The sequence below is a fragment of the Rhodococcus artemisiae genome (genome assembly GCF_036327795.1).
Lineage (GTDB): Bacteria > Actinomycetota > Actinomycetes > Mycobacteriales > Mycobacteriaceae > Rhodococcus > Rhodococcus artemisiae.
This window is the reverse complement of sequence record NZ_JAUTXY010000017.1, coordinates 55,863-113,533: the sequence shown is the minus strand read 5'-3', so window position 1 is coordinate 113,533 and position 57,671 is coordinate 55,863. Positions and strand designations below refer to the sequence as shown.

Genomic DNA, 57,671 nt, shown 5'->3' with positions numbered 1-57,671 from the left:
GTGTGGTTCCCAACGGCACAGGGTCGACGGTCGTGACCCTTACCCAGTGGAAGGGCGCGGGCGGTATCGGTGGGTTCTTCGAGAAGACGTTCGCGCCGATCGGCCTGCGCAAGATTCAGCAGCAGGTTCTCGAAAATCTGAAGAACACCGTCGACTGACCGTCGCGTGTATGCCGGCCGCGCCGGCGTGCGACTAACCTGGCAGACGAAAAGCCAGGTAGACGATCTGAGTAGACAGAAATCTCGGTAGTCGGAACCTCTGTTGTCGAACACACGCGGTCGAACACGCCGGGTCGAGAACATGGGGTCCAATACAGGAAGGACGTGTCCGTGCAACCCGGTGGTATGCCCGACATGCAGCAACTCCTCGCCCAAGCCCAGCAGATGCAACAGCAGCTCATGGCCGCGCAGAACGAGATGGCGCAGGCCGAGGTCACCGGCCAGGCCGGCGGTGGCCTCGTGACCGCAACCGTGAAGGGCACCGGAGAGGTCGTCGCTGTCCGGATCGACCCGAAGGTCGTCGACCCGGAGGACATCGAGACCCTGCAGGATCTCGTCGTCGCTGCGGTGTCCGACGCATCTGCGAAAGCTCAGGAAATCGCTTCCGAGAAGCTCGGTCCGCTCGCGGGTGGACTCGGCGGCGGCATCCCCGGCCTGCCCGGTTTCTAGAGGTACGAGTGTACGAAGGACCAGTTCAGGACCTCATCGACGAACTCGGCAAGTTGCCGGGTGTCGGTCCGAAGAGCGCTCAGCGGATCGCATTTCATCTGCTGTCCGTCGAGCCTCCGGAGATCGACCGGCTGCAGGCCGCGTTGCAGAGGGTCCGCGACGGGGTGCAGTTCTGCGAGGTGTGCGGCACGGTGTCGGATCAGGAGAGGTGCCGCATCTGCGCCGATTCGCGCCGCGACCGTACACAGATCTGTGTGGTCGAGGAGCCCAAGGACGTGCAGGCGATCGAGCGGACCCGTGAGTTCCGGGGGCGGTACCACGTGCTCGGTGGTGCGCTCGATCCGCTGAACGGCATCGGACCGGACCAGTTGCACATCCGTGAGCTGCTCACCCGGATCGGCAATCAGGAGGACGGTGTCGATGTCGCCGAAGTGATCATCGCGACCGACCCGAACACCGAGGGGGAGGCAACGGCCACCTATCTGGTTCGAATGTTGCGCGACTTCCCGGGGCTGGCGGTCACCCGATTGGCGTCGGGCCTGCCGATGGGCGGAGACCTCGAGTTCGCCGACGAATTGACGCTCGGTCGCGCGTTGTCCGGAAGGCGGGCGATGTGACCGAGCACGAACCCGGAGCGGCAACGAGCGCGCCGGACAAGAGGCGGCGAACGTCGGAGGAGACGCGTCGGCTGATTCTGGACGCCGCCGGACTTGCCTTCGCGACGCGCCCGTATCGCGAGATCACGCTCAAGGACATCGCCGAGGATGCCGGGGTCAGCGCGCCGCTGATCATCAAGTACTTCGGGTCGAAGGAACAGCTGTACGACGAGCTCGTCGACTTCAAGGCCGCAGCCGAGCTGTTGTACGAGGGCCCGTTCGAGACCTTGGCGGAACGCATGGTCGCGATCTTCGCGAGGCAGTCCGCGCGACACAAGCCGCTGTCGATGGCTCTGCTGTTCATGAGCGGATCCAGCGAGGAGAGCAACCGCAAGCTCCGTGAGAATTATTCGTCGCAGATGATCGACGCACTGGTGGCGCAGATGAGGGGGCCGGACGCTCGGATCCGTGCGGAACTCGTGTTCTCGATGCTCCTCGGGGTCGCATTCATGCGCCGGCGGATGATGCAGGAGAAGGCTGCGGGATCGGTCGACGAGGTGGTTGCGCTGTACGCGCCTCTCGTACAGTCGCTGCTCGACGGCCGAACGCTCTGAGACAATCCCCACTCCGCTTGTGAGGTAAATGGCTGTTCACCTAAAGTGGTGAACAGCCATTTACCTATCTCGGAGGGGGTCGCGTGACAGTCTCGTTCCCACTGCGGCTGCACGCTCCGGGAAAACACCGTGCCGCACCCGCACGGGGGCGCGCCACGGCGCCGTCCGGCCGGCCGGACCTGTCGAAGTTCGTCTTCCCCGTCCTTGCTGTGGGGGCGATATTCCAGGCGATCATGCAGACCGTCATCGTGCCGTTGCTGCCGAGCCTTCCCGGTTTCACCGGTGCGGGGCCCACAGCAGTGTCGTGGCTGGTCACAAGCACGCTTCTCGTCGGTGCCGTGATGACGCCCATCTTCGGGCGCCTCGCCGACATGATCGGCAAGAAGCAGATGCTGCTCATCGCGTTCGGACTGATGACCGTCGGGTCACTGATCTGCGCACTCACGTCGAACATCGGGTTGCTCATCTTCGCCCGCGGACTCCAGGGCGCGGGTGCCGCCGTCCTCCCGATCGGCATGGCGATCCTGCGGGAGGTGATGCCGCGCGAACGCGTCGATCGCTCCATCGCCATCCTCAGCTCCACCCTCGGGATCGGTACGGCCGTAGGAATCCCGTTCGCTGCGGCGATCGTCCAGTTCGCGGATTGGCATCTGCTGTTTTGGGTCACCACCGCGATCGGGTTGGGAGTCACCGTCGCAGCGTCGTTCGTCATTCGTCCGTCGAGTACTCGTACCGGCGGTCGCTTCGATGTCGCGGGTGCCGCCGGGCTCACCGGCGCCCTCATCTGCCTGTTGGTACCGATCACGCAGGGCAGTACGTGGGGGTGGACGAGCGTCGCGGTCCTGACGATGTTCGTGTGCTCGATCCTGCTGTTCGCGATCTGGGGTTTCCAGCAGTTGCGCAACCGGAACCCGCTCGTAGACCTGCGGGTGTCCGCACGGCGTTCGGTGCTGACCCCGCACCTGTCCGCGCTGCTCGTCGGCTTCGCCTTCTACGGAAACACCCTCATCACGACACAGCTGCTCCAAGCATCGCCCGAGCACGGCGCCGGATACGGCCTGACCATTCTGCAAGCGGCAGCATGTCAGCTGCCCGCGAGCTTCGCGATGATGATCTTCGCGCTCGTGGCATCGCGCGTCTCGGACCGGTTCGGCCCGAAGATCGCGATCATGATCGGCGCGACGTTCCTGATCGTGGGTTACTCCGTGCATGCGGTCCCGGACAAGCCGCTGTGGACGGTCGTGGCGGCCATCTTCATCGCGGCGATCGGAACGACCTTCGTCTACTGCACGCTACCGATCCTGCTGCTCGGCGCGGTCCCGCTCTCGCAGAACGCCGCCGCCAACGGTGTCAACGTCCTGCTCCGGACCGTCGGCAGCACCGTCTGCAGCGCCGTGGTCGCGACGGTCCTCGCCGCGCACATGGTCGCGGGCGGTATCGGCCCCCGCGGATTCGTCATCGTATATCTGGTGTGCGGCGCGTGCGCCGTCGTCGTGTTCGTGTCGGCGTTCGCGCTGCCGTCCCTCGGGCCGAGGACCCCCCGACCCGCAGGCGTATGAGTCTGCGGGCGGGAGCGTCCTGTTCTGTGTGCGACGGCAGGGATCGGTGTCAGACGCCGAGATCCCGTGGACGATAGCCCAGCGGGTAACCGGGATACGTGCGGTTGGTGGCGTTGCCTCCCGACACCGACACCCTGCGCTTGGGGAACCTGCGCACGAGCGCGGACCGCATCCGCAGAGCGCCCTCCGACATTGCCCGCATGCGCGGTGACCCCTTGGGGAAACCGAACGCCCTGGCCATCCGGTCGTCGATCAAGGAGTACACGACCTTCTCGACGCCGGGACCGAGTGCCTTCGGGTACCACGACTTGAAGAGTTCGAGCGTGTAGGTGCCGATGGCGTGGTTGTCGTCGCTGTAGTCGAACATCTTCCGCTCGTATTCGAGCTTGAACCGATGGAACTCCTGGAACGACTCCGGGATGTCCTTGATGCCCATCCGGATTCCGACCTGCCGGTAGAAGTAGAACGACGCGAGTCGCTCCTTCGGATGCAGGCGACGCCAGCCGTAGTTGTCGATCCAGTCCAGCGGGTCGTACACGAATGTCGACAGCACATACAGCATGTCGTCGTTGTCGATCGAGTATTTGCCGTGCATGCGGTTGATGTTGCGCAGCGATTCACGTCCGCGCTCGGCGTCGTACCCGTGCTCGATGAGTTCGGCCATCAGCAGGGAGGTGTCGTCGTAACGCTTCTGCGGCCGATGCTCGAACTCGCCGGTCCGGGCGAGCAACTCGGAGATGGTGGGCACACAGTACGTACGGAACAACGCGAACTCGAGCGACCGCTGGTAGTCCCACGGGAACTCGTATCCCGCGGTGATCCGCAGGATGTCCTGATGATGGGTGACCGGGTCGAGGCTCTCGATCACCTTCAGCCAGCCGTTTCGTCCGGCCTTCGGATGCGGGTCGCGATCCGGCCCGGGGAACGTCCCGGCCTTCTCGATCCGCGCTTCGGGCGACGCGACGACGGCCGGCTTCCGCGATCGCTTCGCCCGCGGTCCTGTGGTGGTCATCGGCCTACCTTCCGTGCATGAACTTCAGCATCTTCGCGGACAGATTCAGATCGCGCTCGGGCCGCTCGAGGCTCATCAGCCTCAGCGGCGAGCTGAACCTCTCGACCGTCACGGACTTGGGCCGGCTGAACTCCCGGAGGCCGTCGGCGCCGTGGATCCGGCCGAATCCGGACTCGCCGATACCGCCGAACGGCAGCGACGGGATTCCTGCGAAGCCGAGCACCGAGTTGACCGAGACCATGCCGTTCCGGAGGCGCTCGGCCAGTTCGCGGCCCTTGGCCTTGTTGCCGATGAAGACCGATGCGCCGAGTCCGTACGACGTGCCGTTGGCCCGGTCGACTGCCTCGTCGAGGTCGCGCACCTTGTTGACGACGACGGTGGGACCGAAGGTCTCCTCGCACACCGCGCGCGACGTCTCGGGCACGTCCGTGAGGATCACGGGCTCGATGATGCGTTCGCCCACCGACTCGGCGCCGCCGACCACCGCGGTGCCACCGCTGGCGAGTGCATCCTCGATGTGGCTGCGCACGATATCGATTTGGCGCGGCAGCGTCATCGGGCCGTAGGTCGACTCGTCGCTTCCACCTGGCTCGGCCCGCTTCACGATGGCCGTCAGCTTGTCGAGAAACTCTTGGTAGACGGACTCGACGACGTAGATGCGCTCGACGCCCGCGCAGGTCTGCCCGGCATTGCCGAAAGCGCCGAACGCTGCGAAGTCCACCGCCTTGTCGATGTCGGCGTCGGCCGCGACGATCATCGCGTCCTTGCCGCCGCACTCGGCGACGAGCGGGGTGAGGGACTCGGCACACACGGCCATCACCTTGCGGGCCGTCGGGCCGGAGCCGGTGAACGCGATCTTGTCGACACCCGCGCGGGTGAGCGCAGACCCGGTCTCGCCGAGCCCGGTCACGACCTGGAGCACGGGTTGGGTCGGTGCGATGGAGTTCCACTTCTCCTCGAGCCACTTGCCGACACCCGGCGTCAACTCGCTCGGCTTGAAGACGATGGCGTTGCCGGCGGCGAGGGCGTAGGAAATCGAACCCATCGGGGTGTATACGGGGTAGTTCCATGGGCCGATGACACCGACGACGCCGAGTGCCTTGTACTCGAGCGTTGCGGCCTGGTTGAAACTCGCGATTCCCGAGGGTACCTTCCGAGCTCTGAGCACCTTCTTCGCGTTCTTCGCTGCCCAATCGAGGTGTTCGATCGCGAGCATGACCTCGAGGAACGCGTCACCGTACGGCTTGCCGGTCTCGCGTGAGACCAGCGTCGCAAGGGCGACCGCATCCTGGGCGACGGCCTTCTTGAATTCGAGGAGCCATTCGCGACGCCCGCGGAACCCCTGTGCATCCCACCAGCGTGCGGCGATACGAGCACGGTCGACTGCCTCGTCGACCGCTGCCTGATCGGCGACCGGATACTCGGCGATCACGTCACCCGAGCGAGGGTCGAGGCTGGCGAAGGTGGTGGCGGACGACTCGGCCCCGGTCTTCGAGGTAGTGGTGTTCGAGCCCGTCGTTCTGCTCTTCTGTGTCATCTCTTGACGCTTTCTGACGGATCACATCACATATATTTGATGTGATTAGCTGTAGTGGAGCTCACACTATGCGCCTTGTACCGAACGGACAAGCCCGATCCGCTCGTCCTGTGGACCGTCAGGAGAAGCACATGGCCCTACCGGCCCGCGCAACCGATGCCGTTGCTACCGATCGCGATCCATCGCGCAGGGATCGGTCCCGTATGCGTAGGCGTCCTCAGCTCTCCGACGAGGTGGCCTCCCACCTGCGCAGTGCCATCATGTCGGGCTCGTTCCGGTCGGGTGAATTCATTCGATTGGACGAGACAGCAGCGGAACTCGGAGTCAGTGTCACGCCGGTGAGGGAGGCGTTGCTCACACTTCGGGGTGAGGGCATGGTCGAGTCCGCGCCGAATCGCGGGTATCGGGTATCGCGGATGAGCGGATCGGACATCGACGACATCTTCTGGCTGCAGGGGCAACTCGCGGTCGAGCTCGCTTTGCGGGCAACCGATCACGCCGATGCCGGAGACCTCGAGATTCTGGTGGAGCTCAACGAGCGTCTGCGTGTTCGTGTGACGGCACCGAATGGTTCGACGGCGTCGGACGGAGCGCCCGACGTCGAACGTATTGCCGACGCCGAGTGGTGCTTTCACCGCGAGGTGAATCGCATAGCGAGCAGCCCGAAGCTCGCGTGGTTCCTCGATGCCGCCGCACGCGCGCTGCCGTATCGGCTGTTCGCGCGGGATCGGCAGTGGGGAGTCGTTGCCGTGCGGTCGCACGAGCGGCTCATCGCCGCGATGCGTGTGGGTGATCGGGGTGAGGTCATCACACAGACTCTCGTGCAGTTCGACGACGCCGCAGCCCGGTTGCTGGCACATCGGACACGGGTCGCCGGGGCGGCGGAAGCTGGCGAGTAAGAGCCCTTGCCTATCTGAGTACGGTCGTGCACAATTTGGATGACAGTGCAGCATCCGTACTTTCGCCGAGGAGGCGACCCATGGCATCACCAGTGGAAGTGAACGAGCCCAGCGTGGTCGAGGCCACCGTCGCCGATGGTCACGCCGCCGATCTCGCTCCGCTCGAGCGGGGTTCGGTCGATATCGCGGACTTCGTCGGTGAATCGATGCTTCTTCTGGGGGCCGGATCGACCGTGCTGCTGCAACTCGCCGACCGAGGCACCGGGCACGGCGTGGCCGACCACAGCACCACTCTCCAGCGTCCACTCGACCGGCTGCGCACGACGATGACCTATGTCTACGCGGTTACTCTCGGCAGTCCCGAGGAGCGAAAGCGGATCGTCCGGATGGTCAACAAGGCCCACGTTCCGGTGCGGTCCGAGACCTACAACGCGTTCGACCCCGAGCTCCAATTGTGGGTTGCGTCAACGCTCTACCGCAACGGCGTCGAGATGTACGAGCGCATGTTCCACAAGCTCTCCGACGCCGACCTCGAGTGGATCTACCGACAGTCCGCGGTCTACGGCACGGCGCTTCAGGTCAAGGAAGGCATGTGGCCGGCCACCCGTGCGGAGTTCGACGCGTACTGGGACAACATGATCGCGACGATGGAAGTCGACGAGAAGGTGCGTTCCTTCGCCCGCGGTCTGCTCCGCGGTGGCGACTCGCCCCTGCCTGTGAGGCTACTGATGCCGCTGCAGCGTTTCATGACCACCGGCCTTCTGCCGCAGCGCATTCGCGACGAGTTCTCCCTGCCGTGGAACCCCCGCGACCAGCGCCGGTTCGATCTGTTCTGGAAGGTCGTTCCCCCGGTGTACCGAAAGGTGCCGCGGCCGATCCGGCAGCTGTCGGCCACATATTACCTTCGCGATATGCGGCGCCGATTCGCCTCGGGCCGCCGTATCGTCTGACACCGCAACGGCGGATGCCGCCCCCGGTCGAGTCGCTCGGCGGAGGGCGGCATTCACATGTGATCGGTGAATCAGAGTGCGACGTCGCGTTCGAGGCCGAACCAGTAGTGCTCGCCGTTGTCGAAGACGAGACCGCCCTTGCCGTTCATCACGCCGATCACGGTATCGTCGTCGACCTTCTTGAAGTGGTCGAACACCGGCATCCCGTCGTACACCATCGTTGCGGTCACCTCGCCCCGGAACACCACGTCCCACAGGCTCGCTTCGCCACGACCGGTCTTCTTGTCGGAGAACAACTCCCCGTCCTCGTCCCGGCACACGAGAGGGTGGACCTCGGAGACCGAGGCGAACGACTTCCCGTACCAGTGGGCGCCGCCGAGCATCTGGTGGGTGCGATGGCCGGTGTCGAAACTGAATCCCTTCCAGCGATATCCGATCAGGTCGTCGATTCGTGCGGGCTCGAGTCGTTCCCAGAGGGCATCGAGCTCGCGAGGGTCGATCCGGTCGATGCGGCTACGCAGTGCTGCAAGCTCCTGGACAACGTCCATGTCGGTTCCTGTCAGTCGAAGGTGAGTACGGCCTTGACGACCTCACCTGCGGTTACTGCGGTGAAGGCGTCGTCGAGCTTATCGAAAGGGAATGTGCTGGTGATCTTCTCGACCGGGAAACGACCGTCGCGCCAGAATGCGGCGAGTTCGGGGAGGAAAATGTGAGGGTCGGCGTCGCCCTCGATGACCCCGGTCAGGGTGCGACCACTGAGCAGATGTGTCTGATCGATCGTGATGGGGTTCCGTCCGCCGCGTAAACCGAGGGTCGCGCACACTCCGGGGCTCGTGAGTGACGACATCGCCTGGCGGATCACTGCTTCGGATCCCACCGATTCCACCGCGTAGTCGACCCCGCCGCCGGTTGCCCGGCGCACATGACGGCCGATGTCGTCGACACTGTCGGGAGACAGTACCTCCGTCACGCCCAATTCGAGTGCCAGCGCATGGCGACGAGGGTTCGGGTCGATGCCGATGATGGTGTCGCAGCGGGCGATCCTCGACGCCATGATCGCCGCCATCCCCACCGCGCCGAGACCGAATACGGCTATCGACGAACCGGGTTCGGGCCGAAGGACCCGGAGGACGGTGCCGGCTCCGGTGGCGAGTCCACACCCGAGGGGGCCGGCGAGCTCGACGGGAACTCCCTCGGGGAGTCGAACGACGTTCCGATCGGTGGCGACCACCAGCGAGGAGAACGACGACTGACCGAACCAGTTGCCGTGAACCGGCTTGCCGGATCCGTCGTGGAACACCGAGGTGCCGTCGGGTCGTGTACCCGAATAGTTCAGCGGAGCGAATCGGGTGCAGTAGGCGGGACGGCCGCGACGACAGTTGCGGCACGTCCGGCACGAATCGAAGCCGATGACCACCGAATCACCCACGCGCAGGCCCACGACGCTCGACCCGACCTCCGCGACAACCCCGGACCCCTCGTGGCCCAGTACGGCAGGAAGCGGAATTGGAACTCCGCCGGCCGCAGCGGTGAGATCGGTGTGGCAGATCCCGACCCCGCGGATCCTCACCAGGATCTCGTCGGGCCGAAGCTCGGGGACGACAACGGATTGGATCCGGAGGGGAGCGCCGTGTTCGCGCAACACGGCTGCGCGCGCGACGCGGGTCATGAGGACACTTCCTCGACGGGAACGCCGCGGTTACCCACGAGCACCGCCATCATCAATTGCTGCACTCGACGCTGGTTGGATTCCGTTCGCCGGAAGTGCATCACCTGCCCGACGTCGAGCGAGAGGATGAGCGCAGCGTGGACGAGGAAACGGCATTCGACGGCGGAGAGATCGGCGCGCAGTTCGGCGACGATGCGTGCCCACTCCTCGATGTTCAGGCGCTGGATGTTGCGGAGATCGCTGCGATGGGCCTTCGGGAGGTTGCCGATCTCGGCGAAATAGACCGACATCAGCTCACTGTGGTCGAACGCCAACCGAACGAATACGTCCACCAGATGCTCGAGTGCCTGGTCGGGAGTGGATGATTCGGTCAGGGCCGATTCCACGGACATCGCCACGCGGTCGCCTGCGCGGTGGAAGGCTGCGGCGAGCAGATCGGCCTTGCTCGGGAAGTGCCGGTATACACCCGAGGCGTTGATGCCCGCCGCGGCGCCGATCTCCTCGATGCTCACATCGTGATAACCGCGCGCGTCGAACAGCAGAATCGCTTCGTGCAGTAACACTTCGCGCTTGTTGGACGTCGCGAGACCGGATTTGGCCTGTGGTTCTCCGGAATCCGAATCGAGGGGGACGAGCGGTGTCGCCAGAATCGAGTGGCATGCGTCGAGCAGGAGCTGGTGGAGCCGACGGTTCGACAGTGGAGCGCGGTGCGTGGTGATCGAACCGATTGCGCTCAGCAGCGCGGTGCTGAGCACGACGTCGTCGGAGTCGGTGAGATCGGGGCGCAGCTGTGCGGTGAGGTGGGCGAGGCGCCGATTGATCGCGACCATCTTGTCGCGAACCTGTAGGCCGTCGTCCTTCGACAGGTAGCGGCGTTCCCAGCGGTAGAGGCCACCGGTCCGGCGGTTGGCAATGGTGGTGCGGATCGTCGCAGACAGGAGACGGTCGAGAGTGTCGCTCGGGTCGGTGTTGTCGCCGGCGTCGAACTCGTCGACGGCTGCGCCGAGGGAGTCGGCCAGCTCGTTGACCGCATGCAGGAACAGCGCGTACTTGTTCGGGAAATGGCGGTAGAGGGCAGGACCGGAGATTCCGACGGTCTTCGCGATCTCGTCGATGCTCACGCCGTGGTAGCCACGCTCGCTGAATGCCTCGGCAGCGACGGCCGCGATCTGCGCCTTGCGGTTCTTGGGGCGGCGGCGCACCGCCGTGGTGTTGCCGGCTGTGGTCTTTCTACCGGGGTTCGCTCGTGCGCGCGCCCCGACCTGCGCGTGTTCGGCCACCCTGAACTCCTCGTCGATTGTGTCGGACCCGCGACCGATCGCGGAGAGTCACTCAACTCTAAAGGTAACAGTCGAAACCTCTGCATCGGAATGCGGTTACGGCAACGAATTCGGATCAAAACCGCAGAACACAGTGTATTGACAAACCCTGCGGTGACAACCAAAGTTAACATCGATTCTTCCTATCCACTCTGGAAGACCGGTGACGTTGGGGCGTAGTGCAGCGTCCTGCGCCGATTCGAGGAGGACACTTGAGGACCCGATTCACCGAGGCGTTCGGGGTCGAGCATCCCATCGTCCAGGGCGGCATGATGTGGGTCGGTCGTGCCGAGCTGGTCGCCGCTGTGGCCGACGCCGGCGCACTGGGTTTCATCACCGCACTGACGCAACCCACACCGGAAGACCTGGTTCGCGAGATCGCACGGTGCCGGGAGATGACCGACAAGCCGTTCGGTGTCAACCTCACCATCCTGCCGTCGATCACACCGCCGCCGTACGCCGAGTACCGAGCCGCGATCATCGAGTCGGGCGTCAAGATCGTCGAGACTGCAGGGTCCAACCCGGTCGATCACCTGCCTTTCTTCAAGGATGCGGGAATCAAGGTCATCCACAAGTGCACGAGTGTTCGGCACGCGCTCAAAGCAGAGCGAGTGGGAGTCGATGCTGTGAGCATCGACGGCTTCGAGTGCGCCGGGCATCCGGGCGAGGACGACGTTCCCGGTCTGGTCCTCATTCCCGCCGCCACCCGCAAGCTCCGGATTCCGGTGATTGCGTCCGGTGGTATCGCCGATTCACGCGGTCTCGTCGCCGCGCTCGCTCTCGGCGCCGACGGCGTGAACATGGGCACCCGATTCATGTGCACCGTCGAGTCCCCCGTGGCGCAGCGGGTCAAGGAACAGATCGTGGCGAACAGCGAGCTCGACACGAAGCTGATCTTCCGCACGCTCCGCAACACGGCACGTGTCGCGGCGAACGCGGTGAGCAGAGAGGTCGTCGAGATCGAGTCCGGCGGTGCCGAGTTCGCCGACATCGCGCACCTCGTCGCCGGTGCGCGTGGTCGCACAGTCTTCGAAGAAGGCGATATCGATGCGGGCATCTGGACGTCCGGGCAGAGCCAGGGGCTGATCGACGACATCCCGACGGTGGCCGAACTGGTCGACCGGATGATCTCCGAGGCCGAGACGATCATCACCGGGCGCCTGAACGGCATCGTCGCTGCGAAGGCCGGGGTCCGAGTATGACCGAGACGACGGAAGGAGTCGCCGTGGAAGGTGTGCGTTCGACACTCGAAGGCGGAATTCTCCGCCTCACGATCAACCGTCCGAAGCGGATGAACGCGCTCGATCTCGAAACGATGGGCGCATTGGGTGGCGCGGTGACCGCGGCCGGGGCCGACGAGCAGGTGCGCACCATCGTTCTCACGGGTGAGGGCGCCGCGTTCTGCACCGGAGCAGACCTCGCGGCTGCCGGGGCGAACCCGGCAGATCCGAATGTCGTGATGGACACCGCGAACTCGCTGATTCGCGCGATCGTCGACTCGCCCGTGCCCGTCATCGCGGCAGTGAACGGGCCGGCCGCCGGCGTCGGTGTGTCGATCGCGGTGGCCGCCGATCTCACATACGCGGCCGAGACGGCGTACTTCCTCCTGGCTTTCACCAACATCGGACTCATGCCCGACGGTGGATCGAGCCTGTTGGTCCCGGCGGCGATCGGCCGAGCCCGCGCGGCCGAGATGACGCTGCTCGGCGAACGTGTCTCGGCGGTCGACGCCGACCGATTCGGTCTCGTGGCCCGCACCCTCCCGGACAGTGAGCTCGTCGCGCACGTCGATGCAGTGGCAGCCCGCACTGCGAGCGGCCCGCGGCGGGCTCTGGCGCTCACCAAGGAGGCGCTCAACAACGCGACCCTGCCGGCCCTCGACGATGCGCTGGCGTTCGAGAAAGCAGGTCAGATCGAGCTGCTCGCCTCTGCGGATTTTGCGGAGGGTGCCATGGCCATGTTGCAGAAGCGACGGCCCAGGTTCGCCTAGAGACGGTATGCACATGTGGTGAACGGAACGGATGCGGACACGGTTCCGTACTCGCTTCTGTTCGATCGCCAAATAGCTGTTCATGGGCTATTTATCGTGCATCATCCCGGAGGGTGTGCTGGGTGTCGACCGAGGATGTTCTCGGTCGATACCCATGAGAATCTCCGTTAACAAAGATCTGGTCACAATCGGAGTTTGCCTGTAGGGTGCATCACACCGGAACCCGGCAATTACCGCGCCCTTCGTCCCGAACCTCCTGTCTCGAGAGGACCGTCGATGGTTTCCCCCTCTGTCTCGGATGCCCACCGCTACCGCAGCAACAATTGGAACAACCAGGTCGCGCGTCACGCGCTGATGACGCCCGACCGCACTGCGTTCCGTTTCCTCGGCGAGTCGACCACCTGGTCGCAGCTGGACGAGCGCATCGAGAAACTTGCGGATGCGCTGTCGCGTCGCGGCATCGGATTCGGCGATCGCATCATCATCCTGATGCTCAATCGCCCCGAGTACGTCGAGATCGTCCTCGCAGCCAATGCGGTCGGAGCCATCGCGGTACCGGTCAACTTTCGTCTCACCGCATCCGAGGTTGCGTTCCTCGTGGCGGATTCCGGAGCGAAGGCGATCGTGGCCGAGGGCCCGCTCGTGCCGCTCGCTGCTGCCGCCCGGGCTCAGTCCGAGGGTATCGACCTGGCGATCACCATCGGCGCAGAACCCGAGGGTGACGCGGTGTCGTACGACACCCTTGTGGCCGAAGAGGGCGACCCGCACCCGCAGGTCGATATCCCGAACGACACCCCGGCGCTGATCATGTACACCTCGGGCACCACGGGCCGACCGAAGGGCGCGGTACTCACCCACTCGAACATGGAAGCTCAAGCGCTCACCTGCATCCGGGCGTTCCAGCAGTTCGACGAGTCCGGCATCGGCTTCTGTGCCTCGCCGATGTTCCACATCGCTGCGCTCGGCTCGATCGCACCGAGCCTCATGCTCGGCACCAGCACCGTGATCCACCCCGTCGGCGCATTCGACCCTGGTGCGCTGCTCGACGTGCTCGAGGCCGAGCAGGTCACCAGTCTCTTCCTCGTGCCGGTGCAGTGGCAGGCCGTGTGTGCCGCACAGCAGGCGAACCCACGCAAGCTCGCTCTGCGCAACATCTCGTGGGGTGCCGCGCCGAGCTCCGACACCATTCTGCGCGCCATGGCCGAGGCCTTCCCGGACGCATTCAACGTCGCAGTGTTCGGCCAGACCGAGATGTCGCCGATCACGTGCGTGCTCGACGGCGCGGACGCGATCCGCAAGCTCGGTTCCGTCGGTCGCGTCATCCCGACGATCCAGGCACGAGTGGTCGACGACGAGATGAACGATGTCGCCCCCGGTGAGGTCGGCGAGATCGTCTACCGAGGCCCCACCATGATGCGCGACTACTGGAACAACCCGACGGCCACGTCGGATGCCTTCCACGGCGGATGGTTCCACTCCGGCGATCTCGTGCGCGTCGACGACGAAGGCTTCGTCTACGTCGTGGACCGCAAGAAGGACATGATCATCTCCGGCGGCGAGAACATCTACTGCGCCGAGGTCGAGAACGTCCTCTTCGGACATCCCGCGATTCTGGAGGCAGCAGTCATCGGCCGGCCCGACGCGAAGTGGGGCGAGGTCCCCGTCGCGGTCGTCGCGCCGAAGCCGGACCACGGAGATCTCACCCTCGAAGAGCTGCAGCCGTACTTCGACGAGCACCTCGCGCGCTACAAGCACCCGAAGGAGATCGTGATCGTGGAGGCGTTGCCGCGCAACGCCAGCGGCAAGGTCGTCAAGGGCGATCTGCGGGGCGGACTGTCCGCAGTCACGCAGGGCTGAGCTCCGAACGCAGGGGACGAACCGGACGCCGGCCGTCGAGCCCGGGCATGTGAACAGTAGGCACCGAGGGGGTGGGGAACGTGGCATTCGAGCTACCGAAGGCGAAAGGCCCGGCGCACGATCTTGCTATCCAGATCGGCGCGTTGGTCGGCTTCTCGCTCGAGACGCTCGTAGCCGCGTTCCGTGTCGTCGTCCAGCGGAAACTGTCTCTGGGGGAGACGATCACGCAGGCTCTGTTCATAGCAAGGGTCTGCAGCGGACCGTCACTGCTGCTCATGTTGCCGATCGGCGTGCTCATCGCCGTGTCGGTGGGATCCCTCGCCGGACAGCTCGGCGCCGGCGCCTATTCCGGCGCGATCGTATCGTTCGTCGTCGTGGGGCAGGCCGCGGCACTGGTGGTCGCGCTGATGCTCGCCGGGGTCGGTGGTTCGGCGATCTGCGCCGACCTCGGTTCGCGCACCATCCGCGAAGAGATCGACGCGATGGAGGTCTTGGGCCTCAACGTGATCGAGCGCCTCGTCGTGCCGCGGCTCATCGCGGCGGTGCTCGTGTCGATGATCCTGTGTGCGCTCGTCACGGTCGTCGGTATCGGCGCCTGCTATCTGTACGAGATCTATCTCAACGACGGGTCCGGTGGAGCATTCCTCCGCACTCTCTCGGAGTACGGACGGCTGTCGGACTTCGCCATGGCGATGGTCAAGTCGGCCTGCTTCGGCGTCACGTCGGCTCTCATTGCGTCGTTCAAGGGGCTCCATGCCAAGGGCGGTCCGAGTGGTGTCGCCGACGCGGTCAACGAAGGTGTGGTTCTCGCCTTCATCATGGTGTTCGTCGTGAATACTGTTCTGTCCCAGATGTATACGGTGATGGTGCCGGCCGTAGGTGCGTACTGATGATCTCGTACTCCACCGCGACCCGGGTGCGTTCGACGGCAGGACGGCCGGTCACCGCCGTCGTCGACGGATGCGCCGAAGTCGGCCGCCATGTCGTCTTCGCTTTTCGCGCGATAGCGGGTATCCCGACGGCGCTGCACCGGTATTTCTCGCATGTCCTACGCCACATCGGGGAAGTCAGCTTCGGGTACGCGTCGCTGTTGGCCGGCGGTGGAACGATCGGCATCGTGCTCGCGATGTCCGCTGTCGCCGCCATGATGGTGGGTGTCGAAACCCAACGAGGTCTCGAACTCATCGGCATGACCTCGCTGTCGGGGATGCTCTCCGCGATCGCCAACACCCGCGAACTCGCTCCGGTCGTCGCATCGATCGCGTTGGCCGCCAAGGTCGGTACCGGCTTCACCGCGCAGCTCGGCGCGATGCGGATCTCCGACGAGATCGACGCGCTCGACGCAATGGCAGTGAGATCGGTTCCGTTCCTTGCGAGTACCCGCCTCATCGCAGCCGCGGTGTGTGTCATCCCGATCTACATGGTGGGTCTGCTGGGTTCCTATGTCGCGACCCGCCTCGTCGTCGTGAATTTCCAAGGAAACTCCGCGGGCACCTACGACTACTACTTCCACCTCGCATTGTCGCCGACCGACCTCTGGTACTCACTCACCAAGGCCGTGGTCTTCGCGATAATCGTCGCGATCGTCCACTGCTCGTACGGGTTCTACGCCTCCGGCGGGCCCGAGGGTGTCGGCCGCGCCGCCGGACGTGCATTGCGCACGAGCATCCTCGCGATCGGGATCACCGATGTGGTCCTGACGTTCGCGCTGTGGGGTCTGGTTCCGACGATCCCGGGGGTCGGGCTGTCGTGACGACCACTGCCACCGTCGAACGAGTGAGAACCGAGAGCCGGACCGGGATGCGACGCAAGAACCGGACCGAAGGGCCGAGCAAGGGCGTCCTTGCCGTCATCGGTGCGGTCGCGTCCGTCGTCCTGGTCGTGGTCGGTGGGCTGCTCGTGGCTTCGGGCGCGGGTTCGCTCTCGCGTGATCCGCAGGTCACTGCGACGGTGCCGGCCGAAGCGGGCCTGATCCAGGGTGCCGCGGGTGTGCAGTACCAGGGGGTACATGTCGGTTCCGTCGTCGGTATCGATGCGGGGGTCGCCAGCTCTCGCCTGACCATGCAGCTGGGCCAGGACCGGATCGCCGAGATCCCCGCGTCCGTCATGGTGCGGATCGTGCCGCGCACGCTGTTCGGCGACGTGTTCATCGAACTCGTCCCGCCGGAGAATCCGGCGATCGGCCCGCGACTCTCGGGTGGCGACGAGGTCACCGTCGATACGTCGGACGAGGCCGTGCAGCTCGCCAACCTCTACTATCGTGCCGCCGACCTGCTCGAACAGTTGCGCCCCGAACAGCTGGCCACCGCGCTCGACGCCGTGAGCCAGGCTCTGGAGGGTCGCGGAGAATCCCTGGGCGCGACGATCGACAGGATGGCTGCACTGACGGAGGACCTGGGCCCGCTGGTCGACGCCGGTATCGCAGCGGCGCCGCAGATGGCTGCCGTGGCCGAATCGATGTCCGCCGCCACCGACGATGCCATCACGGTCATGCAGAACGCCTCGGAACTGTCGCGGATCGCCCTCGCGCACGAAGACGGGATCGCCCGTCTGCTCTCCGGCGGTGCAGCACTCGGAACACAGGGAGCCGACCTCCTCTCCTCGAACACCGACAACATGATTGCGGTCGTGCGCAACGGAGCGCCGGTCGTCGGAGCCTTCGCCGGCAACACGGAGGGGCTCGACGAGACATTGAGATACCTGGGGATCTTCGGTGAAGCGGGCGCGCGAGTGTTCTCGACCGGACGGTTCAACATCACCGCCATCGCCGATCTCGCCGACCCCATGCCGTATACCAGCGCGGATTGTCCGAGATACCCCGGCATGGAGGGGTCGAACTGCGGCGCCCCGGTCCAGACCTCGGCGACCGCCCGCCGGCAGGTGGTGTCGGCCGCCGAGGAGAGCGCGCCGCTCGGATTCCTCGAGCAGATCTCCGCGAGCGTCGACCCCGCCGACCCTGCAGCGCTACTCCGTGATCCGTCCACCGCGGCCTCGGTCCTTCTGGGCCCGCTCGTCAGAGGGGCGGCGGTGAGTATTCGGTGAAGTCGAATATCGGACAGGGGATCCAGCTCGCCGGGTTGTGCATGGTCGGAGTGCTCGCGGCGGTCGTCGTCGGTAACACCCTGGAGCGCCCCGTCATCGGATCCACCAGCGAGTACGCCGCGGAGTTCACCGACGTCGAAGGCCTCACCCCCGGCAGCGACGTCACACTCGCGGGCGTGCGTGTCGGCCAGGTGTCGAAAGTGAGATTCGAACCGCAGGTAGATGGCACCTCGCGTGCTGCAGTCGAATTCGAGATCGAGTCCGGTCACGAGCTCACCACCGACGTACTCGCCGATATCAACTACGGCGACATGATCGGTGTCCGGTACGTCGCCCTGAGCCTGCCCGACGGCACATCCGGCCAGGTGCTCGAACCGGGCTCGACGATCCCGATCGAACAGACCACGCCCCCCGTCGACCTCACGGCCCTGCTCAACGGGTTCAAGCCGCTGTTCGAAGCGATCGAACCGGCACAGATGAACTCATTGGCGTCCTCGGTCGTCGACGCATTCCAAGGGCAGGGTGCGACCCTCGAATCCCTGCTCCTGCACGTGGCTTCCGTCAGCACCGACATCGTCGAGCAGGAGCAGGTCCTGGGTGATGTCATCGTGAATCTCGAACAACTCGCGACGGTGGTCGACCGCCGCAGTGATGAAGTATCGCAACTCATCTCGGGCATGAACGTGGTAGGACAGGCGCTCGCGGGCGACACCGAGCAGTTCGCCACCCTCATCGACCGCGGCTCCTCGGCGGTGCGATCCACGTCGGTGCTGATGTCCGGTGCCATGGCGCCGCTCGATACCACCGTCACCGACCTGCGACTCATGACCGATGCCTGGATTCCGCAGACCGACGAGTTCAACCGATCGATGGCGCTGCTGCCGGAACTCGGACACAAGATCAACAGGATCGGCGACTATGGTGGCTGGCTCAACCTCTACATGTGCAACTTCACGATCGAATCGAACGACTTCGAGGCGAACATCTTCGGGTCGACCTATTCGGAGGTGTGCCGATGAGCCGGTTTCGGCGTTGGACGTCTCGGTGTATCGCACGGACACTTCGTGACACATTCGCCGCGATCTTCTCGGGCCGGCACGATCGCAATGCGAACCCGGTGGTGCTGGGTGTCGCCGGTATTGCGTCGGTCGCAGTCCTCATGCTGGCGGCGCTGGCAGCTCCGACGGTGACCTACTGGCTCCGCACGGATTCGTACACCGCCGAACTCGCCAATGCGGCCGGTCTGAAGCCGAACGACCCCGTCTACGTGGCCGGAGTCCCGGCCGGGCGGGTCGAGTCGATGGAACTGTCGGGTGATCGCGTGATCGTCGACTTCCGAGTGGATCGGTCGCAGAACCTCGGCGACCGCACCACAGCAGAGGTGAAGCTCAGGACTGTCCTCGGCAAGCTGTATCTTTCGCTGAGTCCCGCCGGAGCCGGTGAACTCGACGACGGATTGATTCCGTTGGCGCGCACCGGTGTGCCCTACAGCCTCGACGAACTCGCCACCGATGCCGAGCGCGTGGCCGACGGACTCGATGTCGGGGGGCTCGAGGCGATGATGCAGACCCTCGCCGACACGATGCCCGCAGATTCGGAGCAGATCGCCTCCGCACTCGCCGGGGTGGAGGCGACCTCGCAGATGCTGGTTCGCAACGACGCACGGATCACGTCCCTGCTGAAGGCGTCGAAATCACTCACATCGATCGTCACCGAGCAGAGCGAAGACGTTGCCGCGCTGGTGGAGAACTCGACCGCGGTGGTGAGCATCCTTACCGCCAGAAAGGAAGCGCTCTTCCAGCTGGTGGAGGATCTTCGCGCACTCACGGAGTCGGCCGCGACGTTCCTGACCGACAACTCCGACGACCTGAACGGGCTGATCGTGAACATGCGTTCGGTGACCGACACACTCGCGGCGAACGCCGGCAACATCGACCGTATCCTTCTCGAATTCCCGTCGGCCCTACGCGCAGCCACCAATGCCGCGGGTAACGGGACGTGGGTCGACGTCCATGCGCCTGCCGGGCCGATTCCGGACAATTTCCTGTGCTCCATCGGAGTGATGGAGGGTTGCAAGTGAATCCGGCTGTGAAGACGTGGTCGATCCGCGGTGTTGCCATCGTGGCGGTGCTGGCGTTGTGCGCTGCCGGAGTGTGGTACGTCGTGGGTCCCGACCGGACCCGCACCGTCACCGCACAGTTCGCCACTGTGAGCGGGATCTACCCGGGTAGTCATGTCGCGGTGCTGGGCCTTCCCGTCGGTACCGTCGAGGAGGTGCGTCCCGCCGGGACGCACGTCGAGGTGACGATGAGCGTGCCGTCCGACATCGCTCTGCCCGAGGATGTCTCGGCGTTCGTGATGAATCCGTCCGTCATCAGCGACCGGTTCGTCGAGCTCGCGCCCGCCTACCGCGACGGAGCGCAATTCGGCGACCGCGATGTGATTCCCGTCGAACGCAGCCATTCTCCGATCAACTGGGACGAGATGCTCGAGAGCATCGATACTCTCGCCGCTGCGATGGGCCCGGAGGGCGGCGACCTCGGTCGTACACTGGAGGTATCCGCCACCGCCACAGAGGGTCTCGGCGAACAGATGAACCGGGCGATCATCGCGCTCGGCCAAGCGACATCGGTGGTCGGCGCCAAGTCGGAAGACATAGGCGAACTCATCGGCGACCTCGGGACGGCCGTGCATGCGGTGAATTCTCGTGAGGGATCGCTCGAAGCACTCGTCGACGGCGTCGCCGAGCTCGGTGAGGAGCTTCAGCGGCAGAACATCGATGTCTCGGCACCGATCACGCAGCTGACCACGATCCTGGATCAACTCGACACTCTCCTCGCCGAGCGTGGTGGCGACGCCCGAGAGCTCATGGCGAATGCCCGCACCCTCACCGATACCTTCGCCGCGAACGAGGTGGGATTCGCGGAACTGTTCGACGTCCTGCCGCTCGCCATGCAGAACATCGACCAGGCGATCGGAGAGAACGGGCGTGGCCGCATCCGGTTGAACATCTCGACGCAGATCAGTCAGTTCCCGCGCGCGCAGGAGTTGTGTGCCCGCGAACCGCTGCCGCTGTGCACCGGTGCAGGCTTCACGAATCCGATCACCGTGCCGTTCGACCTGTCCGATCCGTTCGAGGACCTTGTGCCCGAGTCGCTGGATCGTGCGCTGGGCGAGGGAGGCACGCGATGATGCGGAGTAAGACCGTGGTCGTCGTCCTGGTCGCGGCGGTCGGGCTGCTGACCTCCGGCTGCGGGCTGGGCTTCCAGAGTCTGCCCATGGGCCGGACCGGTCCCGGCTCCACCTACACGGTGACCGCGATCTTCGGAAGCGCCGATCGCGTCGACCTCGGTGCCGAGGTCCGCGCGGGGCAGGCCATCGTGGGCCGCGTGAACTCGATGTCGACCGACGGTCGGCAGGCCTTCGTCGAACTCAGCATGACCGAGTCCGTGGATCTGCCGGCGAACGTCGGTGCGTCCGTGCGACTGCAGTCGGCACTGGGTAGCCCGTACATTCGGATAGACATGCCGGACGAGGCGTCGAAAGAACTGCTCGCCGACGGAGACACCATCACCCGGACCGAGCTCGGCCCCGACATCGAGAGCACCTTCGCGATGCTCGGCAACGTCGTGAACGGTAGTGGACTGGACCAGCTCCGCACCATCACCACCGAACTCGATGCGGCCTTCGGTGACCGTGGGACGTCGATCCGCACGATGCTCACCGAGCTCGACTCCACCATGGCTCTGGCCGACGAGAACACCGAGTACCTCGAAAGGACGCTCGCGGCCGTCGATTCGGTGACCGCGCGGCTTGCGCAGCAGCAGGAACTGATCGACAACGGGATCGCCGACAGCGCTGTACTGATCGGGCTCCTCGCCGCGCAACAACAGGACCTCCGGACATTGGTGTCGAGTACGGCGACAGCCGTGTCGTCGATCGACACGGTCATGGCCGACGAAGCCACGATCGGTGTCGCGGTCGACGACCTCGCAGAGATCACCGCAGGAATCCGCGACTTCAACACGACGGTGGGGTCGATGCTCGTCGATGTCAACGACTTCATCACCGGTTTCAACTCGGCCGTGCGGGGCGACTACCTACTGTTCGACGGCGCTTTCGACATTCCTGCCGCGATCGACCTGCTCGTGACCGGCGGTGTGCCGCCCGGCGCGGAGACCGACGCACCGCCGCCGACCGACATCGCGTCGAGCCTGACCGATCTGCTGCAGGGGGGAATCGGATGACCCGCCCCGTTCTCATCCAGCTGGTCGCGTTCGTGCTGGTCGGTGTCTTCGCGACCGCGTTCGGCGTCCGGTACGTGCTGGGCCCGCAGAGCTTCGGCGGTGCCGTCGAACTGACGGCGCAGCTGGCCGATGCACGCAGCATCGGACCGGGCACCTCGGTCACCTACCGCGGTGTGGCGGTGGGGACGGTCGAGTCGGTCACGATCAACTCGGGCGGCGTCGGGTCGACAGCGGAACTCTCGCTCGACCCCGGAACGCAGATCCCGGTCGGTAGCGTCGGCCGGGTGTCCACTGCAACGGCCATCGGCATCCTTGCCCTCGATATCGAGCCCGAGACCGCGGACGGGCCGTATCTGCAGAGCGGCGACACGCTCGAGGTGCCGGAGGAGATGCAGGGAATGCGTCTCGACGAGTTGCTCGTGCACATGACCGAGCTGATCGAGAGTGTCGACGCCGATTCGATCGTGTCGCTGGGCGACACCTGGGGCACCGCGCTGCGCGACACCGGTCCGGAACTGCAGGCACTGATCGAGAACGCCGACGCTCTGTCGACGATGGTCGCAGAACGCGCGCCGACCATCGCGACGCTGCTCGACGAAGGCCTGGGCCTGGTCGACTCACTCGCGCGCAATTCGGAGGGGTTCCCGGGCTCGATGCGTGCGTTCCGTGACGTGTCGGACCAACTCGTCGGGAGCAAGGAATCGCTGGTGTACTTGCTCGATCGGTCGCCCGATGCGCTTGCACGCACCGAAGAATTGTTCGCCGGTACGAAAGACAACTTCGGCGTGCTGATGACGAACCTCGTCACGATCGGGGAGGTGGCCGGTCCTCGGGCGCCGGCGGCCTCCGCGCTCCTCGATGCGATGCCGGCGACGCTCGCCGACCTGTCCGGCATCGTCAAGGGGGACCGCGCCGACTTCTCTCTGGTCGGGACGCAGGGGCCGGTCTGTGTCTACGACACTCAGCGGATGACGGTCGGTGACGAGAGCCCGCGTGAGCCCAACCGGACGCTGTACTGCCCGCCCGGAGAAGATCTCTCTCAACGCGGCGCACGTGTCGCTCCGAGGCCGAACGATCTGGGCCTGCAGGCACAGACCACTCCCGGGAGCGTGGTGGGTCCGGACATGGCGGACGATCCGCTCCTGATCCCGACCGGGGTCGAGGCCCTGAACTACTGGCAGAAACTCTTGGAAGGACTCGGGCAATGACCGACGAGGACCCGACCCGAAAGTCGGCGGACGCCGCGACCGAAGAGTCGGCGCCGGCGAGGGCCGATACCGACGAATCGGATCAGCGGCCCACACGACGCTCCGGAATCGGACGGGCGGTGGCCATCGCGGTGATCGTGCTGCTGGCGGTCGTCGCCGGCTTCTTCGGATACCGGTGGTGGCAGGCAGAGCAGACCGATTCCTTGCGTACCGAGGCGGTCGACACCGCTCGGGAGTACGCGACGACCCTGGGCACCTACGATTACCGGTCGTTCGACGATTCACTCGAGGCCGTGGCCGCGGCCTCCACCGAGGAGTTCGCGGCGAAGTACTCGGGCGTCGCGGGCGACCTGCGAGGACTCGTCGAGAACGGGCAGGGCTCGTCGGTCGCGACGGTCTCGCACGCCGGCCTCGAGACGCTCGACGGCGACACCGCCACGGTGCTGGTGTTTCTCGATCAGGACGTCAAGAACGTCGTCGTCCCCGAGGGACGAAACGACGCAACGAGGTTCCTCATCACGTTGAAGCGCATCGACGATAGGTGGATGCTCGACGGCGCCGACGCGAAGTAGCGACACCGAACCAAGGAACGGGTCCAGCTCGAGCCTGTTGCATCATATGAGAATCGGGCTATCTTGAATCGGAAGGATGATTTTCTCGATTCAGAATCCCGGTCGGATTCTCAGGTGCGACGAGGCAGGCGATGCGCTTCATCTTCCATTACCCCGAGATCAGCGGCTCCGACGGCGATGTTCTCGATCCGGGTCCACTGCGCGACGTCGCCGTCGCAGCCGAGCGGGCCGGGTTCGATGCGCTCTCCTTCAGTGAACATCCGGCGCCGGGCGCGAAGTGGCTCGAGCGCGGCGGGCATCAAACCCTCGACTCGTTCGTCGCGCTCGGCTACGTGGCGGCCGCTACCGAGCGACTGAGGCTGCTCACCTATCTCGCAGTGGTTCCCTACCGCAATCCGTTCCTGCTCGCGAAGGGGGCCGCCACGCTCGACAAGCTGTCCGGCGGACGGTTCACCCTCGGCATCGGAACGGGATACCAGAAGCGTGAATTCCACGCACTCGGCGTCGACTTCGATGAGCGCAACGCCCTCTTCGACGAGGCTCTCGACGTGCTCCCGCTGCATTGGAGCGGCGAACCCTTCTCGTATCAGGGGCGGCATTTCAGTGCGCAGGACATCATCGCCCGGCCGCGCCCCGTCCAGGATCCGATCCCGATCTGGATCGGGGGCAACTCCAAACTGACCAGACGACGCGTTGCCCAGCGTGCTCAGGGCTGGATGCCGATGTCCGGCGGCGCGACCCTGAGCACCACGGCGCGCACCGCAGCACTCGGTCCGGTCGAGCAACTCGGCGGTGATATCGCCGAACTTCGCGCCCAGGCGGTCACGGCCGGCCGCACCGACCACATCGACGTCGTCTACTCGTACAGCCAGGAAATCATGTTGTCGTCCGTCGAGGCCGACCGTCATCGCGACGTGCTCGAGCAGCTCGAGAAGGCAGGCGTCGATTGGGTGCTGGTGTCGTGTCCCATAGACGGACTCTCGGCCACCACAGATTTCCTCGAGTCCTTCGGCGCCACCTACATCGGAAGCAGATGAGCGACATGAGCTGGTTCGAACAGCGCGCGGCGCTCGACGGGACGGTCGCAGTGGTCACCGGCGGTGCCGGAGGCCTCGGTGCCGCCATCGTGGAGGATCTTGCGGCGAACGGGGTGTGCCCCGCCGTCATCGACCTCGACGAGGCCGCGGTGGAAGAAGTACGTGATGTGCTCGACAAGCAGGGCGTCGACCACATCGTCACGCAGGGCGACGCCCGTGACCCCGACGCGCTGACAGCGCTGTTCGAGCAGGTCGACGAGCGCTGGGGTCGCGTCGACACCCTCGTCAACATCGTCGGCGGCACGTTCCGGGCACAATTCGTCGACACCGGCGCGAAGGGATGGGATGCGATCCTGCGCACCAACCTCTCGCATGTGCTCCACGCGTGTTCGCTCGCGGTGCCTCGAATGCAGGCCGGTGGTCGCGGCGGGAGCATCATCAATCTCACGACCATCGAAGCGCATCGCGCGGCGCCGGGTTTCGCCGTCTACTCGGCTGCGAAGGCGGCTGTCGAGCAGTTCGCGCGGACACTCTCGATCGAGGTCGCGCCCGACGGAATCCGGGTCAACAATGTTGCGCCCGACTATGTTCCGACACCCAACCTTGCCAAGCTCGCCTCGCTCGGTGGCGGCGACTCGTCCCTGTCCACCCCCGAAGGGGTCCGCGTCGCGATCCCGATGGGCCGGGCCGGGCACGTCACCGATGTGTCGAACAGTGTGGTGTTCCTGGCGTCGAATTTGTCGTCGTTCATCACCGGCACCACGCTGCACCCGGATGGCGGGACCTTCGCCTCGTCGGGATGGTTCAACTGGCCCGAGTCCGGGTGGGCGAACCATGTTCCGTCCCGGATTCTTGCCAACGCAGACTTTGTCGATGCAACCGAGGTGTAGCGGAGACGCTGGATCAGGCTGTCGCTTTCATGGCGACCCACGCGCCGTATCCGCCGATCAGATCGGTCACGTCCTGGAACCCTTTCGCGCGCAACAGTGATGCCGCGACACTCGAGCGCCATCCGCCGGCGCAGTGCACGACGATCGGCTTTCCTGTCGGCACCTGATCGAGCCTGGTCCGGAGTTGTGCGAGCGGAACCGTGACGGATCCGGCGATGGCTCCGGCGGCGCGTTCGCCGGGATTGCGGATGTCGAGCAGCGTGATGCTGTCGGCCGCGAGAAGCTCCAGCAGCTCGTCGACGTCGATGCGACGAGCGGTGCGGACCAGGTCGGTGAGTTCGGCGGGGAACCGTCGGTCGTGGTCGACGCCGAGATAGCCGATCACATTGTCCTGACCGATGCGTGCGAGCCGGAGTGCGGCCATCTGTTCTTCGCCGGGGTAGGTGATCAGCACGATCGGCTCGCCCACCTCGACGACCATCCCGCTCGTCTCGGCGAAGCGCCCGTCGAATCCGACGTTCACGGAGCCGCGTAGATGTCCGGCGGCGAAATCGTCCACACTGCGGGCATCGAGAATCACTGTGCCGGAACCTGTTTGCTTCCGAATCTCCGCAGGGGAGAGCTCCGGGACGATACGTGTGGAACTCAGCAATGGATGGACGTGCTTGTTCATCTCGGCATCGGTCGAGAAATAGCCGGGGGCGGCGGGCTGTCCTTCGGTGATCAGGGCGACGAATTCGTCCTCGGGCATCGGCTGCACCGATGGGTTCGTGAGGCGCTGCCGGCCGATCGTCGAGGTGAGTTCCGACGAGAGGTTCTTCCCGCACGACGAGCCGGCGCCGTGCGCGGGCATCACGGTGGTGTCGTCGGGAAGTTTCAGCAGGGTGTCGTGGATCGTGCGGTACATGGCGTGGGCGAGATCCGCCGTCGAACCGTCTCGGAGGTTTGCCAGGTCGGGACGGCCGACGTCGCCGATGAACATCGAGTCGCCGGTGAGGACGGCGGTGGGTTCGGCATCCGGGTTCTCGCGTACGAGGATGCTGATCGATTCCCACGTGTGACCGGGTGTCGACAGAATCTCCAGGTCCACTTCTCCGAGCGAGATGTGCTCGCCGTGTGCGAGGCGGCGGATCGGGTATTCGGTTTCGGCCGCTTCACCGAATCCGATCCAGGCACCCGTCGCCTCGACGAGTTCGAGGTGTCCGGAGACGAAGTCGGCGTGGAAATGGGTGTTGACGACGCCTTCGATGCTCAGGCCGAGGCGGTCGGCGTCGGTCAGGTATTCGCCGATGTCGCGGCGGGGGTCCACCACGATTGCTCGGCCGGTGGTGTCGTCGCCGATCATGTACGACGCATGGGAAAGACATTGGAGGTAGTACTGCTCGAGGATCATCGGGGTTCCTCCCCCGTTGAGGGGCCGTGTCGACGACCGGTTCGTGCCGAGAATGTGCGGGTGGGAGTCCGCGTCCGTTGCGCATCACGCGCTGCGTGATGCGCCAGAAGTCCGACATCAGGATACTGCCCTTGACGTACTAGGTGTGATGTAGCTAACATCGGAGGTGCGAATCGAGCAGACGTCCGAGGACGACAGAGGCTCGTGAAGCAGAGATCCGGCCCGGAGATCGCGTAAAGCGAATCGACGGGCCGAACCCCTGTTCAGGGCAGGTGGGGAGGCGGCGGTGGGGGAACGTATCAGTACCGTCGTGCGCGACGGCCTCACATTCGACGTGCGCGATCAAGGCCCGATCGACGGCGAACCGGTGGTTCTCCTGCACGGATTCCCGCAGGATTCACGGTCGTGGGACGACGTCGCGGCGGATCTGCACGAGGCGGGGTATCGCACGATCGCACCCGATCAACGCGGCTACTCGCCGCGGGCTCGTCCGCGGCGTCGCCGCGACTACCGGCTCTTCCACCTCGCCGACGACGTCGATGCCCTCATCGCGCAGCTCGGGGTCGGTCCCGTGCACCTCGTCGGACATGATTGGGGTGCAGCTGTCGCATGGGCGTCGGCCGCGCGGCATCCGACTGTGGTGCGCACACTGACCGCGGTGTCCGTGCCCCATCCCGCAGCGTTCCTGCGGTCGATGGTCACCAGCACGCAATTGTTCAGATCCTGGTACATGGTGGCGTTCCAGTTGCCGTGGATCCCGGAGAAGCTGTTGACCGTTCCGGCGGTGAGCAACGCCGTCCTGCGGAGGACCGGACAGTTACCGGCCGCCGCCGCACGCGATGTCGAGCGTATGGGCGATCGGTTCGCGGTCCGTGGCGGGCTGAACTGGTACCGCGCGCTGCCGCTGACCGATCCCCGCTCGAGTCTCGGTCGTGTCGAGGTACCGACTCTCATGGTGTGGAGCGACGCCGACGTCGCGATCGGGCGCGCCGCAGTCGACGCCAACCCTCGGTACGTCGCGGCGCCCTATCGGCTCGAAACGCTCGCCGGGGTCAGTCACTGGATCCCGGACGAGGCCCCGGGCAAGCTGGCCGACCTGATTCTCTCCCACATTGTGCGGGACTGAACCCTCTACGTGCGCAGTCGTTCCCGGCGGAGTTGTTCGACTTCCGGAAGGTCGAGCGGCGGCAGCGATTCGACACCCAGCGCGCGAGCGAGCAGGTGGTCGGCGAACTCCGGGTTGCGTGCCAGCACCGGGCCGTGCAGATACGTTCCGTAGACCGAACCCTGCACGGCGCCTTCGTTTCCGTCGCCGACGCCGTTGCCCACGCCGCGGGTCACCTTGCCGAGGGGGCTCGCATCGGATCCGAGCGTCGTTCCGCCCCGGTGGTTTTCGAAACCGGAGACGGGCAGGGTGAGACCTGGGATGCTCGGGGCGATGACGATTTCGCCGATCGCGCGGGTCTTCTGCGGCGACGTTGTCGCGTCGAGGAGGCCCACACCGTCGACCCGTTCGCCGGCCGAGGTCTCGTACCAGTGTCCGAGGACCTGGATGGCCGCGCAGATCGCCAGGACGGGTGCACCGCGTTCCGCCGCTTTCTGCAGGCCCGGGTAGCGCTGGAGGTGGCGTGTCGCGAGGCGCTGCGCCGCGTCTTCGGCGCCGCCGAGTGCGTAGAGGTCGAGCGAGTCGGGGACAGGATCGTTCAGGCCGAGTTCGATGATCTCCGCGTCGTGGCCACGCATGCGGAGGCGTTGGCGCAATACCAGTGCGTTGCCGCCGTCGCCGTAGGTGCCCATGACGTCGGGCAGGACGAGGCCGATCCGCACGGTCGACTCAGACATTCGTAGCCCCCTTGGCGATCGCGGTGTTCAGATCCCGGAACGCCGTGTAGTTGGCGAGAACCTCGACGCGTCCGGGAGGGCACGAGGCGATGGCGCGCAACGGATCCGCGACGAGTGTGTGCTCGACTCCGGCGTACGTCAGGCGCACGGCCAGGTCGGTGCCGCGCTCACCTGCAGCGACCACCTGGACACCCTCGAAGTGTTCGAATCGCACGTCCCACAGCCACGACAGGTCCTCGCCGTCCGGGACCTGACCGTTGACCGCGATCACCAGGCCGTCGACGGTCGGATCGATCATCGACAGTGCTTCCTGCCAGCCGGCCGGGTTCTTCGCCAGCAGCATGTGCACCGAATGAGGCCCGACCTGAACGGTCTTGTAGCGTCCCGCGACCTCTTCGACCACGGACGTTGCTGCCGCGGCCTTGGCCGGATCGGCGCCGAGTGCGACGGCGGCTGCAACGGCCTGTGCCGCATTGCCGCGGTTCGCGCGGCCCGGCAAGGTCAGTGTCAGGGGGAGGACGAGCCCGTCGGGCCCGTAGAGGTTGTCGTCGTCGACCCACCAGTCGGGCGTGGGACGGGCGAAGTCCGATCCCGTGCTGTACCAGTGGTCGCCGTCGCGCACGATGGGTTCGCCGGTGCGGGGGCAGCTGACGGAGTCGCCGGCCCACCCGGCTCCGGCCGCTACCCACACGACGTTCGGGTTGTCGAAAGCAGCCGAGGTCACGAGCACGTCGTCGCAGTTGGCGATGATCGTTGCGCTGGTGTGCCCCTGCAGCCCCGCGCGAAGTTTGCGCTCGATCATGTTGATCTCGCCGACGCGGTCCAGCTGATCTCGGGTGAGGTTGAGCAGCACGATGGCTTCGGGCTCGAGCGCATCGGCGACGTGTGGGGTGTGCAGCTCGTCGACCTCGATCGCCGCGAGCCGCGCGGTGCGGTTCGCGGCGAGCGTCGCGACGATGCCGGCGTCCATGTTCGCGCCGTCGGGTTGGGTCACCACGGCGTCGAGGGTCTCGAGCGCTGCCGCGGTCATCCGCGTGGTCGTGGACTTTCCGTTGGTGCCGGTGACGAGCACGGTGCGGCGCCCGCGCCCGAGCTGCGTCATCAGGTCGGGATCGATCGCGAGGGCGATGAGCCCGCCGATCATCGAGCCGTTACCGCGTCCGGCCTTGCGCGACGCCCACGCAGCAGCTTTCGCCGCGCGCAGTGCAAGCCTGCCGCGGGTGGTGATTCCAGTGCTAGTTCCCACCCGGGCGAGTTTTCCATAGCCGCGTTCGGGTCGCGGAGCCGCAGTGCTGTCCGCACGGTCACAAAGCGAACCGGTGGCCGGAATCGCTCACAGAGGAGTCGTGGGCGGGTGCAGAGCAGCGGCCTGCGTGCTCCCCTGGAGGCACACAGGGTATCGAGGGGAACGCGACCTGCGGAGGTGAGTTCCGTGCTCGAGAACGATACGACGGGAATCAGGGCGGGTGCCTACGTGATCGTCGGCGACACCACGGTGGCGCGTCGCGTGTGTGCATCGCTGCGTGCCCAGGACATCGCGGTCCGGCACGAGTCCGAACCCGACGACGAACAGCTTCACGACCTGCTCACCGGTGAGCCGATCGCGGGCATCGCGATCCTGTTGCAGGACGATGTCGTGGCGCTGCGGTACGCGCTGGCCGCGGGGCACCTGCATCCGGAGGTGCCGATGGTCGCGACGATCTTCGACCGCACGATCGGTGATCAGCTCGCGCGTTTCCTGCCGCAGTGCGATGTGACCTCGCCGGCGGATCTGGCTGCGGCGTCGCTGGCCGGTCCGTGCGTGGCGCCGGATTTGCTGGCGGTGACGTCGACGGGGCGTGGTCCGCGCGGCGTCCGCAAGGTCGGGGACGTGCTCGACGAGGTTCCGATCACGGTGTTGCGGGTGCCGTGGTGGAAGCGCAGCGTGGGTCAGTTGACGGCCGCGATGAGGGGACACGAGACCGGGACGCGGATTCTGATCGCCGGGCTGTTCGGTCTGGCCGTCGTGATGCTGGGGGACTGGGCGTGGTTGACGTTCGGTGAGGGCCACGGTGCTGTCGACGCCTTCCACGAGGCGGTGCGGGTGGTCACGACGGTCGGACCGGCGGGAGATCCGCACGGGAACGAGATGTACGGGCTGATCGCGTCGTCGGCGATGCTCGCGACGATCGTGTTCACCGCGATGTTCACCGCCGGAGTCGTGGACCGGCTCCTCGGACCCCGGTTGACGGCCCTGTGGGGGCGGCGGTCGCTGCCGCGGTCGGGGCACGTGATCGTCGTCGGACTCGGACAGGTCGGTCTGCGATTGTGCCGGGAACTACGCGAGCTGGGCATCCCGGTGGTGGGCGTGGAACGCGATACCGACGCGAAGCACCTGGGGGAGGTGCGGGAATTGGGCATCCCGGTGGTCCTGGGCAACGGCGGAGACCGTGGTCTGCTCGAGCGGATCGGGGTGCAGCGTGCCCTTGCGCTGGCAGCGGTCGGATCCGACGATCGTGACAACATCGCGGTCTCGCTGGCGGTGCAGGGCATTGCCCCGGGCTTGCGGCTGGTACTGCGCGCGGGTGAGCGGGAACTTCTCGCCGAGACCGGTTCGCTGCTTCCGCTCGGAGTCATCCGCGACGTCACGAGCCTGAGCGCGACCTACGTGCTGGCGCGGCTGCTCGGCCGCGAGCCTTCGGGAGTCGTCGCGGGGGAAGCACACGTGCACGTGCGGCGGCCGGGCGGGTGGTACGAGGAGTTGCCGATCGCGTCACCCGGGCGGTGCAGGCACGTGGAGCGACGCCCCGTGCCGGCACGTCTCTTCGGCCCCTGGAGTAGCCCGAACGATGCCCCGGCGCCGGAGACGCCCTAGTGGTCCGGCGGCACCTGCCGCCCGGCGCCCCGCCGACTGCGCGACGAGTGCCCCCGCGATCACCGCGACCCCGCCGGCGAGTGTCAGCGGTGTTGGTACCTCCCCGAGCGCGGCCCACGCGACCGTGAACCCGACGATCGGCACCATCAGCGACAGCGGGGCCACGGTGCTCGCCGGATACCGACCGAGGAGAGCGACGTAGATGCCGGTGCCGACGATGGTGCCCGCGATGGCGGTGTAGGCGAGGCCGACGAGTGCGATGTGTCCTTCTCCGGTGGAGAAGGCGGAGGCGAGTGCGGCCCAGCCGGTGGTGGGGCCCTCGACGATCCACGACACCGCGAACAGCGGGGCGGTGGCGATCACGCACATCCAGGACATCAGTTTCATCGGTTCGGTGGATTTCGCCTTCCGTGTCGCGATATTGGCGATCGCCCACGAGAGGCCGGCGAGCAGCCCGAGCAGAAGGGGTACGAGTCCGACGCTGCTGCCACCCTGCGCCACTGCGACGAGCAGCATTCCGGCGATGGCGACGAGGAGTCCGATGATCTGGGTGCGCCCGAGTCGTTCCCCGAGCAGCACCGCGCCGAGTACGACGGTCATCGGGGCGGAGGATTGCAGGACCAACGACGCAAGACCGGTCGCGAGCCCCGCGTTCATCGCCCAGAACAGGAATCCGAACTGCGCGAATCCGAATGCCAGGCCGTAGAGCAGAAGCCAGCGCAGTGCCACCTTGGGTCGCGGTACGAACAACACGACGGGGACGGCGATGACAAGGAACCGCAGACCCGCGAAGAAGATCGGAGGGAAGTGATCGATCCCGACCCGGATGGCGAGGAAGTTGCATCCCCACAGGAGGACGACGGTCAGGGCGAGGAGTCGGGCGCGGGTGGTCACTCCCATATTGTTCGCTATGGCAACAATTGCGACAATCTGAACTTTCTTAAGCCAATATGTAGATTTGCTTCATGGATGCGACACGGTTGCGGATTCTTCGCGAACTCGCCGACCGCGGCACCGTTGCCGCGACGGCCGCGGCGCTGTCGATGACCCCGTCGGCGGTATCCCAGCAGCTCAAGCTCCTTGCCCGCGAAGCGGGCGTCGCACTGTTGGAGCCGTCGGGTCGCCGCCTGCGCTTCACGGATGCGGGCCGGGCGCTGGTTGTGCGCGCCGACGACGTGATCGCCGCGCTCGACCGTGCCGACGCGGAGATGGCCGCGTACCGGACTTCTCCGCGCGGCCGCGTGCGCGTCGCGTTGTTCCCGTCGGGCGCTGCGCTCCTACTGCCCGCCGTGTTGGATTTCATGGCGAGCAGCGGCGTGGATGTGGACGCCCAGGACGAGGATGTGCCCGCCTCGGCGGTGCCGCCACTGCTGGCCGACTACGACGTGGTTCTCACCCACAGGGACGAACGTGCCCCGACTCTGGCCGGGCCTCGCGTCGCGGCGACCGGGTTGCTACGTGAGCCGATCGACCTCGTACTCCCACCCGATCATCGTCTCGCGGGCCACGGCGAAGCGCGGCTGGGTGAGCTTGCCGACGAGAACTGGATCAGTGTGCGAGGGGGCTTCCCGGTGGACGACGTGCTGTTGTCCGTCGCCGCCGTGACCGGTGTGGAACCCCGGGTAGTTCACCGCATCAACGATTTTCACGTGATCGAAGAGCTCGTCGCCGCCGGTCGCGGTGTCGCGCTGATGCCGAGGTTCTCGGTGCAGCATCCACGTGTGGTGCGGGTGCGGGTGGCCGGTGTCCGAGCGGCGAGGATCTACGACCTCGTCACGCGCCCCGGAGCGACGGAACGACCCGCGATCGCCGCGGTGCTGGAAGCATTCCGCACCGCCGCGACGCGGGTCGATCGTTCGGCCGAGCACTGATCAGACCGGATCAGGCCAGGGCCTTCGCCTTGAGGGCTTGGAACTCGTCCTCATTGATCGTGCCTGAATCCAGCAGGGCCTTCGCATCCGCGATGTGCTCGGCGGGAGATTTCTCCCCTGCGACTTCCCGGATGTAGTTGTCTTGTGCCGATTTGAACTCGGCCGCTTCGCGGGCCGACCGTTTCGCCATTCCGTCGCCGTGCACGATCAGGTACACCAGGGCGGTGAGCCACGGGACGATGAACAGGAAGACGATCCAGATGGCCTTGACCCAGCCGGACTGTTCCCGATTCCGGAACAGATCGCTGATGATCATCCACAGCATGATCAGGTAAGCGATGAAGGCGAAGCAGACGATGATATACCAGATGATGTCCCAGAATTCCATGCAACTCTCCGTCTACGAATGGACCATCATGTGCACGAACTGAATTCGGATATCGACGGAGTATCGCAGTTCCCCAGGTGAAATCGGAACGCGATCGAGTCGAGATGCCACCCGCAGAGTACAACCGGGATTGTCCTGTTGCAGGGGAATGCGAACTCTGGGTCTTGTGAGGCGCAGACGACGAACGCGGCGGGCCCGGTCGGGGCCCGCCGCGTTCGTGCGGTCGGGATTGTCGCGTCAGCGGTGGGTGCGGTTCACCTTCATCGCGTCAGCGGTGGGCACGATTGACTGCCGAGACGACGGCGCGCAGCGACGCGACAGTGATCGACGGCGCGATACCCGCACCCCACACCAGTGCGGTGGTGCCGTCGGGGCGTGTCACGTCGGCTTCGACGAAGGCTGCGGCGTTGGCGTCGTCACCGGCGGACATCGCGTGCTCGGCATAGCCGCGAACCGCCACCTGGTACCCGAGGGATTCCAGGCCGTCGACGAATGCCGCCAGCGGTCCGTTGCCGGATCCGGTGATCTCCTTCTCGACGCCGTCGACCTTCAGCACGGCGACCACGGTGTCCTCGCCGTCGTCGGTCTCGGCCGCGGTCACCTTCTGCCGGATGCGCTCGAGCGGCGTGATGGGGGCCAGGTACTCCTCGTTGAAGATGTCCCACATCTCCTTCGGGCTGACCTCGCCGCCTTCGCCGTCGGTGACCTTCTGCACGGCCTGCGAGAACTCGACCTGCAGTCGGCGCGGCATGTTCAGTCCGTGGTCGTGCTTCATGATGTACGCGACGCCGCCCTTGCCGGACTGCGAGTTCACGCGGATCACGGCCTCGTAGCTGCGACCGACGTCCTTCGGGTCGATCGGCAGGTACGGAACCGCCCAGATGATGTCGTCGACGTCGGCGCCCGCGGCGTCCGCGTCCGCCTTCATGACGTCCATGCCCTTGTTGATCGCGTCCTGGTGGCTGCCGGAGAACGCGGTGTAGACCAGGTCGCCGCCGTAAGGGTGGCGCTCGGGGACGGGCAGTTGGTTGCAGTACTCGACGGTCCGTCGGATCTCGTCGATGTCGGAGAAGTCGATCTGCGGGTCGACGCCGCGGCTGAACATGTTCAGGCCCAGCGTCACCAGGCACACGTTGCCGGTGCGCTCACCGTTGCCGAACAGGCAACCCTCGATGCGGTCGGCGCCGGCCTGGTAGCCCAGCTCAGCCGCAGCAACGCCGGTTCCCCGATCGTTGTGCGGGTGCAGCGACAGGATGATGGAGTCGCGCTCGGCCAGGTTCCGGTGCATCCACTCGATCGAATCGGCGTAGACGTTCGGCGTCGCCATCTCGACGGTGGCCGGCAGGTTGATGATGACCGGGTTCTCGGGGGTGCCGCCGAGGGTCTCGACGACTGCGTCGCACACCTCCTTGGCATACGACAGTTCGGTTCCGGTGTACGACTCGGGGGAGTACTCCCACCGCCAGTTCGTGTCCGGGTAGTTCTTCGCCGTCTCGATCACCAGTTCCGCCGCGTCGGTCGCGATCTTCTTGACGGTGGCCTGGTCGGCCTTGAACACGACACGGCGCTGCAGGATCGACGTCGAGTTGTAGAAATGCACGATCACGTTCTGCGCGCCGGCGCAGGCCTCGAAGGTGCGGGTGATCAGCTCGGGTCGCGACTGTGTCAGCACCTGGATAGTGACGTCGTCGGGGATTGCGTTGTCCTCGATGATCTCCCGGACGAAATCGAAATCGGTCTGGCTCGCCGACGGGAAGCCGACCTCGATCTCCTTGTAGCCCATGCGGACCAGCAGATCGAACATGCGGCGCTTGCGCGCCGGGCTCATCGGGTCGATGAGCGCCTGGTTGCCGTCGCGCAGATCGACCGCGCACCAACCCGGGGCGCGGTCGATGATCTTGTCGGGCCAGGTCCGGTCGGGCAGCGAGACGGGCTCCACCTCTTCGGCGAAAGGCCGGTACCGGTAGGTGGGCATCGATGAGTTCTTCTGCTTGTTCCACGATGCCTGGTCGGCGGGAGCAGGCTTGGTCGGCGGCGTGATGTTGCGCGAACCGGAAGTGAAAGCGTCGGCGGGTGACATGACGTACTCCAAGAAAAAAGGGGACTTGTGAGTCCAGATCAGGATATCGACCGGCGCGACGAAACCCCGCGACGGGAGGCCGGTCTGGTCAAATCCCGCCGCGGCGGCCGAGAAGAAGCGCACGCTGCATGCCAAGCAGTGTAACGCGCAAGACCGCTCTTCGCCCGCGGGGTTGTCCGTAGGCGGTGCGGTGTCCGATCGGCACCTGCTCGTTCGTCGTCATGGTGAGGGGCTTTGCTGCTCCTCACGGACACGAGAGGATGGCAATCATGGACTTTCTCGCGCTGTTGGTGGGTCCGGAGATCGGGCCGGAGGTCGTACCCGGCACCGACGAATTCGACGCGGAGGTCGCACTCCACGACGAGTTCGGGAAATACGCGGGTTCGGCGATCGTGGGCGGGGCTGCTCTGTATCCGTCGGCGGATGCGGTGACCATCCGCGAATCGGACGGTGCACCGCTGATCACGGACGGCCCCTTCGTCGAGCTGGCAGAGGTGGTGGTCGGTGGTTTCTACGTCTTCGCGGCCGACGACCTCGATACGGCGCTGGACCTGACGCGCCGTATCCCCGGTATGGACGAGGGGTATACCGAACTGTGGCCGCTGGAGAGCTGGACCGTGTCGGAAGAGTTGGCCGGCTGCTGGCTCGCGATCGTGCGCGACCAGGAGCAGGACGCGGAACAGGGTGCCGTCGGCCACTCACCGAGCACGACCTCCCCCGTCGCTTCGCTCGCCTCGGTGACAGACGCCGTCCGCGGCGTCGCGGTGTTCCGTCCGCCCTCTTCCGCCACGACCGTGCGGACACGCGGCGACGAGATGATTCTGTCCGACGGCCCTGAGGATGCGCAGGAGGCAGCGACCGCCCTGTACATCCTGTCGGCACCCGACCGAGCCGCGGCGGCTGATCTGGCCTGCAGGATCCCGGTGGGGCCGAAGGGGAGCGTCGAGGTGCGGCGCATGGTCGACGAGTAGGCAGCCGACGAGTAAACAAAGGGCATGGACTCGGCGGAGGTGTTCCGGGCGGAGCACTGTCGTGCAGTCGCATCCGTCGTGAGTGCGTTCGGCGATCTCGACCTCGCAGAGGAGGCAGTTCAGGACGCCTTCGTCGAGGCCCTGCGGACGTGGCCGGAACGTGGCGTCCCCTCGAGCCCCGGGGCCTGGATCACCGCGGTTGCCCGCAACCGCGCAGTGGATCGGTTGCGTCGGGAGGCCGCACGCAGCGGGAAGGAATCCGCGGCGATCGCTCTCACACCGCTGCCGCGCTCGGGGGACGCGGAAGCCGGTGCGGTGCGCGACGATGAGCTGGGGTTGCTCTTCACCTGCTGTCATCCGGCCCTTGCACGCGATGCGCAGGTCGCGCTGACCCTGCGGCTGGTGTGCGGCCTCACGGCGACCGAGATCGCGCGCGCATTCCTGAAGTCCGAATCCGCTGTGACGAGGCGACTCACGCGCGCGAAGGCCAAGATCCGGGATGCGGCGATCCCGCTTCGGCTCCCTGCCGAACATCTTCTGCCGGAACGTGTCCCGCAAGTGCTGGCGTGTATCTACCTCGTGTTCACGGAGGGTTATTCAGCGACGGCGGGGGATTCCCCGATTCGTTCGGACCTGTGCGACGAAGCGATCCGACTCGGCCACCTCATGTGCATGCTCATGCCGGACGAGGAGGAAGCGTGGGCGCTGCTTGCGCTCATGCTGCTCCAGGACAGCCGGCGCGGTGCCCGTCGTGACGGTAGTGGGGAACTGCTGCCGCTCGAAGATCAGGATCGAACGCTGTGGGATGCGGACTCCATCGCTCAGGGGTTGGCCGCGCTCGATCGGGCTGCCGGTTCGACGGGGCAGTACCTGCTTCAGGCGGTCATTGCGGCAGTGCACGCCACCGCGCCGTCGTGGGAGCGCACGGACTGGTCGGTGATCTCGGCAGCCTACGACCGCCTGGTCGCGCTCACGGACTCGCCGGTGGTCGAGATCAACCGGGCGGTTGCGCTCGGGTTCCGTGATGGATGGGACGCGGGGCTCGACGCGCTCGCTGCAGTGCCGAAGAATGCCGAACTGCGCCGGTTGTACGAGCCGGCTCGCGCCGACCTGTTGCGTCGTGCCGGTCGATTCGCCGAGGCAGCGCAGGCCTATCGTGCCGCGCTCGCGGTGACGGGCAACGAGTCGATCGCCCGAGTGCTGCGTCGACGCCTCGTCGAGATCGACATTGCCGGAGGTGGGGCATGAACAGGGTGCGTTCGTGACCCGATCGAAATCAGCGCATCCCGCATGTTCGCACCTCGAGGCCTTATTGTGCTCAGAGACAAACTCGAGTATCACCAGTCACATTGGTACCAGGCGAGTGACAAGGGGTGTGTTTCATGCGGTCTTTGAGGACGGCAGCCGTCGGGGGCTGCGCCCTTGTCCTCGCGCTGGGTGGGACGGTGCCGCTTGCCGCGCAAGCGGGTGCCGAGCCGTGCGGCCACGAGAGTCCCAGTAGCAGCGGACTCGGCAGCGGTGGCAGTTTCGATTTCCTGCCGGATGCGCCGAAGGACGTGCTCCCGGATCCGGGGCCCGGACCTACCCGGACCGTCGCATGGGTCACGGGACCGCGCAGCGACAACCGGACCGATGCGCGGTTCTCCGTCTCGGGCACAGACCTGGCCATCATGTGGGACAACGGTGCTGCCGAGCCCGATCGCAGAATCCTGATGGCCTTCGGCGACACCTTCGGAGACTGTGCTGCCCCGGGTGAGGAATGGCGGCACAACGTCCTCATGCGCAGTGCGGACACGGACCTGACCGACGGCATCGACGTTCCCGATCCTGTTCCCGGCGACATCCACGCAGGTTCGCCGGTGGATGCGCACGCTCCCGATTTCTCCCGCGAGCTCGTGGGGGCGCTCGGGATCGAAGGGATCGAGAAGACCGTGATTCCCACTGCGGGGATCGCCGTCGGCGGGGTGCAGTACATCAACTTCATGTCGGTGCGGGCCTGGGGAGACCACGGCGAATGGTGGACCAACGCCTCCATGATCGGCACCTCCGTCGACAATGGCGAGACCTGGCATGTCGACCCGGCCACCGCGAGGCTGAACGTTCCCCTCGATATTCCGGGTGTCCAGCAGTTGTCGATGGGCAACGCGAATTTCCAGCAGCACGCGTACGTGCGACACGACGGTTACCTCTACGACTTCGGGACCCCGCAGGGGAGGTTCGGCGCTGCATTTCTCTCCCGTGTTCCCGAGCATCTGATTCTCGACCTCACCGCATATGAATACTGGACCGCCGACGGCTGGATTCCGGGTGACGTCGACCGTGCGGTTCCGATCATCCCGGGGACGGTCGGGGAGCTGTCGGTGCACTTCACCGGCGACCAGTTCGTCATGGTCTACGGCAACGACGTGACCGGCGGGATCGACCTGCGTACCAGCCCGTCGCCCGAGGGCCCGTGGAGTGAACCGCGGCAAATCGTGGCGCGCGATCGGCTCGGGGGCATCTACGCCCCGTTCATCCACCCGTGGTCGACGGGCAACGACCTCTATTTCACAGCCTCACGCTGGAGCGATTACAACGTCATGCTTCTGCACACAACCGTGTCCGGATAGGGCGGGACCCGCACCGCCGGTCGACATCGGTAAGCTTGCTTCCTGGACTTGTACCCAAGACCCCGGAGGTTCGCCAGCGTGGCACTCGTCGTCCAGAAGTACGGAGGATCATCGGTCGCGACGGCCGAACGGATCCGGCGCGTCGCTGAAAGGATCGTCGAGACCAAGAAGGCGGGCAACGACGTCGTCGTGGTCGTGTCGGCGATGGGCGACACGACCGATGAACTCCTCGACCTCGCTCAACAGGTTTGTCCGGCGCCGCCGGTCCGCGAGATGGACATGCTCCTCACGTCGGGTGAGCGCATCTCCAACGCCCTGGTTGCGATGGCAATCCACTCGTTCGGTGCCGAGGCCCGATCGTTCACCGGCTCGCAGGCAGGTGTCATCACCACCGGCAGCCATGGCAAGGCGAAGATCATCGACGTGACGCCCGGTCGTGTGCGTGCTGCGCTCGATGAGGGCAGCATCGTGCTCGTCGCGGGATTCCAGGGTGTCAGCCAGGACAGCAAAGACATCACGACGCTCGGTCGTGGCGGGTCGGATACGACCGCTGTCGCACTCGCTGCCGCACTGAACGCCGACGTCTGCGAGATCTACACCGACGTCGACGGCGTGTTCACCGCCGACCCGCGGATCGTCAAGGATGCACAACGGCTCGACAAGGTCTCCTTCGAGGAGATGCTCGAACTCGCCGCGTGCGGTGCCAAGGTCTTGATGCTGCGCTGCGTCGAGTACGCCCGCCGCTACAACGTGCCCGTGCACGTTCGTTCGTCGTACACCACCAAGCCCGGCACTCTCGTGACCGGATCGATGGAGGACATCCCCGTGGAAGAAGCCCTGATCACCGGCGTTGCACACGATCGCAGCGAATCGAAGATCACCGTTGTCGGACTGCCCGACACGCCCGGCTACGCCGCGAAGGTGTTCCGCGCTGTCGCAGACGCCGAGATCAACATCGACATGGTGCTGCAGAACATCTCCAAGGTGGAGACCGGCAAGACCGACATCACCTTCACGCTGCCGACCTCGGACGGCCCGCGCGCCGTGGAGCTGCTCAGCAAGCGTCAGGACGAGATCGGGTTCACCCAGGTGCTGTTCGACGACCACATCGGCAAGGTCTCGCTCGTCGGTGCGGGAATGAAGAGCCACCCCGGCGTCACCGCCAAATTCTGTGAGACGTTGGCCGACGCCGGTATCAACATCGACCTCATCTCGACCTCCGAGATCCGCATCTCGGTGCTGGTCGACGACAACGAGCTCGACGACGCGGTGCGTGTACTCCACGCCGCGTTCGAACTCGGCGGCGACGAAGAAGCCGTCGTGCATGCAGGGACGGGACGGTAATCATGACCACAATCGCTGTAGTCGGTGCGACCGGACAGGTCGGCATCGTCATGCGCACACTTCTCGAGGAACGCAATTTCCCGGCCGACAAGGTGCGGTTCTTCGCATCGGCCCGCTCGGCAGGCAAGAAGCTGCCGTTCCGCGGTGAGGAGATCGTCGTCGAGGACGCGGCCGCGACCTCCGACGAGGATCTGAGGGGTATCGACATCGCCCTCTTCTCTGCCGGCGCCACCCTGTCGCGTGAACAGGCTCCGCGGTTCGCCGCTGCCGGTGCGACCGTCGTCGACAACTCGTCGGCGTGGCGCAAGGACCCCGAGGTTCCACTCGTGGTGAGCGAGGTCAACCCGGAGGAGGCCAAGAACCCGCCGAAGGGCATCATCGCCAACCCGAACTGCACGACCATGGCTGCGATGCCGGTCCTCAAGGCCCTGCACGACGAGGCCGGCCTGCAGCGTCTGGTCATCTCGAGCTACCAGGCCGTGTCGGGTAGCGGTATCGCCGGCGTCGAGGAACTCCTCGGCCAGGCGCGTGCCGTCATCGGCGACGCCGAGAAGCTCGTGCACGACGGCAGCGCCGTCGATTTCCCGGCGCCCGACAAGTACGTCGCGCCGATCGCGTTCAACGTTCTCCCGATGGCCGGAGCGATCGTCGACGACGGCACCGGCGAGACCGATGAAGATCAGAAGCTGCGCAACGAGTCGCGCAAGATTCTCGGTCTTCCCGACCTGCTCGTCTCGGGTACGTGCGTGCGCGTCCCTGTCATCACGGGGCACTCGCTGTCGATCAACGCGGAGTTCGAGCGTCCGCTCTCGCCCGCACGCGCGCAGGAAGTTCTTGCGTCGGCTGCGGGGGTCAAGCTCGTCGATGTGCCGACGCCGCTCGCCGCTGCCGGCGACGATGTGTCGCTGGTGGGTCGTATTCGCCAGGATCCCGGCGCTCCCGAAGGTCGTGGCCTCGCACTGTTCGTGTCGGGCGACAACCTCCGGAAGGGCGCTGCGCTCAACACCATTCAGATCGCAGAGCTCCTGGTGTAGTACTTCCCTGCTTTCTCGAGCGAACGGCACCTTCGATCGAAGGTGCCGTTCGCTCCTCACGGAGTGGAGTGCGACAGGGAATGGGTTACTCGAACATGCGGTAGATCGCTTCGACGACCACCGCGGGGCGTTCACTGTCCTCGAGTTCGATCACGCCCTCGATCACGATCTGGACGCCCCCCTTCGGCAGTTCGTCGAGGGATTGCAGTGTTGCGTCGAGTCGTACCCGACCACCGGCGGGCACCGGGTTGGTGAAGCGAACCTTGTCCAAGCCGTAGTTGAGGGCCAGCGTCACGCTGTCGACCTTCAGTACCTCGTACCACATCGGGATGATCAGCGAGAGTGTCAGATACCCGTGTGCGATCGGTCCGCCGAACGGGCTCTCCTTCGCTGCGCGTTCGGGGTCGATGTGAATCCACTGGTGGTCGTCGGTGGCGTCGGCGAAGGTGTCGATCCGATCCTGTCCGACGGTGATCCAGGAGCTGAGACCGAGGGGCTTGCCCACATATTCGGCGAGTTCGGCGAGGGTGGAGACATGGGTACCGGTGGTTTCAGTGGACGTCATGGGGACTCCCTACTACTCGGTATTGCAGTGCGCGTAAGCGATTCTGCTCCGTGCGCCACCGTTTGGTCCCAGGTTGGGTATCGAATCGGTCTCGCCACCCTGCGGCACCGTAGGTAGAAGATAAAAACAGTCTGGACTGTTTGTTGGTTTGGCGTTACGCTCGGTATCGTGATCCACGACACTGTGACGCAGGGGTCGCGAACCCAAGCGCAACGCACCGCGGCGACCCGCGCGAAGTTGCTCGACGCGGCCGTCGACACCCTCGTAGAACTGGGGTACTCGGGCACCAGCACGCACGGCATCGCCAAGCGGGCCGGGGTCTCGCGCGGCGCGCAGCTCCATCACTTCCCGACCAAGGAAGCCCTGGTGGTCGCGGCTGTGGAGCATCTCGTCGACAAGCGCCTCGTCGAAATCCTCGAAGCGGAACCGGATCCCGAACTCGGGATCGAGACGCTGATGGACGCGTTCTCCGGGCCGCTGTTCGACGCCGCACTCGAACTGTGGGTCGCGGCGCGTACCGATCCGGCGTTGCACGCCGCGATGATCCCACTCGAGCGCAAGGTGTCCGATGCGCTGCGCGTGGGGATGCTGGAGATCATGGGCGGTCGGCTGAGTCCCGAGGCGATCGATCTCAGCATCGAACTGGCCCGAGGACTTGCGGTATCGGCACTGATGCGCACTCCTGAATCCGATCGTGAGTTCCGGGAACGGCTGCTCCCGGCATGGAAGGCTCTGGTGATGCAATGAAACCCGGTGATGCAGTGAAACCCGGTGATGCAGTGAGACCTGGTGATGCAGTGAGACCCGGTGATGCAGTGAGACCTGGTGACGCAGGGAGTCGGGAGTCGCTCCCTCGGCACGTGCATACCCTCATCGTCGGTGCGGGGTTCGGAGGAATCGGCATGGCCGCCACCCTCCTGCGCGACGATCCCGGAGCCGACGTGCTCGTCGTCGAACGCGGCGATGACGTCGGTGGAACCTGGCGGGAGAACACGTACCCCGGTGCTGCATGCGATGTTCCGAGTGCGCTGTACTCCTTCTCCTTCGCTCCGGAATCCGAGTGGACGAGGGCGCACGGTACTCGGGCCGAGATCTACGCATACCTGCAACGGGTAGCCCGCGAACAGAGGGTCACGGAACGGACGATGTTCGGGTGCCAACTGCGCGACGCGCAGTGGGACGGAGAGCGCGCGCGATGGGTGGTGTCGACCTCGCGCGGCGACCTCACTGCCGACGTGCTCGTCGCCGCGACAGGCGCGCTGTCCACACCCGCTCTGCCCAAGGTTGCTGGTCTGGAAGTGTTCAGCGGCACCATGTTCCACTCCGCAGAGTGGGACCACAACCATAATCTGACAGGCGCGCGGGTCGCGGTGATCGGTACCGGCGCATCGGCAATCCAGTTCGTTCCCGAGATCGTCGGAAAGGTCGACCACCTCACTCTGTTCCAGCGCACCGCCTCGTGGGTGATGCCCAAGCGCGATCATGGAATCGCTTCACCTGTGCGATCGCTGTACCGCCGATTCCCCTTTGTCCAGAAGGCTGTTCGCGGTGCTGTGTACGGCCAGAAAGAAATGTACGTCGTCGGCATGACGAAACCGCTCGCGCGGAAGTACGCGTTGCCGCTGTTCGAGAAGCGTGCCCGTTCGTTCCTGCGCAAGCAGGTACCCGACCCGGAGCTGCGGAACCGGCTCACACCGGACTTCGCCATCACCTGCAAGCGAATCCTGTTGTCCAACGAGTGGTTCCCGGCGATCACCCGAAGCAATGTCGAGGTCGTGTCGTCGGCGCTGACGTCGGTGACCGAGAACGGAGTCGTCGACGCCGACGGCAATGAATACCCCGTCGACACGATCATCTTCGGAACCGGATTCACGCCGTCCGAGCCTCCCGTCGCACAACATGTCCGAGGGGAGCACGGGCGGACTCTCGCGGAAGTATGGAACGGGAGCCCCTCGGCACACCTGGGAATCAGCGTCAACGGATTCCCGAACCTGTTCCTCATGTACGGCCCGAACACCAATCTCGGACACAGCTCCATCGTGTACATGCTCGAGTCCCAGGCCGCGTACATCGCCGCCGCCCTGCGGGTCATGCGTACCCGTCGTCTCGATGCGGTGGAGGTCAGAGCCGACGCACAGCGTCGCTTCGCCGAGGAACTCGACCCGATGCTGGCCGGTACGGTCTGGAACACCGGTGGCTGCAGCAGTTGGTACCTCGACAGGACCGGCCGGAATTCGGTGATGTGGCCGACCTTCACCTGGCACTACCGCACTCGGACCAAGGAGTTCGATGCAGAGAACTACGACCTGCGGGCCGCGAACACGGGAGCACGAGGATGACCCACTACGACGTCCTCGTCATCGGATCGGGATTCGGTGGCAGCGTCTCCGCCCTGCGCCTGACCGAAAAGGGATACCGGGTCGGAGTTCTCGAGTCCGGTCGCCGCTTCGCCGACGACGAGCTCCCGAAGACCAGCTGGAGACTACGCAAGTACCTGTGGGCTCCGGCCATTGGATGCTATGGCGTGCAGCGTATTCACCTTCTTCCCGACGTGCTGGTCATGGCCGGAGCCGGGGTCGGAGGCGGCTCGCTCAACTACGCGAACACCCTCTACCGTCCGCCGTCGCGGTTCTTCCAGGACCTCCAGTGGGGACACATCACCGACTGGGAGACCGAACTCTCGCCCTACTACGAGCAGGCGTCGCGGATGCTCGGGGTGCGCGAGAACCCCAGCATCACCCCCGCCGATGAGGTGATGCGCAAGGTCGCCGACGCCATGGGAGTGGGCGACACCTTCGGCCCCACTCCGGTCGGTGTCTTCTTCGATGAGCCGGGCACGACCGTACCCGACCCGTTCTTCGGTGGCGCGGGTCCGGACCGCACAGGATGTACCGAGTGCGGCAGTTGCATGACCGGATGCCGTGTGGGTGCCAAGAACACCCTCGTCAAGAACTACCTCCATCTTGCCGAGCGTGCGGGTGCGCGAATCCATCCACTGACGACTGCGACCCGCGTCACGCCTCGAGCGGGTGGCGGATACGAGATCGAGGCGCGCAGCACCAACGGGATCCGTAAGCGGCGGACGACGTTCACCGCAGGCGAGGTGATCGTCGCAGCCGGCACGTACGGCACCGCCCGATTGTTGCTCTCCATGCGCGAGAGCGGCGACCTGCCGCGGTTGTCGCCGAGTCTCGGCCGAGTCGTCCGGACCAACTCGGAGGCGGTGCTCGCTGCGACGGCGCAGAGCCGCGAGGTCGACTACACCGAGGGTATTGCCATCACGTCGTCGTTCCATCCCGACGACCACACCCACATCGAGCCGGTTCGATATGGCAAGGGCAGCAATGTGATCGGTCTGTTACAGGCAATGCTCGTCGACGGCGGCGGCAGGATTCCCCGATTGGCGAAGTTCGCGGGTGTCGCGGCCCGAAATCCACGTGCCTTCCTACGCAGCCTGTCGGTGCGGCACTGGTCCGAACGCACCGTCATCGCGCTCGTGATGCAAACCGACGACAACTCCCTCGAACTCGCCACCGGGCGGAGCCCGTTCGGGCGGGGCGTCACCAGCAAGCGAGGATCCGGAAATCCACCTCCGGAATGGATTCCGGTCGGCCACGAGGCGGTCCGGCGGCTGGGTGACGAGATCGGCGGTGACCCCGGGGGATCGCTCCTGGATCTCGTGAACATCCCCATGACCGCACATTTTCTCGGCGGCTGCGTGATCGGGGACTCGCCCGAGACCGGCGTCGTCGACCCGTACCTTCGCGCGTACGGTCACGAGGGTATTCATGTGGTCGACGGTTCGGTCGTGACGGCGAACCTCGGCGTCAACCCGTCCCTGACCATCACCGCGCAGGCCGAGCGGGCAATGGCATTGTGGCCCAACAAGGGTGAGATCGACCCGAGACCCGGCGTCGGAGCTCCCTATGTCGCGGTGGACCCGGTGCCGCCGGTGCGGCCGACGGTGCCCGCGGATGCGCCCGGGGCCCTGCGCCTGCCGCTGTTCACGATCCGACGTGAGGAGGCCGGCGATGCTGTGGAGCGTGCCTGAAAGCGACGACGACCGTATCGACTGGCCGGTGTCGCCGCCACCGCCGTGGCCCGCGAACGTGCGCGCCACCCTGTGGTGGCACCGTAGCAATCCCGGTGCCCGTGAATACGGGCCCGACGGACCGATCGTGCCGATGACGCTCGCCATGATGGTCGACTATCTGGATTCTCCGGTAGGCCCGTATCGCGAGATCCTGGCGAGCCCGGTGTTGCGCCGTGGGCTGATCCCTGCGATGGCGGTGCCGTTCATCGCCGTCGATTCCGAACCGTCGGTACACGGTGGCCGTGAGCACTGGAGACTGCCGAAGGTGCTTGCCGACTTCGGCGGAGACGTCCTGGGCGAGTTCACCGCAACCGGCGAGGGGTGGAAGGTCCGGACCTCAGCATCCCCGCGGGGGCCGCAACTGCCCATCGTCGGGGGTCTGACGTTCGCGCAGCCGGGCGTGAGCGGAGAACTTCATAGGGCTTCTGCACGTCTTCGTGGTCGTTTCCGGTATGCGCGGGTGACGGTGGATGCCGACGGCCCGACGCTGAGCCGCTGGCTGCGGTCGGGGACCCATCACGGAATCGTCATCACGTCCGGTTCGATGGCGACCGGGCCGGCCCGCATCGCGCGGTAGCGCCGGAGGTGCCGATGCGGAAGATCGGCGTGAGGCCTGATGGTGAACACTGAGTGTATGAACGACCCGGCCTTCGACACAGCATCCGACACGATCGTGGGGGAGGACTACTCCGACGCGCGTCTACCGGGTGGGCAGTGGCGTCGTCAGGAATACGTGGGCTGCACATTCCACGATGCGGACCTCTCCGGGCTCGAGACGGAAGCGGTCACGTTCACCGACTGCGACTTCACCGGCGCGGATCTCACGGGCTCGACGCACTCCGGTGCAGCCTTCCGGAACTGCACATTCGAGTACACGCAGTTGCGCGGCAGCACCTTCCGGAACTCGACGTTTCTCGGCTCGGTTTTCCGGGACTGCCGGATGCGGCCGATGACCTTCGACGAGGTCGACTTCAGCCTGACCTCGCTCGGCGGTGTCGATCTGCGGAAGGCGGACCTGAGCGGATGCAGATTGCGGGAGGCGAACCTGGTCGAGGCCGATCTGCGTGAAGCGCTGCTCGTCGGCGCCGACCTCAGCGGTGTGCGTGCCGGTGGGTTGCGACTCGACGGGGCGGACCTGACCGGCGCGCGAATCGACGCGATGCTGTGGGTCTCCGCGAGCCTGCAGGGCGCGAAGATCGATTTCGGCCAGGCGTTGGCGTACGCGGGTGCGCAGGGGCTCGAGGTCGTGCAGGGCTGAGAGCCTACGACGGTTCCCGCGGTGTGAGCCCGCCGAGTTCGATGACGTACTCCTGCGCGGCCTCGTCCCAGGTGACGGAGTAGGTCGTGGGGTACGCGCCGGACTGCTGGTAGGCGGCGGGTTGGGGCAGGTCCTCGTGCAGATCCGGCTTCGACGTGAGCCACTCGCGGGTCATCATCGGCTCGATGAACACGACCTGACCGTCCCACGTCCCGTGCAATACCGTCTCGGTGAAGTGATGATCGTGTGCGCCGGTGTCGAGCCAGTGCAGCCCCATGCCCGGGACGGTGCCCATGAGAGGATCGTCGCCGGCGGCGTAGCCGTCCGGTAGATACCGGGGGTCGGGGAGTCGGGTGGACGCTTCGATGTACCCCGGCGTCAGGGGATGGATCGCCTCTCTGGCTGCGGAGTCGATCAAGTAGAAGTGCACATCGATGTGGGGGATGTCGAAGCCGTGCTCAGGGTTGTGGCCGTGCGAATTCCAGTCGAGGGTCACGTGGTCGAAGATCGTCGTCGCGGCCTGCTCGGGTAGCGGCAGGACGTACTCCTGCGTGGTCGGCAACATCCCGATCGGAAGCTCATCGAGGGCGGCGGCGTCGAGGCGGACACCGACCGCGGTCGGAGCGCGGTCGTCGTCGAACGCGACATAGGTATGTGCGCTGCCGGCCCCGACCGAAACCTCGTCGGCGCTGACGACTCCCGACATTCCGCCTGCGTGCGCGGAGGGGGAGGTAACCACGAGGAGCGCGCATGCCACAGCGACGAGCAAGGGCGAGCGTGATCGGACGGTCATGATTCTCCTGTGATGCATGAGGCTGGTGAATCGGATGGTATTTCCCTGACGGCCGGTCCCGTGCCGGGTACGTTGAATCGTGATGTTCCGGTTCTGCCCGCCGGTACATCGGGACTTTGTGCCTCGTTTTCTTGACCTATTCAAGAAAAGGTGATGAAGTGTGACTGGCAACACAACACGAGCCCACGTTGTGGAACGCCAGGGATCCCCGCCGCTCCGCAGCCCGGAGTGGTAGAGCGACAACTGGATACGAACTTCGACTCAACGCACGCACACCCACGCATGCCTACGGAGGGACGACTATGACCCAGGACAAGTTGACGACCGGCGCAGGTGCCCCCGTCCCCGACAATCAGAACGTCATCACTGCTGGACCTCGAGGTCCGCAACTTCTCCAGGACGTCTGGTTCCTCGAAAAACTCGCGCACTTCGACCGTGAGGTCATTCCCGAACGCCGCATGCACGCGAAGGGGTCGGGTGCGTACGGGACCTTCACTGTCACCAACGACATCTCGCAGTACACCACGGCCGAGATATTCTCCGAGGTCGGCAAGAAGACCGAGCTGTTCGCGCGGTTCTCCACGGTCGCCGGTGAGCGCGGTGCTGCCGATGCCGAGCGCGACATCCGCGGCTTCGCGGTCAAGTTCTACACCGAGGACGGAAACTGGGACCTCGTCGGCAACAACACCCCGGTCTTCTTCTTCCGCGATCCGCTGAAGTTCCCCGACCTCAACCACGCCGTCAAGCGCGACCCGCGCACCAATCTGCGTAGTCCCAACAACAACTGGGATTTCTGGACCAACCTGCCGGAGTCGCTGCACCAGGTCACCATCGTGATGAGCGACCGAGGCATCCCCGCCTCGTACCGGCACATGCACGGTTTCGGATCGCACACCTTCAGTTTCATCAATGCCAAGGGCGAGCGGTTCTGGGTGAAGTTCCACCACCGTGTCCAGCAGGGCATCAAGAACCTCACGGACGCCGAGGCAGCCGAACTCGTCGGTACCGACCGGGAAAGCCATCAGCGCGATCTCTTCGACGCGATCGAGGCCGGCGACTTCCCGAAGTGGAAGTTGTGCGTCCAGATCATGCCGGAGGCCGACGCCGCGAAGGTGCCCTACCATCCGTTCGACCTGACGAAGGTGTGGCCGAAGGGCGACTACCCTCTCATCGAAGTCGGCGAGTGGGAGCTCAACCGCAACCCCGACAACTACTTCGCAGAAGTCGAGCAGGCCGCCTTCAACCCCGCGCATGTGGTTCCGGGTATCAGTTTCTCACCCGACAAGATGCTGCAGGGGCGCCTGTTCTCCTACGGAGACGCGCAGCGGTACCGACTGGGAGTCAATCATTTCCAGATCCCCGTCAACGCGGCGAAGAACGGGGTGAACAGCTTCCACCGCGACGGCGCGATGCGAGTGGACGGCAACCACGGAGGCAAACTGCACTACGAGCCGAACAGTTACGGCAAGTGGCAGGAGCAGGAGCAGTACCGCAATCCACCTCAGTCGGTGGGCGACGTCGCCGATGCGTGGAACTTCCGTGAGGACGACGACAACTACTTCTCGCAGCCCCGCGTGTTGTTCAACAACATGAGCGACGAGCAGAAGCAGGCATTGTTCGAGAACACCGCCCGCGCGATCGACGGCGCTGAAGAGATCGTGGTGCAGCGCCACATCGACAACTGCACCCAGTGCGACCCCGCTTACGGGGAGGGTGTCGCGAAAGCGATTGCAGCGCTCAAGGGAGAACGCCCCATCTAGTTCTGTTCCATCGGTAGGGGCCGTCTGCGCACGCAGGCGGCCCCTACCGCTGAAACCGAGTCAGGTCGCGTTCCGTTCTGCATCGACGAGGTCGAGCACCTGTGGCGCGACCTCTCCGGCGAAGCGTTCGAGGTCCTCGGCGGAGTCGCTGCCGAGGATGAACGTGCTGGTGCCGTGCAGCAGTGCCACATCGGCGAGTTGCTCGGCCCACACCCGCGGCGGCCCGTTGAGGAACGAACCGTCGGCCGAGTCGGTGAAGGCGCCGCTGATGTTGTACAAGCGGCGGATCGCGGCAGGGTCGCGGCCCGCCTCGTGTGCGGCCTCGTCCACACGCTCGGTCATCGCGCCGAGTCTGTCGGGCCCGGCATTGAAGGCGCTGGGTAGCCAGCCATCGGCGTGGCGTCCCGTCACGGCGAGCATCCGGTTCCCGTACGCGCCGAGCCAGATTCCGATGTCATGTAGCGGAGCCGGACCGCGCTTGGCGCCGAGGACGCTGTAGTGCTCACCGTCGACGCGTGCCGCACCGTGTTCGTCCGACCAGAGCGCCCGGATCACGGATATGGCCTCGACGAGGGCGTCGACCGATTGACCGGCGCTGCGCCGTGGGCCTCCGTTGGCGGCGACGGCATCCCAGAAGGCACCTGCACCCAATCCGAGTTCGACGCGCCCGCCACTGAGTCGATCGAGCGACGCGGCGCTGCGTGCGAGGATCGCGGGCCCTCGCAGTGGGAGATTGGCGACGTTCGGCGACACCGCCACGGTGTCGGTCGTCGCAGCGATCCAGGTCAGCAGGGTCCATGTGTCGAGAAACCGGGGTTGATACGGATGGTCCTGGATGGTCACCAGGTCGAGACCTGCGCGTTCGGATAGGACGGCCAGGTCTACGACGGTCGACGGGTCTGCGGCGGCCGGAGTGAGGAAGCTTCCGAACCGGAGATGTTGGCCGTAATCGGGCATGTTCTGGTCCCTTCGCTCACCGGGGCGATGCTGCCCACCCTAACCGGTGATCGTCACCACACGATCTCTTTTCTTGACTAATTCCAGAAAAGCGGCATACTTGAGGTCATGCAGCGAACGGATGACTCACACTTCGACCCCAAGGAACAGCTTCGTTCCGTGGGGCTCCGGGTGACGGCTCCGCGTGTTGCAGTACTCGATATGGTTGCTCGGAACCCACATTCGGATGCCGATGAGGTCGCCGCCGCTGTGCGGGACGAGCTCGGCAAGGTATCGACCCAGGCCGTGTACGACGTACTCAGGGCCTGCGTGGGCGCCGGACTTCTCCGGCGGATCGAGCCGGCCGGCTCCCCGGCCCGGTTCGAGACCCGCACCGGAGACAACCACCACCACCTGGTCTGCCGTAATTGCGGCACGGTCGTCGACGTCGACTGCGCCGTCGGTGCTGCACCCTGCCTTACTCCGTCGGATGCCGGAGGCTTCGTCGTCGACGAGGCCGAGGTGACCTTCTGGGGTCTGTGCCAGTCCTGCCGCTGAACCCTTTCGATATCCACCACACCCACTTCATGCACGGTGTCGCTCCGGCGACCCGTCTCGACGCGTCGTACCCGGTCTCACGGGTAATCGCCAATACGGAGGTTGCACATGACGAACACCCGTTTCACCACCAACAACGCCGGTAACCCGGTAGCGAGTGACGACACCTCGCTGACTGCGGGCGCGCAGGGGCCGATCCTGCTGCACGACCATTACCTCATCGAGAAGCTTGCACACTTCAACCGTGAGCGTGTTCCCGAAAGGGTGGTCCACGCGAAGGGCGGCGGTGCATTCGGTGAACTCGTCGTCACCGAGGACGTGAGTGCCTACACGAAGGCGAAGCTGTTCCAGCCGGGTGTGAAAACCGAGTCTCTGGTGCGCTTTTCGACTGTCGCAGGTGAGCAGGGAAGTCCTGACACCTGGCGCGACCCGCGCGGCTTCGCGATGCGGTTCTACACCGAGGACGGCAATTACGACCTCGTCGGGAACAATACGCCCGTCTTCTTCATCAAGGACCCGATCAAGTTCCCCGACTTCATCCATTCGCAGAAGCGTCTGCCCGGGTCCGGCCTGCGCGACCACACGATGCAGTGGGATTTCTGGACGCTGCGTCCCGAAACCGCGCACCAGGTGACCTGGCTGATGGGTGACCGCGGCATTCCTCGTACCTGGCGGCACATGGACGGCTTCGGCTCCCACACCTACCAGTGGATCAACGCCGAGGGCGAGCGATTCTGGGTCAAGTACCACTTCAAGACCGACCAGGGCATCGAGACCCTCACCGCGGCGGAGGCCGATGTGCTCGCAGGCACCGACCCCGACTACCACCGGGCCGACCTGTACCAGGCGATCGAACGGGGTGAGTTCCCCGGCTGGACGCTGCACGTGCAGGTGATGCCCGTTTCGGAGGCCGAGGGCTATCGCTTCAACCCGTTCGACCTCACCAAGGTCTGGTCGCAGAAGGACTACCCGCTGATCAAGGTGGGTACCTGGACGTTGAATCGCAACCCGCGGAACTTCTTCGCCGAGATCGAACAGGCAGCGTTCGCACCGTCGAACATCGTGCCGGGCATCGGATTCTCGCCCGACAAGATGCTGCTCGGTCGCGTGTTCTCCTACGCGGACGCACACCGTTACCGTGTCGGCGCCAACCACGCGCAGCTGCCGGTCAATGCTCCGAAGAACAAGGTGGAGTCGTACTCGCAGGACGGCAGCATGGCGTACTCGTTCAACGATTCCGCGACGCCGGTCTACGCACCGAACAGCTTCGGTGGTCCACACGCGGATCCTGAGCGTGCGGGTGACGATGGACTGTGGGACTTCGGAACCGAGGCGGTGCGAGCCGACTACGTCCAGCACGCGGAGGACGACGACTTCGGTCAGGCGGGCGCGTTGGTTCGGGACGTCATGGACGATGCCGCGCGGGAACGCTTGGTCGGCAACATCGTCGGTCACGTCCTCGGCGGTACGTCGGTGGCTTTGTACGAGCGCATCTTCGAATATTGGCGCAATGTCGACGCCGATCTGGGGAAGAAGGTCGAAGAAGGCGTGCGGTCAGGCGGCGAATGATCTCTCGGGGTGCGTCCGACGCTTCAGGCGAGGCCCCACAAGTAGATCGCAACTGCCAATGCCCAGACGATCAGAGACTGTGCGTCCATGGTGCGAACCCCCTCCGTCGGTCGATGATGAACCGTACAACCATCATGCCTCGCGGCGGGCGTCGGGTCACGGGCGTCGGCCCCGCCGACACGATCCTGTGACACACCCCGGTCTTCATCCGGATGTGGAGTAGACCACAAAATGATCAGGCCCGGAAGTATTCGTGCATGAAAACTGTTGAACCCAACGGTAGTTGGGAAATTGAGAGGAGTGCGAAAGATGAACAGCCCCATCAGTAGCACGCTGCCGGACGAGAACCGGAAGGTTGCGGCAGACGCCTTGCAGAACGTGCTCGTCGATGTGATCGACCTGAGCCTGATCGGCAAGCAGGCGCACTGGAACGTCGTAGGGTCCCAGTTCCGTAGTATCCACCTCGACCTCGACGAACTCGTCACCACTGCGCGTGAGTTCACCGACCAAGTGGCCGAGCGGCTGACCGCGATCGGTGTCAGCCCGGACGGACGGGTAGCGACGGTCGCCCGCGACAGTGGAACCAAGGGTTTCGGCGACGGCTGGAGCAAGGACACCGAGGTCGTCGCGTCGATCGTCGGCAATCTCGCAGCTGTCATCGCGCGGTTGCGTGAGGGTATCGAGATCACCGGCGATGCCGACCCGGTCACGCAGGATCTGCTGATCGGTCAGGCTGCTCGGCTCGAACAGCTGCACTGGATGTGGCAGGCGCAGCTCGCCTGATCGGAACAACACGCGGAAGGCCGCCCACGTAACGGTGGGCGGCCTTCCGTCGTTCGGAGGGGCCCGAAGTGATCCGTGTGGCTGATGTGTCGGTTGTGGTTGCTAGGTTGGTGTTCGACCTTCTCCGATATGGGGCGGGCAGCGATGTTCGACCGAAAGGTGTTGTCCGACATGGTAATGGGTCCTACCCATGCGGTATCCGGAGCGCTCGTCGGTCTCCTGGTCGCCGACGTGCTGCCGCGAGAATGGGGTGGCCCGACGTCGACGCCGGAGATTCTGGCCTTCGCAGGCGTCTGCGCAGGATCGGCGCTGTTGCCCGATCTCGATACATCCCAGTCGACCGTCGCTCGGTCGTTCGGTCCGGTGAGCCAGACATTCGCCCGGGGTGTCGGCGCAGTCTCGGCGGCGTACTACAACGCCACACGCGGTCGTAAGGATCGGAAGCGGACCGGTGGCCACCGCACCATGACGCACACGGCGCTGTTCGCGGCTCTGTTGGGTACGGGGGTGTCGGTGCTGGTTGCGCAGTTCGGTCGCAACGCGATCATCGGCGTCCTGTTCATCACGTTGGGTCTCGCGCTGCGCGGGCTGTTCGGCACCTGGGCCAAGAAGTACGGGTGGTTCATCGTCACCGTCGTCACTGCCGTCCTGTCGGTCCTGATGTGGACGGCGTTCCCCGGGGAGGTGGGATCGACCGGCCTGGGGGTCGCCGTCGCTCTCGGGTGCGTCACCCACTGTCTGGGTGATGCGATCACCAAGGAGGGGATCCCCTTCCTCGCCCCCTTTGTGCCGTGGCAGGGCAAACGGTGGTGGGAGTTCAAACTTCCGAGCGCGATCTCCATACGTGCGGGTGGGCCGTTCGAGGTCGTGTTCCTCGGGCCGGCGATGACTCTGGCCGCGATCGGGTTCGCCCTCTGGTCCGTCGATGGTGTCCCGGGCTATGTCTTCGGGGCGCTCGAAGCGTCCGGTCTGTCGTTCTGAATTTCGACGCCACTGGCATCGAAAAGAAACTTGTTCTATTTTTGCTCCGTCCTGGTTTCTTCACAGAACGGAGCTCATCCACGTGAGCGAACAAGCCTCGAGCGCTGCCCTCAGCCGGCGTGGTTTCCTCGGTGCCGCCGCGGGCGCCGCGGCGTTTGCAGGGTTGGGCTGGACGCCCGCGGGAGCGATCCCGCTCGGCGACCCGAGCGCGACCATCCCCGCGCCCCCGGAATTCCCCGCCGACATCCCGCTCGCGCAGCAACGCTTCGAGAACTGGGCGAAGACCATCCGGTTCGATGCCGTATGGACAGCCACCGCACGCGAGCCCGGCGACGTCGTACGCCTCGCGAACTGGGCGCGCAGCCACGGCTATCGCATCCGCCCGCGGGGCTCGATGCACAGTTGGAGCCCGCTCACCCTCGTGCCCGGTGAGAGCACCGACAAGATCGTGCTGATCGACACCATCACGCATCTGAACTCCGTGAGTGTCGATGCAGGGGGCTCCCCGGCCACCGTCACGGCGGGCGGGGGAGCGAGTCTCGAATCGATCCTGTCGGCGCTACAGGCCGCAGGACTCGGCTGGGCCAATTCGCCGGCGATCGGCGACATCACCATCGCGGGTGCCCTGTCGATCGGAGCCCACGGCGCGACCTATCCGGCTGCGGGGGAGCAGGCCGTCCCGGGTCAGTCGTTCGGTTCCCTGTCGAACCTCGTCGTCGCGCTCACCGCGGTGGTCCGGAACGAGGCCGCAGGGGAGTACGAACTGCGCGAGTTCCATCGCTCCGACGCCGACATCACGCCCCTGCTCACCCATCTCGGTCGCACCTTCGTCACCTCCGTGACGCTGATGGCCGGAGCGAACTATCGACTCCGGTGCCAGAGCTTCACCGACGTGCCGTGGCAGGAACTGTTCGCGCCGCCCGGAACGCCGGGCCGGACGTTCGAGCGCTATGCCGAGGAATCCGGACGTGTCGAGGCGATCTGGTTTCCGTTCACCGAAACCCCGTGGCTCAAGATCTGGTCCGTCAGTCCCGACAAGCCGCCCGCCTCACGCGAAGTGCACGGCCCCTACAACTACTTCTTCACAGACAGCATCCCCGAGCTGGTCACCACTCCGCTCGGTCAGGTGGTGAGCGGAAATCAGGCCATCACCCCCGCGTTCGGTGCGTCGCAGTTCGGTGCCGTCGCCGCGGGACTGAAAGCGACCGGCACCGAAGACCTCTGGGGCTGGTCGAAGGACCTGCTGTTCTACCTGCGGGCCACCACCCTCCGGGTCATCGCGGGCGGCGGCGTCGTGGTGACGAAGCGCGAGAACATCGCGCGGGTCATCAACGAATTCACGACGTGGTTGCACGGCCGGATGGGCGAGTACGCGTCGCAAGGGCTGTATCCCGTCAACGGGCCGTTCGAGGTGCGGATGTGTACCGTCGACGACCAGGGTGAGGTGCTCGTCGACTCGGCCGGTGCACCGAATCTGTCGCCGGTGCGACCGCGACCCGATCGCCCCGATTGGGACACCGCGATCTGGATGAACGTGGTGTCGCTCCCCGGCACCGAAGGCCTGCCGGCCTTCTTCCAGGAGATGGAGGAGTGGATGGTCGCCAACTACTCCGGTGACTACGCGACGTTCCGCTCCGAGTGGTCCAAGGGCTGGGCGTTCGACTCCGAGGGCGGATATCGGAACCAGCAGTTCCTCGGCGATACTGTTCCGGCCATGTATCGCACCGGATTGGGTAGCGAGGAGGGCTGGGACGCGGCGCGCGCGGCATTCGACCGGCACGATCCGCATCGCGTATTCAGCAACGGTTTCCTCGACAGACTGATCTGACGTCGGGACCGGATCTGCCCGAGGTACGGACTCCACCGTGCCGAGCATGCGATGCCACGTGCTCGGCACGGTGAATTCGGTTGCAGTTCATCAGGATGACTCTGCACCTCCATCAACGCGGGTAGTGCGATCCCTACCGTCTCGTGGGTTACGTATTCGACCCATATGGAGGTATCGGAAAATGAGTTCCGCAGTCGATCGTCTTGCGTTGAATCGCCGAGGTTTCCTCGGCCGCACTGCACTCGCCGGCGTCGGCATCGCTTTCGCCGGAAGTCTCGACGCGCTGGTGCGGCCGGGTACTGCGGCAGCGGCGCCCGGGGCGATCGGATACGGCCCCCTCGTTCCGGATCCCCACGGGCTGCTCGCGCTGCCGATCGGTTTCTCGTACACCGTGCTCGCGAAGTCGGGGGAAACGTTGCTCGACGACGGCAACCCGGTTCCGAGCAGTCCCGACGCGCTGGGTGTGTTCGCGCGAGGAGGCGGCGCCACGGTCGT

General features: G+C 65.5%; 55 protein-coding genes (2 of these 55 cut by a window edge). 41 read left to right on the top strand and 14 right to left on the bottom strand.

Annotated elements, in window-relative coordinates; translation table 11 throughout:
* From Q7514_RS27820 to Q7514_RS27800, 5 genes are all read left to right on the top strand, one after another.
* Positions 1-158, top strand: the 3' portion of a protein-coding gene (locus tag Q7514_RS27820) for an SRPBCC family protein (protein WP_330136492.1). Its footprint begins 277 nt before the window's first position; 158 of the gene's 435 nt are visible here — the last part of the coding sequence; the start codon falls outside the window, past its left edge; the stop codon is at positions 156-158.
* A 186-nt stretch (positions 159-344) separates the two neighbouring features.
* A complete protein-coding gene (locus tag Q7514_RS27815; protein ID WP_330136559.1) occupies positions 345-668 on the top strand; it encodes a YbaB/EbfC family nucleoid-associated protein in 324 nt (107 codons plus the stop codon).
* A gap of 8 nt (positions 669-676) precedes the next feature.
* The gene (gene recR, locus Q7514_RS27810) at positions 677-1,285 is read left to right on the top strand and encodes a recombination mediator RecR (protein ID WP_054713255.1); all 609 of its coding nucleotides are present in this window, start codon (positions 677-679) and stop codon (positions 1,283-1,285) included.
* Positions 1,282-1,878: a TetR/AcrR family transcriptional regulator gene (locus Q7514_RS27805; protein ID WP_330136491.1), complete on the top strand. Its 597-nt coding sequence runs from the start codon at positions 1,282-1,284 to the stop codon at positions 1,876-1,878. Before recR ends, Q7514_RS27805 begins: the two co-directional genes overlap by 4 nt.
* Before the next feature lie 83 nt (positions 1,879-1,961).
* Positions 1,962-3,437 carry an MFS transporter gene (locus Q7514_RS27800; RefSeq protein WP_408016200.1) on the top strand — a complete coding sequence of 492 codons (1,476 nt, stop codon included), beginning with the start codon at positions 1,962-1,964 and terminating at the stop codon, positions 3,435-3,437.
* Between the two features lie 49 nt (positions 3,438-3,486).
* Here the strand turns inward: Q7514_RS27800 and Q7514_RS27795 are convergent, their stop codons facing one another.
* Together Q7514_RS27795 and Q7514_RS27790 are read right to left on the bottom strand one after the other, a co-directional pair.
* The gene (locus Q7514_RS27795) at positions 3,487-4,449 is read right to left on the bottom strand and encodes an oxygenase MpaB family protein (protein ID WP_330136490.1); all 963 of its coding nucleotides are present in this window, start codon (positions 4,447-4,449) and stop codon (positions 3,487-3,489) included.
* 4 nt (positions 4,450-4,453) lie between these two features.
* A complete protein-coding gene (locus Q7514_RS27790) occupies positions 4,454-5,986 on the bottom strand; it encodes an aldehyde dehydrogenase family protein (RefSeq protein ID WP_330136489.1) in 1,533 nt (510 codons plus the stop codon).
* Between the two features lie 203 nt (positions 5,987-6,189).
* Between Q7514_RS27790 and Q7514_RS27785 the strand changes: the two genes are divergently transcribed.
* Positions 6,190-6,885 carry a GntR family transcriptional regulator gene (locus tag Q7514_RS27785; RefSeq protein ID WP_330136488.1) on the top strand — a complete coding sequence of 232 codons (696 nt, stop codon included), beginning with the start codon at positions 6,190-6,192 and terminating at the stop codon, positions 6,883-6,885.
* Positions 6,886-6,965: 80 nt separating this feature from the next.
* The gene (locus Q7514_RS27780; protein WP_330136487.1) at positions 6,966-7,835 is read left to right on the top strand and encodes an oxygenase MpaB family protein; all 870 of its coding nucleotides are present in this window, start codon (positions 6,966-6,968) and stop codon (positions 7,833-7,835) included.
* A 71-nt stretch (positions 7,836-7,906) separates the two neighbouring features.
* Here Q7514_RS27780 and Q7514_RS27775 read toward each other — a convergent pair whose 3' ends face one another.
* From Q7514_RS27775 to Q7514_RS27765, 3 genes are read right to left on the bottom strand one after another with little or no spacing between them, the layout of a single operon-like run.
* On the bottom strand, positions 7,907-8,383 hold the full coding sequence (locus Q7514_RS27775) for a DUF4334 domain-containing protein (protein ID WP_330136486.1): 477 nt from the start codon (positions 8,381-8,383) through the stop codon (positions 7,907-7,909).
* A gap of 11 nt (positions 8,384-8,394) precedes the next feature.
* Positions 8,395-9,504, bottom strand: a complete 1,110-nt coding sequence (locus Q7514_RS27770) for an NAD(P)-dependent alcohol dehydrogenase (protein ID WP_330136485.1) — start codon at positions 9,502-9,504, stop codon at positions 8,395-8,397.
* Positions 9,501-10,784: a TetR/AcrR family transcriptional regulator gene (locus Q7514_RS27765; RefSeq protein WP_408016199.1), complete on the bottom strand. Its 1,284-nt coding sequence runs from the start codon at positions 10,782-10,784 to the stop codon at positions 9,501-9,503. Before Q7514_RS27765 ends, Q7514_RS27770 begins: the two co-directional genes overlap by 4 nt.
* 251 nt (positions 10,785-11,035) lie before the next feature.
* On the opposite strand from Q7514_RS27765, the gene Q7514_RS27760 reads away from it, so the two are divergent.
* The 14 genes from Q7514_RS27760 to Q7514_RS27695 all read left to right on the top strand — a co-directional run bounded on the left by Q7514_RS27760 (position 11,036) and on the right by Q7514_RS27695 (position 25,666).
* The gene (locus tag Q7514_RS27760; protein WP_330136484.1) at positions 11,036-12,025 is read left to right on the top strand and encodes an NAD(P)H-dependent flavin oxidoreductase; all 990 of its coding nucleotides are present in this window, start codon (positions 11,036-11,038) and stop codon (positions 12,023-12,025) included.
* A complete protein-coding gene (locus tag Q7514_RS27755) occupies positions 12,022-12,813 on the top strand; it encodes an enoyl-CoA hydratase (protein WP_330136483.1) in 792 nt (263 codons plus the stop codon). Before Q7514_RS27760 ends, Q7514_RS27755 begins: the two co-directional genes overlap by 4 nt.
* 276 nt (positions 12,814-13,089) lie before the next feature.
* Entirely contained in the window at positions 13,090-14,670 is a 1,581-nt protein-coding gene (gene fadD5 / locus Q7514_RS27750; RefSeq protein ID WP_330136482.1) for a fatty-acid--CoA ligase FadD5, read from the top strand.
* Positions 14,671-14,750: 80 nt separating this feature from the next.
* Positions 14,751-15,560 (top strand): MlaE family ABC transporter permease, encoded by an 810-nt coding sequence (locus Q7514_RS27745; RefSeq protein WP_330136481.1) that lies wholly within the window; start codon positions 14,751-14,753, stop codon positions 15,558-15,560.
* Positions 15,560-16,423, top strand: a complete 864-nt coding sequence (locus Q7514_RS27740) for an MlaE family ABC transporter permease (protein WP_330136480.1) — start codon at positions 15,560-15,562, stop codon at positions 16,421-16,423. Before Q7514_RS27745 ends, Q7514_RS27740 begins: the two co-directional genes overlap by 1 nt.
* 23 nt (positions 16,424-16,446) lie before the next feature.
* The gene (locus Q7514_RS27735; RefSeq protein WP_330136479.1) at positions 16,447-17,712 is read left to right on the top strand and encodes an MCE family protein; all 1,266 of its coding nucleotides are present in this window, start codon (positions 16,447-16,449) and stop codon (positions 17,710-17,712) included.
* Complete coding sequence (locus Q7514_RS27730; protein ID WP_330136478.1) at positions 17,709-18,731, top strand: MlaD family protein; 1,023 nt, start codon at positions 17,709-17,711, stop codon at positions 18,729-18,731. Before Q7514_RS27735 ends, Q7514_RS27730 begins: the two co-directional genes overlap by 4 nt.
* Positions 18,728-19,792, top strand: coding sequence for an MCE family protein (locus tag Q7514_RS27725; protein ID WP_330136477.1), 1,065 nt, complete (start codon positions 18,728-18,730; stop codon positions 19,790-19,792). Before Q7514_RS27730 ends, Q7514_RS27725 begins: the two co-directional genes overlap by 4 nt.
* The gene (locus Q7514_RS27720; protein ID WP_330136476.1) at positions 19,789-20,904 is read left to right on the top strand and encodes an MCE family protein; all 1,116 of its coding nucleotides are present in this window, start codon (positions 19,789-19,791) and stop codon (positions 20,902-20,904) included. Before Q7514_RS27725 ends, Q7514_RS27720 begins: the two co-directional genes overlap by 4 nt.
* Complete coding sequence (locus tag Q7514_RS27715) at positions 20,901-21,959, top strand: MlaD family protein (protein ID WP_330136475.1); 1,059 nt, start codon at positions 20,901-20,903, stop codon at positions 21,957-21,959. Before Q7514_RS27720 ends, Q7514_RS27715 begins: the two co-directional genes overlap by 4 nt.
* The gene (locus Q7514_RS27710) at positions 21,956-23,167 is read left to right on the top strand and encodes an MlaD family protein (protein WP_330136474.1); all 1,212 of its coding nucleotides are present in this window, start codon (positions 21,956-21,958) and stop codon (positions 23,165-23,167) included. The genes Q7514_RS27715 and Q7514_RS27710 overlap by 4 nt, the downstream gene beginning before the upstream one ends.
* Positions 23,164-23,739, top strand: a complete 576-nt coding sequence (locus tag Q7514_RS27705) for a hypothetical protein (RefSeq protein WP_330136473.1) — start codon at positions 23,164-23,166, stop codon at positions 23,737-23,739. The genes Q7514_RS27710 and Q7514_RS27705 overlap by 4 nt, the downstream gene beginning before the upstream one ends.
* Before the next feature lie 131 nt (positions 23,740-23,870).
* The gene (locus Q7514_RS27700) at positions 23,871-24,776 is read left to right on the top strand and encodes an LLM class F420-dependent oxidoreductase (protein ID WP_330136472.1); all 906 of its coding nucleotides are present in this window, start codon (positions 23,871-23,873) and stop codon (positions 24,774-24,776) included.
* Between the two features lie 5 nt (positions 24,777-24,781).
* A complete protein-coding gene (locus Q7514_RS27695) occupies positions 24,782-25,666 on the top strand; it encodes an SDR family NAD(P)-dependent oxidoreductase (protein ID WP_330136471.1) in 885 nt (294 codons plus the stop codon).
* Between the two features lie 13 nt (positions 25,667-25,679).
* On the opposite strand, the gene Q7514_RS27690 is transcribed toward Q7514_RS27695, so the two are convergent.
* Positions 25,680-27,059: an MBL fold metallo-hydrolase gene (locus tag Q7514_RS27690; protein WP_330136470.1), complete on the bottom strand. Its 1,380-nt coding sequence runs from the start codon at positions 27,057-27,059 to the stop codon at positions 25,680-25,682.
* 286 nt (positions 27,060-27,345) lie between these two features.
* Between Q7514_RS27690 and Q7514_RS27685 the strand changes: the two genes are divergently transcribed.
* On the top strand, positions 27,346-28,185 hold the full coding sequence (locus tag Q7514_RS27685; RefSeq protein WP_330136469.1) for an alpha/beta fold hydrolase: 840 nt from the start codon (positions 27,346-27,348) through the stop codon (positions 28,183-28,185).
* Between the two features lie 5 nt (positions 28,186-28,190).
* Here Q7514_RS27685 and Q7514_RS27680 read toward each other — a convergent pair whose 3' ends face one another.
* On the bottom strand, positions 28,191-28,901 hold the full coding sequence (locus Q7514_RS27680) for a type 1 glutamine amidotransferase (RefSeq protein ID WP_330136468.1): 711 nt from the start codon (positions 28,899-28,901) through the stop codon (positions 28,191-28,193).
* On the bottom strand, positions 28,894-30,147 hold the full coding sequence (locus Q7514_RS27675) for a MurT ligase domain-containing protein (RefSeq protein ID WP_330136467.1): 1,254 nt from the start codon (positions 30,145-30,147) through the stop codon (positions 28,894-28,896). Before Q7514_RS27675 ends, Q7514_RS27680 begins: the two co-directional genes overlap by 8 nt.
* A gap of 186 nt (positions 30,148-30,333) precedes the next feature.
* Between Q7514_RS27675 and Q7514_RS27670 the strand changes: the two genes are divergently transcribed.
* Complete coding sequence (locus Q7514_RS27670; RefSeq protein WP_330136466.1) at positions 30,334-31,755, top strand: potassium channel family protein; 1,422 nt, start codon at positions 30,334-30,336, stop codon at positions 31,753-31,755.
* Here the strand turns inward: Q7514_RS27670 and Q7514_RS27665 are convergent.
* Positions 31,654-32,649 carry an EamA family transporter gene (locus Q7514_RS27665; RefSeq protein ID WP_330136465.1) on the bottom strand — a complete coding sequence of 332 codons (996 nt, stop codon included), beginning with the start codon at positions 32,647-32,649 and terminating at the stop codon, positions 31,654-31,656. The genes Q7514_RS27670 and Q7514_RS27665 overlap by 102 nt on opposite strands.
* A gap of 71 nt (positions 32,650-32,720) precedes the next feature.
* On the opposite strand from Q7514_RS27665, the gene Q7514_RS27660 reads away from it, so the two are divergent.
* Entirely contained in the window at positions 32,721-33,626 is a 906-nt protein-coding gene (locus Q7514_RS27660) for a LysR family transcriptional regulator (RefSeq protein WP_330136464.1), read from the top strand.
* Between the two features lie 10 nt (positions 33,627-33,636).
* Here the strand turns inward: Q7514_RS27660 and Q7514_RS27655 are convergent, their stop codons facing one another.
* Both Q7514_RS27655 and leuA read right to left on the bottom strand, forming a co-directional pair.
* Positions 33,637-34,014 carry an SHOCT domain-containing protein gene (locus Q7514_RS27655; RefSeq protein ID WP_330136463.1) on the bottom strand — a complete coding sequence of 126 codons (378 nt, stop codon included), beginning with the start codon at positions 34,012-34,014 and terminating at the stop codon, positions 33,637-33,639.
* A 268-nt stretch (positions 34,015-34,282) separates the two neighbouring features.
* Positions 34,283-36,094 (bottom strand): 2-isopropylmalate synthase, encoded by a 1,812-nt coding sequence (gene leuA, locus Q7514_RS27650; protein ID WP_330136462.1) that lies wholly within the window; start codon positions 36,092-36,094, stop codon positions 34,283-34,285.
* A 269-nt stretch (positions 36,095-36,363) separates the two neighbouring features.
* Between leuA and Q7514_RS27645 the strand changes: the two genes are divergently transcribed.
* From Q7514_RS27645 to Q7514_RS27625, 5 genes are all read left to right on the top strand, one after another.
* Entirely contained in the window at positions 36,364-37,065 is a 702-nt protein-coding gene (locus Q7514_RS27645) for a YciI family protein (protein ID WP_330136461.1), read from the top strand.
* A gap of 24 nt (positions 37,066-37,089) precedes the next feature.
* A complete protein-coding gene (locus Q7514_RS27640; RefSeq protein WP_330136460.1) occupies positions 37,090-38,313 on the top strand; it encodes an RNA polymerase sigma factor in 1,224 nt (407 codons plus the stop codon).
* A 134-nt stretch (positions 38,314-38,447) separates the two neighbouring features.
* Positions 38,448-39,674, top strand: a complete 1,227-nt coding sequence (locus Q7514_RS27635; protein WP_330136459.1) for a DUF4185 domain-containing protein — start codon at positions 38,448-38,450, stop codon at positions 39,672-39,674.
* Between the two features lie 78 nt (positions 39,675-39,752).
* Complete coding sequence (locus Q7514_RS27630; protein WP_330136458.1) at positions 39,753-41,018, top strand: aspartate kinase; 1,266 nt, start codon at positions 39,753-39,755, stop codon at positions 41,016-41,018.
* A 2-nt stretch (positions 41,019-41,020) separates the two neighbouring features.
* The gene (locus tag Q7514_RS27625; RefSeq protein ID WP_330136457.1) at positions 41,021-42,052 is read left to right on the top strand and encodes an aspartate-semialdehyde dehydrogenase; all 1,032 of its coding nucleotides are present in this window, start codon (positions 41,021-41,023) and stop codon (positions 42,050-42,052) included.
* Positions 42,053-42,137: 85 nt separating this feature from the next.
* Here the strand turns inward: Q7514_RS27625 and Q7514_RS27620 are convergent, their stop codons facing one another.
* Positions 42,138-42,617, bottom strand: a complete 480-nt coding sequence (locus tag Q7514_RS27620; RefSeq protein WP_330136456.1) for a MaoC family dehydratase — start codon at positions 42,615-42,617, stop codon at positions 42,138-42,140.
* Between the two features lie 168 nt (positions 42,618-42,785).
* On the opposite strand from Q7514_RS27620, the gene Q7514_RS27615 reads away from it, so the two are divergent.
* From Q7514_RS27615 to Q7514_RS27595, 5 genes are all read left to right on the top strand, one after another.
* On the top strand, positions 42,786-43,364 hold the full coding sequence (locus Q7514_RS27615) for a TetR/AcrR family transcriptional regulator (protein ID WP_330136455.1): 579 nt from the start codon (positions 42,786-42,788) through the stop codon (positions 43,362-43,364).
* Positions 43,365-43,432: 68 nt separating this feature from the next.
* Positions 43,433-44,956, top strand: coding sequence for a flavin-containing monooxygenase (locus Q7514_RS27610; RefSeq protein WP_330136454.1), 1,524 nt, complete (start codon positions 43,433-43,435; stop codon positions 44,954-44,956).
* Positions 44,953-46,668, top strand: coding sequence for a GMC family oxidoreductase (locus Q7514_RS27605; RefSeq protein WP_330136453.1), 1,716 nt, complete (start codon positions 44,953-44,955; stop codon positions 46,666-46,668). The genes Q7514_RS27610 and Q7514_RS27605 overlap by 4 nt, the downstream gene beginning before the upstream one ends.
* The gene (locus Q7514_RS27600) at positions 46,652-47,287 is read left to right on the top strand and encodes a hypothetical protein (RefSeq protein WP_408016203.1); all 636 of its coding nucleotides are present in this window, start codon (positions 46,652-46,654) and stop codon (positions 47,285-47,287) included. Before Q7514_RS27605 ends, Q7514_RS27600 begins: the two co-directional genes overlap by 17 nt.
* Before the next feature lie 57 nt (positions 47,288-47,344).
* A complete protein-coding gene (locus Q7514_RS27595; RefSeq protein WP_330136451.1) occupies positions 47,345-47,968 on the top strand; it encodes a pentapeptide repeat-containing protein in 624 nt (207 codons plus the stop codon).
* Between the two features lie 4 nt (positions 47,969-47,972).
* Here Q7514_RS27595 and Q7514_RS27590 read toward each other — a convergent pair whose 3' ends face one another.
* The gene (locus Q7514_RS27590) at positions 47,973-48,761 is read right to left on the bottom strand and encodes a DUF5602 domain-containing protein (protein WP_330136450.1); all 789 of its coding nucleotides are present in this window, start codon (positions 48,759-48,761) and stop codon (positions 47,973-47,975) included.
* A gap of 302 nt (positions 48,762-49,063) precedes the next feature.
* Between Q7514_RS27590 and Q7514_RS27585 the strand changes: the two genes are divergently transcribed.
* Positions 49,064-50,521: a catalase gene (locus Q7514_RS27585; RefSeq protein WP_330136449.1), complete on the top strand. Its 1,458-nt coding sequence runs from the start codon at positions 49,064-49,066 to the stop codon at positions 50,519-50,521.
* 60 nt (positions 50,522-50,581) lie between these two features.
* On the opposite strand, the gene Q7514_RS27580 is transcribed toward Q7514_RS27585, so the two are convergent.
* A complete protein-coding gene (locus Q7514_RS27580) occupies positions 50,582-51,478 on the bottom strand; it encodes an LLM class flavin-dependent oxidoreductase (RefSeq protein ID WP_330136448.1) in 897 nt (298 codons plus the stop codon).
* Positions 51,479-51,586: 108 nt separating this feature from the next.
* On the opposite strand from Q7514_RS27580, the gene Q7514_RS27575 reads away from it, so the two are divergent.
* The 6 genes from Q7514_RS27575 to Q7514_RS27550 all read left to right on the top strand — a co-directional run.
* Entirely contained in the window at positions 51,587-52,015 is a 429-nt protein-coding gene (locus Q7514_RS27575) for a Fur family transcriptional regulator (protein ID WP_247274893.1), read from the top strand.
* Positions 52,016-52,123: 108 nt separating this feature from the next.
* Positions 52,124-53,584 (top strand): catalase, encoded by a 1,461-nt coding sequence (locus Q7514_RS27570; protein ID WP_330136447.1) that lies wholly within the window; start codon positions 52,124-52,126, stop codon positions 53,582-53,584.
* Positions 53,585-53,893: 309 nt separating this feature from the next.
* Positions 53,894-54,367: a Dps family protein gene (locus Q7514_RS27565; RefSeq protein WP_330136446.1), complete on the top strand. Its 474-nt coding sequence runs from the start codon at positions 53,894-53,896 to the stop codon at positions 54,365-54,367.
* 171 nt (positions 54,368-54,538) lie between these two features.
* Positions 54,539-55,348, top strand: coding sequence for a metal-dependent hydrolase (locus tag Q7514_RS27560; protein WP_330136445.1), 810 nt, complete (start codon positions 54,539-54,541; stop codon positions 55,346-55,348).
* Positions 55,349-55,430: 82 nt separating this feature from the next.
* Positions 55,431-57,176: a cholesterol oxidase substrate-binding domain-containing protein gene (locus Q7514_RS27555; protein ID WP_330136444.1), complete on the top strand. Its 1,746-nt coding sequence runs from the start codon at positions 55,431-55,433 to the stop codon at positions 57,174-57,176.
* A gap of 181 nt (positions 57,177-57,357) precedes the next feature.
* Positions 57,358-57,671, top strand: partial view of an alkaline phosphatase PhoX gene (locus tag Q7514_RS27550; RefSeq protein ID WP_330136443.1) — the start only. It continues 1,114 nt past the right edge of the window; only the first 314 of its 1,428 coding nucleotides appear in the window; its start codon is at positions 57,358-57,360; its stop codon lies beyond the right edge, outside the window.

Coding starts and splice junctions, on each gene's coding strand:
- Q7514_RS27775 (WP_330136486.1), bottom strand. CDS start 8,383: ATGGACGTTGTCCAGGAGCTTGCAGCACTGCGTAGCCGCATCGACCGG.
- Q7514_RS27780 (WP_330136487.1), top strand. CDS start 6,966: ATGGCATCACCAGTGGAAGTGAACGAGCCCAGCGTGGTCGAGGCCACC.
- Q7514_RS27690 (WP_330136470.1), bottom strand. CDS start 27,059: ATGATCCTCGAGCAGTACTACCTCCAATGTCTTTCCCATGCGTCGTAC.
- Q7514_RS27605 (WP_330136453.1), top strand. CDS start 44,953: ATGACCCACTACGACGTCCTCGTCATCGGATCGGGATTCGGTGGCAGC.
- Q7514_RS27655 (WP_330136463.1), bottom strand. CDS start 34,014: ATGGAATTCTGGGACATCATCTGGTATATCATCGTCTGCTTCGCCTTC.
- Q7514_RS27725 (WP_330136477.1), top strand. CDS start 18,728: ATGAGCCGGTTTCGGCGTTGGACGTCTCGGTGTATCGCACGGACACTT.
- Q7514_RS27785 (WP_330136488.1), top strand. CDS start 6,190: ATGCGTAGGCGTCCTCAGCTCTCCGACGAGGTGGCCTCCCACCTGCGC.
- Q7514_RS27625 (WP_330136457.1), top strand. CDS start 41,021: ATGACCACAATCGCTGTAGTCGGTGCGACCGGACAGGTCGGCATCGTC.
- fadD5 (WP_330136482.1), top strand. CDS start 13,090: ATGGTTTCCCCCTCTGTCTCGGATGCCCACCGCTACCGCAGCAACAAT.
- Q7514_RS27705 (WP_330136473.1), top strand. CDS start 23,164: ATGACCGACGAGGACCCGACCCGAAAGTCGGCGGACGCCGCGACCGAA.
- Q7514_RS27795 (WP_330136490.1), bottom strand. CDS start 4,449: ATGACCACCACAGGACCGCGGGCGAAGCGATCGCGGAAGCCGGCCGTC.
- Q7514_RS27695 (WP_330136471.1), top strand. CDS start 24,782: ATGAGCTGGTTCGAACAGCGCGCGGCGCTCGACGGGACGGTCGCAGTG.
- Q7514_RS27710 (WP_330136474.1), top strand. CDS start 21,956: ATGACCCGCCCCGTTCTCATCCAGCTGGTCGCGTTCGTGCTGGTCGGT.
- Q7514_RS27570 (WP_330136447.1), top strand. CDS start 52,124: ATGACGAACACCCGTTTCACCACCAACAACGCCGGTAACCCGGTAGCG.
- Q7514_RS27575 (WP_247274893.1), top strand. CDS start 51,587: ATGCAGCGAACGGATGACTCACACTTCGACCCCAAGGAACAGCTTCGT.
- leuA (WP_330136462.1), bottom strand. CDS start 36,094: ATGTCACCCGCCGACGCTTTCACTTCCGGTTCGCGCAACATCACGCCG.
- Q7514_RS27660 (WP_330136464.1), top strand. CDS start 32,721: ATGGATGCGACACGGTTGCGGATTCTTCGCGAACTCGCCGACCGCGGC.
- Q7514_RS27700 (WP_330136472.1), top strand. CDS start 23,871: ATGCGCTTCATCTTCCATTACCCCGAGATCAGCGGCTCCGACGGCGAT.
- Q7514_RS27790 (WP_330136489.1), bottom strand. CDS start 5,986: ATGACACAGAAGAGCAGAACGACGGGCTCGAACACCACTACCTCGAAG.
- Q7514_RS27740 (WP_330136480.1), top strand. CDS start 15,560: ATGATCTCGTACTCCACCGCGACCCGGGTGCGTTCGACGGCAGGACGG.
- Q7514_RS27620 (WP_330136456.1), bottom strand. CDS start 42,617: ATGACGTCCACTGAAACCACCGGTACCCATGTCTCCACCCTCGCCGAA.
- Q7514_RS27755 (WP_330136483.1), top strand. CDS start 12,022: ATGACCGAGACGACGGAAGGAGTCGCCGTGGAAGGTGTGCGTTCGACA.
- Q7514_RS27715 (WP_330136475.1), top strand. CDS start 20,901: ATGATGCGGAGTAAGACCGTGGTCGTCGTCCTGGTCGCGGCGGTCGGG.
- Q7514_RS27595 (WP_330136451.1), top strand. CDS start 47,345: ATGAACGACCCGGCCTTCGACACAGCATCCGACACGATCGTGGGGGAG.
- Q7514_RS27635 (WP_330136459.1), top strand. CDS start 38,448: ATGCGGTCTTTGAGGACGGCAGCCGTCGGGGGCTGCGCCCTTGTCCTC.
- Q7514_RS27815 (WP_330136559.1), top strand. CDS start 345: ATGCCCGACATGCAGCAACTCCTCGCCCAAGCCCAGCAGATGCAACAG.
- Q7514_RS27580 (WP_330136448.1), bottom strand. CDS start 51,478: ATGCCCGATTACGGCCAACATCTCCGGTTCGGAAGCTTCCTCACTCCG.
- Q7514_RS27770 (WP_330136485.1), bottom strand. CDS start 9,504: ATGACCCGCGTCGCGCGCGCAGCCGTGTTGCGCGAACACGGCGCTCCC.
- Q7514_RS27680 (WP_330136468.1), bottom strand. CDS start 28,901: ATGTCTGAGTCGACCGTGCGGATCGGCCTCGTCCTGCCCGACGTCATG.
- Q7514_RS27585 (WP_330136449.1), top strand. CDS start 49,064: ATGACCCAGGACAAGTTGACGACCGGCGCAGGTGCCCCCGTCCCCGAC.
- Q7514_RS27590 (WP_330136450.1), bottom strand. CDS start 48,761: ATGACCGTCCGATCACGCTCGCCCTTGCTCGTCGCTGTGGCATGCGCG.
- Q7514_RS27560 (WP_330136445.1), top strand. CDS start 54,539: ATGGTAATGGGTCCTACCCATGCGGTATCCGGAGCGCTCGTCGGTCTC.
- Q7514_RS27565 (WP_330136446.1), top strand. CDS start 53,894: ATGAACAGCCCCATCAGTAGCACGCTGCCGGACGAGAACCGGAAGGTT.
- Q7514_RS27645 (WP_330136461.1), top strand. CDS start 36,364: ATGGACTTTCTCGCGCTGTTGGTGGGTCCGGAGATCGGGCCGGAGGTC.
- Q7514_RS27640 (WP_330136460.1), top strand. CDS start 37,090: ATGGACTCGGCGGAGGTGTTCCGGGCGGAGCACTGTCGTGCAGTCGCA.